55 protein-coding genes, 1 tRNA gene and 1 riboswitch (2 of these 57 running past the window's edge) are annotated in these 57671 nt (G+C 35.6%); of the genes, 30 read left to right on the top strand and 26 right to left on the bottom strand.

What is annotated here, in order from left to right:
• The 9 genes from AQF98_RS10605 to AQF98_RS10565 all read right to left on the bottom strand — a co-directional run.
• On the bottom strand, positions 1–11 hold the beginning of the coding sequence (locus tag AQF98_RS10605; RefSeq protein WP_055131905.1) for an ROK family protein. 748 nt of this gene lie to the left of the window's left edge; 11 of the gene's 759 nt are visible here — the first part of the coding sequence; it begins with the start codon at positions 9–11; its stop codon lies beyond the left edge, outside the window.
• Positions 12–191: 180 nt separating this feature from the next.
• The gene (locus tag AQF98_RS10600; RefSeq protein ID WP_055131904.1) at positions 192–506 is read right to left on the bottom strand and encodes a hypothetical protein; all 315 of its coding nucleotides are present in this window, start codon (positions 504–506) and stop codon (positions 192–194) included.
• A 3-nt stretch (positions 507–509) separates the two neighbouring features.
• Entirely contained in the window at positions 510–2510 is a 2001-nt protein-coding gene (locus AQF98_RS10595) for an ATP-binding protein (RefSeq protein ID WP_161805862.1), read from the bottom strand.
• Positions 2511–2822: 312 nt separating this feature from the next.
• Positions 2823–4160, bottom strand: a complete 1338-nt coding sequence (locus AQF98_RS10590; RefSeq protein ID WP_055131902.1) for an MFS transporter — start codon at positions 4158–4160, stop codon at positions 2823–2825.
• Positions 4161–4355: 195 nt separating this feature from the next.
• Positions 4356–4440, bottom strand: a tRNA-Ser gene (locus AQF98_RS10585).
• 94 nt (positions 4441–4534) lie between these two features.
• Complete coding sequence (locus AQF98_RS10580) at positions 4535–5527, bottom strand: YihY/virulence factor BrkB family protein (protein WP_055131901.1); 993 nt, start codon at positions 5525–5527, stop codon at positions 4535–4537.
• Positions 5528–5529: 2 nt separating this feature from the next.
• Positions 5530–5940 carry a thioesterase family protein gene (locus AQF98_RS10575; RefSeq protein WP_055131900.1) on the bottom strand — a complete coding sequence of 137 codons (411 nt, stop codon included), beginning with the start codon at positions 5938–5940 and terminating at the stop codon, positions 5530–5532.
• Entirely contained in the window at positions 5940–6992 is a 1053-nt protein-coding gene (gene mltG / locus AQF98_RS10570) for an endolytic transglycosylase MltG (protein WP_055131899.1), read from the bottom strand. Before mltG ends, AQF98_RS10575 begins: the two co-directional genes overlap by 1 nt.
• Before the next feature lie 13 nt (positions 6993–7005).
• Positions 7006–7779 carry a PASTA domain-containing protein gene (locus AQF98_RS10565; protein ID WP_055131898.1) on the bottom strand — a complete coding sequence of 258 codons (774 nt, stop codon included), beginning with the start codon at positions 7777–7779 and terminating at the stop codon, positions 7006–7008.
• Between the two features lie 124 nt (positions 7780–7903).
• Between AQF98_RS10565 and AQF98_RS10560 the strand changes: the two genes are divergently transcribed.
• Complete coding sequence (locus AQF98_RS10560; RefSeq protein ID WP_055131897.1) at positions 7904–8887, top strand: D-alanine--D-alanine ligase; 984 nt, start codon at positions 7904–7906, stop codon at positions 8885–8887.
• 62 nt (positions 8888–8949) lie between these two features.
• On the opposite strand, the gene AQF98_RS10555 is transcribed toward AQF98_RS10560, so the two are convergent.
• Positions 8950–10374 carry an MATE family efflux transporter gene (locus AQF98_RS10555; protein WP_055131896.1) on the bottom strand — a complete coding sequence of 475 codons (1425 nt, stop codon included), beginning with the start codon at positions 10372–10374 and terminating at the stop codon, positions 8950–8952.
• 252 nt (positions 10375–10626) lie between these two features.
• On the opposite strand from AQF98_RS10555, the gene AQF98_RS10550 reads away from it, so the two are divergent.
• Positions 10627–11259 carry an ABC transporter ATP-binding protein gene (locus AQF98_RS10550; RefSeq protein WP_055131895.1) on the top strand — a complete coding sequence of 211 codons (633 nt, stop codon included), beginning with the start codon at positions 10627–10629 and terminating at the stop codon, positions 11257–11259.
• 209 nt (positions 11260–11468) lie between these two features.
• Positions 11469–12347, top strand: a complete 879-nt coding sequence (locus tag AQF98_RS10545; RefSeq protein WP_235524211.1) for a hypothetical protein — start codon at positions 11469–11471, stop codon at positions 12345–12347.
• Here the strand turns inward: AQF98_RS10545 and AQF98_RS10540 are convergent.
• Entirely contained in the window at positions 12344–12763 is a 420-nt protein-coding gene (locus tag AQF98_RS10540; RefSeq protein ID WP_055131893.1) for a thioesterase family protein, read from the bottom strand. The genes AQF98_RS10545 and AQF98_RS10540 overlap by 4 nt on opposite strands.
• 186 nt (positions 12764–12949) lie before the next feature.
• On the opposite strand from AQF98_RS10540, the gene AQF98_RS10535 reads away from it, so the two are divergent.
• The 10 genes from AQF98_RS10535 (at position 12950) to AQF98_RS22035 (ending at position 23284) form a co-directional block, all read left to right on the top strand.
• Positions 12950–13153, top strand: a complete 204-nt coding sequence (locus AQF98_RS10535) for a hypothetical protein (protein ID WP_055131892.1) — start codon at positions 12950–12952, stop codon at positions 13151–13153.
• A gap of 6 nt (positions 13154–13159) precedes the next feature.
• Positions 13160–13636, top strand: coding sequence for a hypothetical protein (locus AQF98_RS10530; protein WP_055131891.1), 477 nt, complete (start codon positions 13160–13162; stop codon positions 13634–13636).
• Positions 13637–13741: 105 nt separating this feature from the next.
• A complete protein-coding gene (rpsO, locus tag AQF98_RS10525) occupies positions 13742–14020 on the top strand; it encodes a 30S ribosomal protein S15 (RefSeq protein ID WP_055131890.1) in 279 nt (92 codons plus the stop codon).
• A gap of 119 nt (positions 14021–14139) precedes the next feature.
• Positions 14140–16275, top strand: a complete 2136-nt coding sequence (gene pnp, locus AQF98_RS10520; RefSeq protein ID WP_055131889.1) for a polyribonucleotide nucleotidyltransferase — start codon at positions 14140–14142, stop codon at positions 16273–16275.
• Positions 16276–16362: 87 nt separating this feature from the next.
• Positions 16363–17034 (top strand): ribulose-phosphate 3-epimerase, encoded by a 672-nt coding sequence (gene rpe, locus AQF98_RS10515; RefSeq protein ID WP_055131888.1) that lies wholly within the window; start codon positions 16363–16365, stop codon positions 17032–17034.
• 26 nt (positions 17035–17060) lie between these two features.
• Positions 17061–19484, top strand: coding sequence for a carboxypeptidase-like regulatory domain-containing protein (locus AQF98_RS10510; protein ID WP_235524210.1), 2424 nt, complete (start codon positions 17061–17063; stop codon positions 19482–19484).
• 45 nt (positions 19485–19529) lie between these two features.
• Positions 19530–20594, top strand: coding sequence for a 3-phosphoserine/phosphohydroxythreonine transaminase (gene serC / locus AQF98_RS10505; protein WP_055131886.1), 1065 nt, complete (start codon positions 19530–19532; stop codon positions 20592–20594).
• A 3-nt stretch (positions 20595–20597) separates the two neighbouring features.
• On the top strand, positions 20598–21548 hold the full coding sequence (locus AQF98_RS10500) for a D-2-hydroxyacid dehydrogenase (RefSeq protein WP_200911869.1): 951 nt from the start codon (positions 20598–20600) through the stop codon (positions 21546–21548).
• A gap of 165 nt (positions 21549–21713) precedes the next feature.
• Positions 21714–22952: a DUF1015 domain-containing protein gene (locus tag AQF98_RS10495; protein ID WP_055131885.1), complete on the top strand. Its 1239-nt coding sequence runs from the start codon at positions 21714–21716 to the stop codon at positions 22950–22952.
• Between the two features lie 116 nt (positions 22953–23068).
• The gene (locus AQF98_RS22035; RefSeq protein WP_152969693.1) at positions 23069–23284 is read left to right on the top strand and encodes a hypothetical protein; all 216 of its coding nucleotides are present in this window, start codon (positions 23069–23071) and stop codon (positions 23282–23284) included.
• A gap of 164 nt (positions 23285–23448) precedes the next feature.
• On the opposite strand, the gene AQF98_RS10490 is transcribed toward AQF98_RS22035, so the two are convergent.
• From AQF98_RS10490 to AQF98_RS10480, 3 genes are all read right to left on the bottom strand, one after another.
• On the bottom strand, positions 23449–23982 hold the full coding sequence (locus tag AQF98_RS10490; protein ID WP_055131884.1) for a hypothetical protein: 534 nt from the start codon (positions 23980–23982) through the stop codon (positions 23449–23451).
• Between the two features lie 11 nt (positions 23983–23993).
• Positions 23994–24278, bottom strand: coding sequence for a putative quinol monooxygenase (locus tag AQF98_RS10485; RefSeq protein WP_055131883.1), 285 nt, complete (start codon positions 24276–24278; stop codon positions 23994–23996).
• Positions 24279–24439: 161 nt separating this feature from the next.
• Positions 24440–25219, bottom strand: a complete 780-nt coding sequence (locus AQF98_RS10480) for an S-adenosyl-l-methionine hydroxide adenosyltransferase family protein (protein WP_055131882.1) — start codon at positions 25217–25219, stop codon at positions 24440–24442.
• Between the two features lie 102 nt (positions 25220–25321).
• On the opposite strand from AQF98_RS10480, the gene AQF98_RS10475 reads away from it, so the two are divergent.
• The 5 genes from AQF98_RS10475 (at position 25322) to AQF98_RS10455 (ending at position 28953) form a co-directional block, all read left to right on the top strand.
• Positions 25322–26284 carry a PhoH family protein gene (locus AQF98_RS10475; protein ID WP_055131881.1) on the top strand — a complete coding sequence of 321 codons (963 nt, stop codon included), beginning with the start codon at positions 25322–25324 and terminating at the stop codon, positions 26282–26284.
• 29 nt (positions 26285–26313) lie between these two features.
• On the top strand, positions 26314–26592 hold the full coding sequence (locus AQF98_RS10470) for a hypothetical protein (protein ID WP_055131880.1): 279 nt from the start codon (positions 26314–26316) through the stop codon (positions 26590–26592).
• Between the two features lie 64 nt (positions 26593–26656).
• Complete coding sequence (locus tag AQF98_RS10465) at positions 26657–27610, top strand: phosphoribosylaminoimidazolesuccinocarboxamide synthase (RefSeq protein ID WP_055131879.1); 954 nt, start codon at positions 26657–26659, stop codon at positions 27608–27610.
• A gap of 38 nt (positions 27611–27648) precedes the next feature.
• The gene (locus AQF98_RS10460; protein WP_055131878.1) at positions 27649–28035 is read left to right on the top strand and encodes an STAS domain-containing protein; all 387 of its coding nucleotides are present in this window, start codon (positions 27649–27651) and stop codon (positions 28033–28035) included.
• 6 nt (positions 28036–28041) lie between these two features.
• A complete protein-coding gene (locus tag AQF98_RS10455) occupies positions 28042–28953 on the top strand; it encodes a ribonuclease Z (protein ID WP_055131877.1) in 912 nt (303 codons plus the stop codon).
• Between the two features lie 115 nt (positions 28954–29068).
• Here AQF98_RS10455 and AQF98_RS10450 read toward each other — a convergent pair whose 3' ends face one another.
• The 3 genes from AQF98_RS10450 to AQF98_RS10440 are packed head-to-tail and all read right to left on the bottom strand — an operon-like array spanning position 29069 to position 31786.
• Positions 29069–30022, bottom strand: coding sequence for an MlaD family protein (locus AQF98_RS10450; protein WP_055131876.1), 954 nt, complete (start codon positions 30020–30022; stop codon positions 29069–29071).
• A gap of 12 nt (positions 30023–30034) precedes the next feature.
• Positions 30035–30868: an N-acetylmuramoyl-L-alanine amidase gene (locus AQF98_RS10445; protein ID WP_055131875.1), complete on the bottom strand. Its 834-nt coding sequence runs from the start codon at positions 30866–30868 to the stop codon at positions 30035–30037.
• A gap of 39 nt (positions 30869–30907) precedes the next feature.
• On the bottom strand, positions 30908–31786 hold the full coding sequence (locus tag AQF98_RS10440) for an N-acetylmuramoyl-L-alanine amidase (RefSeq protein WP_235524209.1): 879 nt from the start codon (positions 31784–31786) through the stop codon (positions 30908–30910).
• Positions 31787–31941: 155 nt separating this feature from the next.
• Between AQF98_RS10440 and AQF98_RS10435 the strand changes: the two genes are divergently transcribed.
• Genes AQF98_RS10435 through AQF98_RS22370 form a run of 4 tightly spaced genes read left to right on the top strand, consistent with a single transcriptional unit; the run spans position 31942 to position 37361 of the window.
• Complete coding sequence (locus AQF98_RS10435; protein ID WP_235524208.1) at positions 31942–34539, top strand: putative LPS assembly protein LptD; 2598 nt, start codon at positions 31942–31944, stop codon at positions 34537–34539.
• 16 nt (positions 34540–34555) lie between these two features.
• A complete protein-coding gene (locus AQF98_RS10430) occupies positions 34556–35803 on the top strand; it encodes a competence/damage-inducible protein A (RefSeq protein WP_055131872.1) in 1248 nt (415 codons plus the stop codon).
• A gap of 58 nt (positions 35804–35861) precedes the next feature.
• Entirely contained in the window at positions 35862–37196 is a 1335-nt protein-coding gene (locus tag AQF98_RS10425) for a dihydrolipoamide acetyltransferase family protein (protein WP_055131871.1), read from the top strand.
• A gap of 33 nt (positions 37197–37229) precedes the next feature.
• Positions 37230–37361: a hypothetical protein gene (locus AQF98_RS22370; protein WP_255352928.1), complete on the top strand. Its 132-nt coding sequence runs from the start codon at positions 37230–37232 to the stop codon at positions 37359–37361.
• A gap of 70 nt (positions 37362–37431) precedes the next feature.
• Here the strand turns inward: AQF98_RS22370 and AQF98_RS10420 are convergent, their stop codons facing one another.
• The 4 genes from AQF98_RS10420 to AQF98_RS10405 all read right to left on the bottom strand — a co-directional run bounded on the left by AQF98_RS10420 (position 37432) and on the right by AQF98_RS10405 (position 42957).
• Positions 37432–38673: a homoserine dehydrogenase gene (locus AQF98_RS10420; RefSeq protein ID WP_055131870.1), complete on the bottom strand. Its 1242-nt coding sequence runs from the start codon at positions 38671–38673 to the stop codon at positions 37432–37434.
• Positions 38674–38832: 159 nt separating this feature from the next.
• Entirely contained in the window at positions 38833–39891 is a 1059-nt protein-coding gene (gene metX, locus AQF98_RS10415; protein WP_055131869.1) for a homoserine O-acetyltransferase, read from the bottom strand.
• 27 nt (positions 39892–39918) lie between these two features.
• A complete protein-coding gene (locus AQF98_RS10410) occupies positions 39919–41241 on the bottom strand; it encodes an O-acetylhomoserine aminocarboxypropyltransferase/cysteine synthase family protein (protein WP_055132116.1) in 1323 nt (440 codons plus the stop codon).
• Positions 41242–41526: 285 nt separating this feature from the next.
• Positions 41527–41639, bottom strand: a riboswitch (SAM riboswitch).
• A gap of 196 nt (positions 41640–41835) precedes the next feature.
• Positions 41836–42957, bottom strand: coding sequence for a PLP-dependent aspartate aminotransferase family protein (locus AQF98_RS10405; protein WP_055131868.1), 1122 nt, complete (start codon positions 42955–42957; stop codon positions 41836–41838).
• A gap of 108 nt (positions 42958–43065) precedes the next feature.
• Here AQF98_RS10405 and AQF98_RS10400 point away from each other — a divergent pair, with 108 nt between their 5' ends.
• From AQF98_RS10400 to AQF98_RS10385, 4 genes are all read left to right on the top strand, one after another.
• Positions 43066–43557: a hypothetical protein gene (locus AQF98_RS10400; protein ID WP_055131867.1), complete on the top strand. Its 492-nt coding sequence runs from the start codon at positions 43066–43068 to the stop codon at positions 43555–43557.
• 240 nt (positions 43558–43797) lie between these two features.
• Entirely contained in the window at positions 43798–44982 is a 1185-nt protein-coding gene (gene mqnE, locus AQF98_RS10395; protein ID WP_055131866.1) for an aminofutalosine synthase MqnE, read from the top strand.
• 100 nt (positions 44983–45082) lie between these two features.
• On the top strand, positions 45083–45700 hold the full coding sequence (locus AQF98_RS10390; protein WP_055131865.1) for a histidine phosphatase family protein: 618 nt from the start codon (positions 45083–45085) through the stop codon (positions 45698–45700).
• Positions 45701–45710: 10 nt separating this feature from the next.
• Positions 45711–46436, top strand: coding sequence for a menaquinone biosynthetic enzyme MqnA/MqnD family protein (locus tag AQF98_RS10385; protein ID WP_055131864.1), 726 nt, complete (start codon positions 45711–45713; stop codon positions 46434–46436).
• Between the two features lie 87 nt (positions 46437–46523).
• Here AQF98_RS10385 and AQF98_RS10380 read toward each other — a convergent pair whose 3' ends face one another.
• Positions 46524–48893 carry an outer membrane beta-barrel family protein gene (locus AQF98_RS10380; RefSeq protein WP_055131863.1) on the bottom strand — a complete coding sequence of 790 codons (2370 nt, stop codon included), beginning with the start codon at positions 48891–48893 and terminating at the stop codon, positions 46524–46526.
• A 21-nt stretch (positions 48894–48914) separates the two neighbouring features.
• On the bottom strand, positions 48915–50123 hold the full coding sequence (locus AQF98_RS10375; RefSeq protein ID WP_082434979.1) for a serine hydrolase: 1209 nt from the start codon (positions 50121–50123) through the stop codon (positions 48915–48917).
• Between the two features lie 205 nt (positions 50124–50328).
• Here AQF98_RS10375 and AQF98_RS10370 point away from each other — a divergent pair, with 205 nt between their 5' ends.
• Both AQF98_RS10370 and AQF98_RS10365 read left to right on the top strand, forming a co-directional pair.
• Positions 50329–51441, top strand: coding sequence for a sensor histidine kinase (locus AQF98_RS10370; RefSeq protein WP_055131862.1), 1113 nt, complete (start codon positions 50329–50331; stop codon positions 51439–51441).
• Positions 51413–52126 (top strand): LytTR family DNA-binding domain-containing protein, encoded by a 714-nt coding sequence (locus AQF98_RS10365; protein ID WP_055131861.1) that lies wholly within the window; start codon positions 51413–51415, stop codon positions 52124–52126. The genes AQF98_RS10370 and AQF98_RS10365 overlap by 29 nt, the downstream gene beginning before the upstream one ends.
• Positions 52127–52739: 613 nt before the next feature.
• On the opposite strand, the gene AQF98_RS10360 is transcribed toward AQF98_RS10365, so the two are convergent.
• Entirely contained in the window at positions 52740–53453 is a 714-nt protein-coding gene (locus AQF98_RS10360; protein WP_055131860.1) for a LytTR family DNA-binding domain-containing protein, read from the bottom strand.
• A complete protein-coding gene (locus AQF98_RS10355; protein WP_152969692.1) occupies positions 53450–54469 on the bottom strand; it encodes a sensor histidine kinase in 1020 nt (339 codons plus the stop codon). The genes AQF98_RS10360 and AQF98_RS10355 overlap by 4 nt, the downstream gene beginning before the upstream one ends.
• Positions 54470–54681: 212 nt before the next feature.
• On the opposite strand from AQF98_RS10355, the gene AQF98_RS10350 reads away from it, so the two are divergent.
• Together AQF98_RS10350 and AQF98_RS10345 are read left to right on the top strand one after the other, a co-directional pair.
• The gene (locus AQF98_RS10350; protein ID WP_055131858.1) at positions 54682–55482 is read left to right on the top strand and encodes a hypothetical protein; all 801 of its coding nucleotides are present in this window, start codon (positions 54682–54684) and stop codon (positions 55480–55482) included.
• Positions 55483–55490: 8 nt separating this feature from the next.
• Positions 55491–56678: a hypothetical protein gene (locus AQF98_RS10345; protein ID WP_055131857.1), complete on the top strand. Its 1188-nt coding sequence runs from the start codon at positions 55491–55493 to the stop codon at positions 56676–56678.
• 144 nt (positions 56679–56822) lie between these two features.
• Here the strand turns inward: AQF98_RS10345 and AQF98_RS10340 are convergent, their stop codons facing one another.
• Positions 56823–57671: the 3' portion of a trypsin-like serine protease gene (locus AQF98_RS10340; RefSeq protein WP_055131856.1), read on the bottom strand. 81 nt of this gene lie beyond the right edge of the window; the window shows 849 of its 930 coding nt (coding positions 82–930); its start codon lies off the right edge, out of view; it ends in the stop codon at positions 56823–56825.

The raw sequence follows: 57671 nt of genomic DNA, 5'->3' as shown, positions 1-57671 counted from the left end.
TGTACTGGCATAAGCTGTTTTTTTTTCGATAAAATTTGTTGTTTATCAAAGAAACAAAAATACAACCATTAAGTTAGCTTAGCCGTAATATTTGTGTAATAAGTTGGCTTTAATTATTAACAAAAGCTAATAAATGTTGATTAAAATGCTTCCTTGCTTTTTCGATTACAAATTAGGCATTGATCTCCCGCTTACAAATCGTTAAATATTAAAACTTTAGGCTTTTTATTGATGATGGAACCAATTAATTCTTCATTCTCTAGATGTCTAAAATAAAGTGTTGCAGAGCTTTTAAACTGCCTTTTTAAACAATAATACTGGTGTAAACATTTGATCCAGTTCAGGGCTGTTGCCTCATCTTTCCATATTTGCGGATACAGAAACACCGTATCGCTAGTTAGCTTAATTATTTTTTTGTCTACTAACTCTTTCACATTGGCAATGATCAATGCCATTTGTTGAGCAGAATTGGCTTTAACATTCACTTTTTTATTTGCGTAGATCATAACTTAATTCTCTGTAATCGGCAATTCTACAAAAAAAGTAGTTCCAAAACCAGGTAAACTTTCAAACCAAATGGAGCCGTTATGTGCTTCTATAATCTGTTTAGAGATGGCTAAGCCTAGGCCAAAAGATTTCTCGCCATCGGTGCCTTGTCTTTGCACATCTGCATTCATGGCAAATAGATTTTGGGCTATTTCTGGTGGAATTCCGATACCATTGTCTTTAACCGCAATTAATATGCTTAAGGGTTTTTCTTCCATTACAATATGGATGGTAGTGCCATGTGGACTAAATTTAATGGCATTAGAAATGAGGTTACTCATTACCCTCCAAATTTTTTCTCTACTGATGTTAATTTCAATAGGGATGGTAGAGATCTTTAATTCTTGGTGTTTTTCTTTAGCCTTACTGTCTAATAAAGTAATACAATACTTTAAAAGTGTATGCATTTCAACGGGTTCTTTGATCAAGTTGCTTTTGTTGTATTGTACCTGCAAAAGGTCATTGATAAAGTTTAGGGTGTCGGCTCCAGAGGTGTTGATCATGCTGATGATTTCACGTTGATCTTCTGTTAGGTCATTCTCTTCTAACATTAATGAAGTTAAGCCAATTACCCCTGCAATAGGCGTGCGCATATCGTGTGCTACCACCTGCATCATGTGTGTATTCTCTTCTTGACTTTGTTCTAATGCTTCAAGGGTTTTTTCCATTAACAAATTATGGTCGCTAATTTTAGCATTCAAGACTTTTAGAGAGGTGTTATTTTTTCGGGTAATTCTGTAGTTTCTCCAGATTAAGAAAATAACTAAAGCCGATAAAAAGGTAAGGCTGAGTGCAAAAATAAGGTAAACTGTTTTGAGTTCATCTTTCTTTTTTAAAACATCTATTTCTTGTGTTTGTGCATATTTAACAAATTCTTTATTGATGTCTTTGCTTTTGACCTGACTATCTACTAAATCTGCTGAATCTTTCAATTTATGGTAGGCCTTAAAAGCTTTATAGGCTTGAGGTACATCTCCGGCATCTTCATAATAGTTCCATACCAATGCGCTAAACCTTAAATTTACTTCTCTAGAGGGTTTAGTTAAAGAATCTGTTCTTTTACGAATGGTATTGATGAGATTGGCAGCCTCAACTTTTCTATCGGTATTTAAATAGAGCTGAGCCAATTTAATTTGATTGAACAGAATATCTTCTAGATATATTTTATCTAAGGCTAAACTTTTAACGAAAGCCTCTTCTGCCTTTTTATATGCTTTTAAATGAACATAATTAGAGGCAATATTGCCATATATTACCCCTTTAGCAGCATTGATGTAAGGCAGGTGTTTAAGAAATTTTTTATCTACAGAGTTTACATAAGCCAATGCATTTTGATAAGCAATATTTGCACTATCTAGTTGATTTAACCTTTCATAACATAAGCCAATACTGTTCAAATTAGATTGGATTTTACCAAATGCATTAAAAGGTTTAACAGTTGTTTTTTTATAATATTGGATGGAAATTCTAAAATAACCCAATGCCTCATTGTATTTTTTCTGTTTGAACAACACATTACCAATGCTCATGTTGATAAAGCCTCTAAGTCCGTTGTCTAAACTGATTTTCTCTGAAAGTACTTTAGCATTATAAAAATATTTAAAGGCATTGTCATAATCGTCTTTGTCTACGTATAGGTTTGCCTTAACATTATAAGCCGTAAACAATTCTACCGGATGAGATTTGATTTGCTTTTCTAAAATAACAAGTGCACTGTCAATATAAATTAGACCTTCATTTGGGTTAAGACTATATTCTGCTTGGGTTTTATACTTTCTACTTAAATCGAAATTACTGGGTTTTGGAAAAGCTTTGTATGCTGAATCTAAGTACTTAATGCCCTTGTTGTAATTGGTGTTAATCAGGGAGTCGCCATGCTGTATAATTTTATCAAAATATGCTGGATGTCCTTTGTCTACCGGGTTAATGCGGTCGCAGGATGATAGAATTATAGTAATACACAAAAAGAAAAGTATAAGGTTTATTTTCATTTTGAGCGTAGCTGTGCTTGTTATTTAGAAAGTTAAATAAATAAACTTAAAATTAAGAAATATATACAATTTTTACTGTTTTCAACTTAGTGTTAAAAAATGAACTCCATACAAAAATGCTGTTAATCTTGATATTAACCGCATTTTTTTACTTGAAGGAGAGTGAGGAATTCAAACGTTTTGTGTAATTAACTGTTAGTTAGTTGTTTGTGTTTGTTTTTTGATTGCTTTTCTCTTCTGTAAAGATATAGGTCTTGCTAATGCGTTTAACTTTTGATTTGTGCGCTAGCTATCCTGATTTAGCTTAGAGTGTGCTTTGGTATCTTTCATGAACAGGTATACGATTAAAGAAATGAAAATACAGAAAGTAATGTACCAATAATAGTAAGATTCGTGGCCCCAATCCTTTAGCCACAGCGCTATATATTCGGCTGTACCTCCAAAAATAGCCACTGTCATTGCATAGGGTAGGCCTACTCCTAAGGCACGTACTTCTGCTGGGAATAGTTCCGCTTTAACTACAGCGTTGATGCTTGTATAACCACTTACAATAACCAAGGCAAGCATCAAGATCAAAAAGGCTTCCCATTGGTTGGTTGTTTGGCTTAACATCGTCAGCAGTGGAACTGTAAAAAGTGTACCTGAAATTCCGAATCCGATTAATAAGGGACGACGACCGATTCGATCAGACAGCATACCAAATAGGGGTTGTAAACAAGCAAAAATAAATAAGGTAAAAAACGAGATTAATGTAGACTGCTCTTTGCTCATCTGTACCGTATTGACCAAGAATTTTTGCATGTAGGTAGTGTAGGTGTAAAATGCAAGTGTTCCGCCTAAGGTTAGTCCGATAACGGTAATCAATGATTTGGGGTGTTTGAATAATTCTTTTAGTGTTCCCTTTTTCTCCGATTTTTTTTCTTTTTGCTTTTCGAAGGCTGTAGTTTCATCGAGGTTTTTTCTGAGATAGAGTGCTACGATAGAAAGTATAGCCCCAAATGCAAATGGAATGCGCCAGCCCCATTCATGAAGTTGGTTGTCTGTTAGCAAAATTTTTTGAAGAAATAATTGGATAGCTAGTGCGAGGAGTTGACCGCCTATTAAGGTTACATATTGAAAGCTCGAATAGAAGCCTCGTCGGTTTTTGGTAGCCATTTCACTTAAATAGGTGGCAGAAACACCATATTCACCCCCTACACTTAAACCTTGTAGTAATCTTGCGGTAAGTAATAAAATGGGCGCTACAACACCAATCGTTTGGTAGGTCGGCGTTAAGGCGATCAATAGGGAACCAAAAGACATCAGTAGAACGGATAGGGTCATAGATTGTTTACGACCAATACGATCAGCAATTCGTCCAAAGATATATCCTCCTAATGGTCGCATTAAAAAACCTAATGCAAATATGCCTGCAGTATTGAGCAATTGTACGGTTGTATTTCCTTTCGGGAAAAATGCTGACGAAAAATAAATAGCAAATGCAGAATAAGCATACCAATCGTACCATTCAACTAAATTTCCAACTGAGCCGCCAAAGATAGCCTTTAACCTTCGTGGTGATATTTTATCGTTGGCAAAAGTATTTGCTTCATGGTCGGTATTTTTTATGGCTTTCCTATTCATCAGGTCTGTAATTTAGAAATTATTACTGTTTCCTAGGTTCAAATAGTTTAAAAATCTTTTTTTCTATGGTTAGGCTAACAAAAATTTTTCAATTAACAGTTGAAATCTTTCTGCACATACTAGCTCAAGAAAATAGATTGAAATAGGGAGGATAGAAAACAAAAAAAGCTACCTTTTTGAGGTAGCTTTTTTAAGCGGAGAGCGAGGGATTCGAACCCCCGGACCTATGACAGTCAACAGTTTTCAAGACTGCCGCATTCGACCACTCTGCCAGCTCTCCGCTGCAAAAGTACGAACTCCGATTAAATCTGCAAACTATGAATGGATATTTTTTGAAAAAAGACGCTAAGCGCCTATAACAGAGCAATAAAAATTTAAGATTTCTCTAGTTTTTCTTCTGTTGGGGCCGATTTTTTAAAGATATTGAAGTTGGGGCGGATAATTTTTACACTCCGTTTGGATAGATCGACACTTGCATTCAGCTCAAAACCTATCAATAAAATTAAAGAGTTTAAGTATAACCAGATCATAATTACAATCAGTGTGCCGATAGAACCATAGATCTTGTTGTAAGCACTAAAATTATTGATGTAAAAAGAAAATCCCCATATGGTTAAAAAGGCAAGAATGGTGGCCAGCCAAGAGCCAGCGCTAAAAAACTTCCATTTTTTGGCATGTGCCGGACCATACCTGTACAGAATGGAAACGGTAATGAAATATAAAGTACCTAACAAGGTCCAACGGGTTAAATTGATCAAATAGATGGTTAAATTTCCCTTGTAGTTGATTTCGTCTTTTAGGTAGTTCAGGACAATTTCTCCGATGGCCATGGCTGCAATACAGATAATCACAGAAAAGGCAATGATGACCGTTAAAATCACCGCTACGAGCCTTCTTTTTAACCATGTTCTGGTTTCAACAATCAATGAAGACTTATTGAAAGCAGCCATAAGGTTATGCACGCCATTGGTGGCAAAAAATAAGGACAATAAAAAACCAATGGATAGTAAATTCCCATTTTGGATGTTTACGATGTCATTTATGGTAGTTTCTAATGCAATAAATGCATTGTTTGGTAAAATGAGGGCCAATAAAGACATGAGCTTTTCCTGAAACCCAATTTTTTTTGGGATATAAGGAATAAGGGTAAACAAGAAAATAATGGCTGGAAATATGGCCAGCATAAAATTATAGGCCAGAGAAGAGGCTTTGTTTACTAAGGTGTCTTTACCTATTTCCTTAAAAAAAAAAGTAGCTACGGTATAGATAGGTAAGGGGCTAAAACCAGGTAATACACAAACTTTTGTCCACTCGATAAAGAGCGAATAGAGTTTAAGTTTTAACAATTGTTTGTGTACCCAATTCATAATTAACTAAAATACTGTCTTACATTTTTCATGAAGTTTTCAGGTGGCTGACAAGGCCTCCTTGTTTCTTTATTTACAAAAACCAAGGTAGTTTGGCCTGTGTTGATCAATTCATTTGCCTCGTTGTAAATCTCATAATCAACTCTTAATCTTACTGTTGGTAAGTCTTTAACAATAGATTTGATCGTCAAAACCTGATTGTACAAGGCTGGCTTTAAAAATTTCGATTGTAGTTCTAAAATGGGCAACATTACCCCATCGGCCTCCATCGATTCGTAACTCATGCCAGAGCATGCTTCAAAACATTCTGTTCTGGCCAATTCATAATATTGTGCATAGTTACTGTGGTGTACCACACCCATCTGGTCGGTTTCTACGTAGCGGACTTTTACTTTACTTTCGTATACAAACATTATTTGTAGATATTTCTTTTGTTCAGGGCTTCTCTATATTTTTTGGCATTGATATCATGTTGTGCAACAGTTTCTGCAAAGTTATGGTAACCGGAAAAATCTTCCTTTGCACACATGTAGATGTAATTGTTTACCTCTCTGTTTAACACGGCATCTATTGCATTGATACTTGGCATGGTAATAGGACCTGGAGGCAAACCTGCATATTTGTAGGTGTTGTATTTAGAGTTGACATTGAGCAAAGCATTGGTTACGCGTTTCACGGTAAAATCGTCATTGGCATAAATTACTGTTGGATCTGCCTGCAATAAAATACCACGATTTAAGCGATTTAGATATAAACCGGCAATGGTAGGCATCTCTTTGTCGTAAAGCGCTTCAGAATCGACTATTGAAGCTAAAATGGTAACTTGAATAGGGCTTAGGTTTAGTGCTGCAGCTTTACGTTTGCGTTCATCGTTCCAGAACTGAACATATTGTTTCTGCATTTTCTCGAAAAACTCAACAGGGCTGATGTTCCAGTACAATTCGTAAGTGTTTGGAATAAACATGGTATACACATTCTCAGTAGTAAAACCATATTTTTCTACTAAGGCTGCCGAATCCAATACTTTGATGAAAGCTAGCGAATCAGCCTCCATGTTTTTAGCCAAGTAAGCTGCAAAATTTTCTTTTTTTCTAATATTTTGGAATTTCAACTTCACCGCATCCTGGTTGCCAGATTTTAACTTATTGATTAAAGTACGGTTGTTCATCCCTTCTTTAATTGCATAACGACCAGGTTTCAAACTGTTGGCCAAATTCATTTTGCCTGCTGCAGCTTTAAATTCACCAATGTTCTTGATAATATTTTTGCTTTCAAGATTGCTTAAAAAATCATCGTAAGTGCTGTTGGTTTTAATGTAGATATATTTTTCATTACCGTTTACATTGGGTGCCAAAAAGGTTTTATAAACCCTAAGCCCAAAAAATCCTCCTACACAAAGGATCAGAAGGGCGATGATGATGATAATTTTTGTACTTTGTTTAACTGGTGTTTTTTCGTTGCTCATGTTCTTCTTGAACTTAATTTTTTGGTTTGTTAGAAAGGGTAATATTTACTGGAGTACCTATTTTTACTTTGGTAACGGTATCTGCCGTTAGTGGAAATTGGGTAATAATAACTGCGTTTGCGGTATCTGTAATCGCTCCATTATAAGTTACAGTGCCAAGTGTTAACATTAGCCCTTTTAAATTAAATTTAGCTTCATCAATAGTCAGGCCAGTTAAGTTGGGCAGTTCTACCTCTTCATTGCCACGACCATCGCCCAATACCAGATTAATGGTTGAACCTGTAGGCAATACTTCTCCATTTTTGATCAGTTGTCCACCAAAATAGGCTTCTAAAACCACGTCTTTCGCTACGTCTGGTTTATAAGTGGTATCACCTACTTTTAAACGGTAGCTTTCTAAAATAGATTGTGCTTCTCTGAACGATTTATTTTCTATATCTGGAAATTTAACATTTGGCGCTTGTGCGGTATTGATGGTTAAATAAATGGTTCTATTTCCCTTTACAAAAGTATTGGCATCAGGGTCTTGGTCGGTAACAATACCTGGCGGTTTATCCATAATGTAAACCGAATCTATTTCATAACGCAAGCCCAATTCCTCTAATTTACTTACAGCTTGGGCCAATGCTAGACCTTTAACTTCAGGTACATTTAGGCCCTCGCCATGTTTGGTGTAAAAGCGTAAACTGAAAAAAGCGATCAGCAATAATACGATAACCGTACCAATTGCAGCAATGAGGTTGTTTCTGAATGATTTTGTTTTAAGGTACTCGATAAAGTTGCCCATTTATTTTTTGTGTGATAGATGTATAATATTTCAAATTTAGCTTAAAAAAATATTTTATCTCAATTAAAATCAAATCTGCATCAACTAATTTATATTTTTGAGCATAAATTTTTTGGAATATCCCATGAAGAAAACAATTGCATTATTAACTGGTGGTACCACAGGAGAGTGGGTGGTATCTGTAAAAAGTGCCGCAACTATTGCTCAAAATATCGATACCACAAAGTACGAAGTTTATAAGATAATGCTAACCGAAAATGGTTGGTTTTATGAACCAGCTGATTCTGTAAAAATAGATATTGATAAAAATGATTTCTCTTTAACATTAAACGGTAGAAAAATTAAATTTGATGGTGTTTTTATTGCCATTCATGGTTCGCCAGGAGAAGACGGAAAACTACAAGGTTATTTTGATATGTTAGGTATTCCTTATACCACTTGCAATGCACTCACATCGGCCATTACCATGAATAAAGGTTATACAAAGGCAATTGTGAATGGGATAAAAGATCTGAATGTAGCCAAGTCAATCCAAATTTTTAAACATACCAATTACGCTGTAGAGGCGATTAAAAAAGAGTTAAAACTGCCTTATTTTGTGAAACCAAATAGCGGTGGAAGCAGCATTGGTATGAGCAAGGTTAAACATGCCAACGATCTGCAAAATGCATTGGATAAAGCATTTAACGAGGATGACCAGATTCTAATCGAAGAGTTTGTAGAAGGAAGAGAGTTTTCAGTAGGTGTGTTTAAAACCAAAGGCGAAATTAAGGTGTTGCCAGCAACCGAGGTGATTCCTGCAAATGAATTTTTTGATTTTGAAGCCAAATATACGCCTGGCGCAACTGAAGAAATTACCCCCGGAAGAATGACGGATGAAGAAAAGAATAGGGTAGAAGAAGTGGTAACAGCTGTGTACCAAAAATTAAATTGCAACGGTATTGTACGGATCGATTACTTCTTAGAGCACCAAACGGGTAATTTTTATTTTATAGAGATCAATACCATCCCTGGTCAAACGGCTACTAGTTTTATTCCGCAACAAGTAGCAGCAATGGGAATGGAGTTAAAAGAGTTTTATACCCAAGTAATAGAAGAAGCCATTTAATTGAAACTGAATATAAAAAGGGGCTGTATTTAAATCATACAGCCCCTTTTTTGTTTGATCGATTAGACCTTCATTTTTTGCCATTTTCCTTTCTTGAATAGGATATAAGCTGCAATGGTAATGCCTACCTCTGCCACAGGTATGGCAATAAATACCCCTGTTGGACCTAAGTTCATATACTTAGCTAAGAAATAGGCAAAAGGAATTTGGAAGATCCAAAAGGCGATTACATTAATCTTGGTTGGGGTCCAGGTATCACCTGCACCATTAAAGGCACTTACCAAAACCATTCCTATTCCATACAATACAAAACCATAACTTAAAATTTGAAGTGCTTCTACCGCCACTTTTTTAATTTGCTCATCTGTAGTAAAGAACGATGCGAAAATTGAACCACAGGTTAAAAAGAGTACCGTTACTACGGCCATAAAAATAACGGTGTACTTCATGGTAACGAATACAGATTGTTCAGCTCTATCCATGTGCCCTGCACCCATGTTCTGTCCCACTAGTGTGGCTGCAGCATTGCTCAAGCCCCAAGCAGGTAACATAAAGAACATCATTAACCTTAAAGCAGTTTGGTAACCTGCAGAACCATGATCACCACCTGTAGTGGCCACCAATTGTGCCAAAAATATCCAACTACATGAAGCAATTACAAATTGTAAAATACCCGGTGCGGCAATTTTAACAATAGCTTTGATTTGTTCCCAATGTGGTTTGAAATAAGAGAGTTTAATTTTTAAGGCGCTGTTCCCCTTAACCAAGTGATAAACTTGATAACACACACCCAATCCACGGCCTAATGCTGTTGCAATTGCTGCTCCAGTTAATCCAAAAGCTGGAATCGGACCAAAACCGTTGATAAATATTGGACAGAAAATGATATTGGCAATATTGGCAATCCACAAACTTTGCATGGCAATAGCTGCATTACCTGCACCCCTAAAAATACCATTGATTAAGAATAGTAGCATAATTACTGTACTGCTACCCATCATAATGCGTACAAAAGTTGTTCCTTGTAGAGCGGTCTGTTCTGAAGCACCCATTAACAATAAAATTTCTTTGGCAAAAATTACCCCTGTAATGCTGATAATTACATTAATGAACATGGCAATTACAATGGTCTGCATACCAGCCCTAGCTGCAGCCTCTGGATTTTTTTCTCCAATACGACGAGCAACTACTGCAGTTGCAGCCATGCTCATGCCAATGGCCAATGAATAGATAATGGTAAGTACTGATTCAGTTAGTCCAACTGTTTGAATGGCATGACTGCTATCAGGCAAATGACCAACAAAATAAAGGTCTACCAATGCAAATACCGATTCCATCATCATTTCTAGCATCATCGGAATGGCTAAAAGAACAATAGCTTTACGGATACTAATGCTGGTATAATCGGTTTCTTCGCCCTTAAGCGCCTGTTTTAAAACTATAAAAAAATGAGAAAGACGGTTCGTTGTCTTTGTAGATTGTGACATATAAAAATTTAAATAAGGTAACCATGAGCTGCACTAAATACAACTGTTATTTGAGATCGAGAATAGAGTCCTAGCTATTTAGCGGATACGGACTACTGAAACTATCATGGTTCTGTAGATTTGATTAAAACAAAAATAGAAAAAAAATTAAAGGTTCAAATTTAATTTTAAAGAAAATTTTTACCTGATATTTTAGTGAAAAGATAGCTGTAACATATTTATTTTATTTTCATCAAAATCATAAAACTGAACTTGACTAGCTTAACATTAAACCATATTGATAAAAAGTACGGTAGCCATACAGTATTACAGTTTGATCAATGGAAGATCGGATCAGGTATTTATTGGTTAAAAGGTGGCAATGGTACTGGAAAAACAACGCTGTTTCGCATCATTTCTGGTCAAACCCCATTTAATGGAGAAGTTTTATTGGATGAGATTAACCTCAAGAAAGACCTCATTTCATTTCGTTCCAAAATCAGCTATGCTGAGGCTGAACCTCAATATCCTTTGTTTATCACTGGTAAAGAACTCCTTAATTTTTATAAAGAGGTACGGCATGCACAGCAAGATGAAATAGATAAATTGACTTCGCTCTTTGAACTTAACGAGTTTTTAAACCAAAAAATTGGTGGTTACTCGAGCGGAATGCTTAAAAAACTTTCCTTAATCTGTGCTTTTATTGGTGATGTTGAGCTGTACATTTTGGATGAACCTTTGATTACCATTGATGTGGTATCAGCGACTAAATTATATGATTTGATTGTACAAAAAGCCAGTCAAGGGAAAAGTTTCCTATTGTCATCACATCAAGAAATAAATCTTGAAAAATTAAATATAGCGGCAGTTTTCGAAATTCAGCAGAAACAAATTACAAGATGTTGAAATTATTGATCAGGTCTTTGGGTTTAACATTCTATCAGCAACATGTTGGATTGTTCTTAGTAGCCATCTATTTGTTATTTGGAATGATCCAGGGCTATGCATTAATTAGTTTTCATAATGCGTTATTGATCTCCATATGTTCATCACCTATTAATTTATTGATGCTTTTTGTGGTTTGGATTTTGTATGCGCTTAAATGTGTCTTTTTTGTGAAACAAAAACTAGCTTCGGCAGATTATCAGTTTGCAAAAACCATTACATCAATGCCTTCAAAACAGCAGCATGTGTTATGGATAAAATTGTATAGCTTTTTGCTTTTACCCATTATAGGTTATGCAGGTTTGATGTTGTTAATTTCTATCAAACATCAATTCTATTTTACTTTTTTTGCAACCATCTTAAGTGTTTTTTTACTTCTTGCCTTTTTAACCATTTATACTTTTAGGTTCAGTAATTTTACTTTTTACGTTGTCAAAAATTGGATCAATCTTCCAGCTGTTGCGGTTAATAAACCATTTTGGACTTGGCCTTTGTATTACTTGTTAAAGGAGCAAAGAATGATGTTGTTGATCTGTAAAGTGTTTTCTATACTGAGTTTTAAAGTGATTTTGTTGGTTTTTGCAGATGTAGGTAATGATATTCGGGTCTATTTAACTGCATTGCTTGCCGTAGTTTTAAGTCATGCAGTATTGATCTTTAATTTGATCAAATTTGACGCTTTTTATGCAGCCTTTGCCAAGAATTTACCAATTAGCGCAATAAAGAGGTTGTGTTACTGGTTGCTGGTTTTTATGATGTTCCTTATTCCAGAATTGATCCAACTGGTTTGGCTAAGTGATTTAAATACCTTTCAATTGATCAATTGTTTGTTTTTCTGTGTGGCAACAATGTTAGGTTTACAAATGTTGGTCTATCTCTTAAAAGCAGATATGGAAAGGTATATGAAATATCTTTTGTTCTTCTTTTTTGTAAGTATGCTGGCTATCTTAGCTGGCCATTATTTCTTATTCAGTTTATTGCTGATTTCTTTTGCAGTGGTTACATTCTTTTGGAAGTACAATCGTTTAGACCTCAAGGAAATTGCTTAAATACTATATGCTTTGATCATTTCTTCATTTACCTTGCAAGAACGTTGGGTTTTTAAGTCGATCATTACATATTCAAAAATACCATCAGAAGATACCTTTCCTGTTGTTTTGTTAATGATTTCGAACTGAACGTTGCTTCCTTTTTCGTTCATTTCCAAAATTCCAGTTCTCACAATCATTTGATCTCCCATTTTTAATGGTCGTTTAAAATTAATGATCACTTTAGCTACTACCCAACCAAAACCCTGTTCAGCAAATTTCTCCCAGCTCATGTTGTAATATTTATCCATTTGTTCGTAACGGGCTGCCAATACATAATCAAGGTATTTGCTGTTGTGTACATGGTTAAACATGTCTATATCATCAGGACGAACATTTAACTCGCTTTCGAATATGCTATATTGATTTTTTTCCAAGATCTAATTTTTTTGCAAAGGTAGAAAACTAGGAAGAGTATTTGAATTTATGAAACAAATAGATTTTGCAATGACTTATATTTGTATCACGTTGATGATGTCTTGACTCATATTTGTATCAATTTAGATCAAAATTGATGTTTTCATGACTCATATTTGTATCATTTGTCGTATATTTGATATACAATGGGGCGTTTAAAAATATATGATATCAATATCCCTCGTGAAAGCATTCTTGCAGAACGAGAGGAAAGGTATTTAAATCGTTCTGCAGCACAAAAATTCTTTGCGCTCTTAAAACTTAATCGTATTTCAGTGCAAATGAATGGTGGTGAGCCCTTAAAAAAACCACAAGGTAAAGGTATTATCATCAGTAAGCCAATTAGTTAAGTTTTTATGTCTTTTGATAAAGAAAGCCCAGAAATGTTATTGCTTTTGCAAACATTTGAGAAACATGATGTGGAATACCTTATTGTTGGTGGTTTTGCAGTGAACCGTTATGGGTACAACCGTACAACAGGTGATCTAGATATCTATTTAAGGGATACGATTAAAAATAGAAAAAAACTAATCGAAGCTATTGATGAAATGGGTTACGGTAGATATGATATGCTTTTAGAGGTGCCGATAATTGCTGGTTATTGCGAAATTATGATGGATGATGGGATGTATGCTGATTTGATGACAGATATTCCTGGGTTAGATAAAGAAAAATATGATGAATACTTAGATATGGCCACGGTTGATTTGATTAATGATTTTAAAGTATACTTTCTGCATTACAACCATCTAATAGACAATAAAAGGGCTACCAATCGCATCAAAGATCAGTTAGATATTCAAGAACTAGAAAGAATTAACAAGAAAAGCTGATTTTCAAATCATTAGCAGATTAATTTTGCTTTTGTTAATCCATAAAAATACTTTATCTTTGCGCCATAATTAATTAATTTATTCACACTTTAGTATCATTCAAGAATGTATTTAAGTAAAGAAAAGAAAGCCGAAATCTTTAAACAACATGGCGAAGTAGAAACCAATACTGGTTCTGCAGAAGGTCAAGTAGCGTTATTTACATACCGTATTGCGCACTTAACAGAACACTTAAAGAAAAATCGTAAAGATTTCTCTACTCAGTTATCACTTCAAAAATTAGTAGGTAAACGTCGCGGTATTTTGGCTTACTTATTTAAAAAAGATATTGCTCGTTATCGTGCTATCATCAAAGCTTTACAGCTTAGAGATATCATTAAATAAAAAGCTTTTATCATTAAAAGCCATTCTTTTAGAGTGGCTTTTTTAATTTAATACTCAAAAATATAATATATAAACAAGGTCTATTAAAAAGAGGAAAAATAGACCACAACAATTTGTAAATGAATGTAATAAAAAAATCGTTCGATTTAGGCGATGGAAGAATTGTAGAAATTGAGACAGGCAAATTAGCTAAACAAGCTGATGGAGCCGTTGTAGTTAAAATGGGAGATACCATGTTGTTAGCAACAGTTGTATCTACAGTTGGTGCAAAACCAGGTACAGATTTTTTACCTTTATCGGTAGATTATCAAGAGAAATATGCGGCTACTGGCCGTATTCCAGGTGGATTTTTGCGTCGTGAGGCTAGATTATCAGATTATGAGGTTTTAATCTCTCGTTTGGTAGATAGAGCTTTACGTCCGATGTTCCCTAGCGATTACCACTCTGATACGCAGGTAATGATCTCATTAATTTCTGCTGATAAAAATATAATGCCAGATTGTTTAGCTGGTTTAGCAGCGTCTGCAGCTTTAGCAGTTTCTGATATTCCTTTTAACGGTCCAATTTCTGAAGTACGTGTAGCTAAAATTGATGGTAAATTGATCATCAACCCATTAGCTAGCGATTTAGAGCGTGCAACCTTAGAATTTATGGTAGCTGGTTCGGCTAACGATATTGGCATGGTTGAAGGTGAGTGTGATGAAATTCAAGAAGATGAAATGGTTGAGGCTTTAAAATTTGCACACGATGCAATTAAAGTTCAATGTGCTATTCAATTAGAATTAACTGAAGCTACTGGCAAAACTGTAAAACGTGAATATAACCACGAAGATCATGATGCTGATTTAAAAGCTAAAGTTTATGCTGATACTTATGATAAAGTTTATGCTGTAGCAAAATCTGGTTCAAACAAAGACGAACGCAAAGAAGGTTTTACCGCAATTATCAATGAGTTTTTTGAGGCAATGCCTGAAGATACTGCTGATTTAACTAAAGCAATGGCTAAACATTATTACCATGATGTACAGTACGATGCCATTAGAAACCTATTGTTAGATGAAGGTATCCGTTTAGATGGTCGTAAAACTACTGAAATCCGTCCTATTTGGAGTGAGGTAGGTTATTTACCTGCAGCTCACGGTTCGGCAGTATTTACACGTGGCGAAACTCAATCGTTAACATCAGTTACTTTAGGTAGCAAAGATGATGAGCAAATGATTGATGGTGCTTTCATTAATGGTTACAACAAATTCTTGTTGCACTATAATTTCCCTGGTTTCTCAACTGGTGAAGTTAGACCAAACAGAGGTGCTGGTCGCCGCGAAATTGGTCACGGTGCTTTAGCGCAACGTTCTTTGAAAAAAGTATTGCCACAAGGTGAAGAAAATCCATATACTATCCGTATCGTTTCTGATATCTTAGAATCAAATGGTTCATCATCAATGGCAACTGTTTGTGCTGGTACATTGGCATTAATGGATGCAGGTATTAAAATCAAAGCACCAGTATCTGGTATTGCGATGGGTTTAATTACTGATGAGAAAACTGGTAAATATGCAATCCTTTCTGATATTTTAGGTGATGAAGATCACTTGGGAGATATGGACTTTAAAGTAACTGGTACTGAAAATGGTATTGTTGCTTGTCAAATGGACTTGAAAATCAATGGTTTATCGTACGAAGTATTGACTAAAGCATTATTGCAAGCCAAAGAAGGTCGTTTACACATTTTAGGCGAGATGAAGAAAACCATCGCTGAGCCTAATGCAGACTTGAAACCACATGCACCACGTATTGTGTCGTTAAGTATCGATAAAGAATTTATTGGTGCGGTAATCGGCCCAGGTGGTAAAATTATCCAAGAAATGCAACGCGAAACTGGTGCATCTATCTCTATCGAAGAAGTAGGTAACAAAGGTATCGTTGAAATTTTTGCTGATAATAAAGCTGCAATTGATGCTGCTGTTGCACGTATCAACGCTATTGCTGCTAAACCAGAAATTGGCGCTATTTACCAAGGTAAAGTAAAATCTATTATGCCATTTGGTGCATTCGTAGAGATTATGCCAGGTAAAGACGGCTTGTTACATATTTCTGAAATCTCTTGGGAGCGTTTAGAAACTATGGATGGCGTATTGAAAGAAGGCGACAAAATTGAAGTTAAATTGTTAGATGTAGATAAACAAGGTAAAATGAAACTTTCTCGTAAGGTTTTATTATCTAGACCTGAAAAACCTGCAGCTACACAAGCATAATTCAAATTCCTTTATTAGAATTGAATAAAAAAGCCTTCCGAAATCTCGGAAGGCTTTTTCTTTGCAGCTTTTTATTATATTTAGCTCATGAAACACATCATTGCCCCATCTATACTTTCTGCCGATTTTGCTAATCTGCAACGCGATATTGAAATGATCAACCAAAGTGAAGCAGATTGGTTTCATGTAGATGTAATGGATGGTGTTTTTGTGCCCAATATCTCATTTGGTTTCCCAGTGTTAAAGGCAGTTAAAGCACATGCTAAAAAACCATTGGATGTACATTTAATGATCGTAAATCCTGAAAAATATATTCAGGAATTTGTGGATGGTGGAGCAGCTATTTTAACGGTGCATTACGAAGCGTGTACCCATTTGCATCGTGTGGTTCAAATGATCAAGAATGCTGGTTGTAAGGCCTGTGTGGCACTTAATCCGCATACGCCAGTTGGTTTGTTGAAAGATATTTTAACAGACCTCGATATGGTTTTGGTGATGTCTGTAAATCCTGGCTTTGGTGGGCAACAATTTATTCATCAAGCGATTAATAAAATAATCGAACTCAGACAAATGGCAAATGAAATTCATCCGGAGCTAATTATTGAGGTTGATGGAGGGGTTGGTATTTCAAACATTGAAAGCTTAATCAAAGCTGGTGCCAATGCTTTTGTAGCAGGAAATGCCATTTTTGCCAGCAGTAATCCAACACAAATGATTGCTGATTTGAAAAATGTAGATGCTCGTTCACAACAAATTTAATTCTTTGCATGCTAAAAATTCGGCTGTTGATCATAACCTTTTTTTTGGGCTTTACTTTTGTAAATGCTCAACCTTTGGTTAAGGTAACAGGTACCGTTTTAGATTTAAGCAATAATCCACTACAATATGTTACCATTACTGTTTTAGGTCAACAAGAATCTACCTTAACAGCAGTTGATGGTACGTATACCATTTATGCCAGAACCACTTCATTTACCTTAAAATATAATTTTTTGGGGTATAAGCCCTTTCTTTTAAAGATTAACGAAAAGGTAGCCGGTAGGATAGCTCGTAATGTAGTAATGGTACCAAATATCAATGAGTTAGAGCAAGTTACTATTACCAATAAGCAAAATCAGCTCAGTAATACAAGTACCATAAATATCTCAGACTTAGCATCTTTACCCTCCGTGTCGGGAAACTTTGAGAACATTTTAAAAACACTCCCAGGTGTATCAACCAATAACGAGCTGAGTTCTCAATACAGTGTAAGAGGAGGTAATTTTGATGAAAATCTGATCTATGTAAATGATATTGAAATCAGTAGACCAGTTTTGATCAGAAATGGACAGCAAGAGGGGCTGAGTTTTATCAATAGCGATTTTGTAACTAGGGCAAAATTTTCAGCTGGTGGTTTTGAAGCCAAGTATGGAGATAAATTATCATCGGTTTTAGATGTAAAATACGATCGACCAGATAGCAATCAATTGGTGTTAACCAGTGGGCTTTTGGGGGCGTCATTGAGCTCTAAATATGTGTCGAACAGGAGTTTTCTTTTACTAGGTTTACGTTACAAGAACAATAGTAGTGTATTGAATAAGCAAGACAATAAAGGCAGTTATAGCCCAAATTTTGGCGATGCACAAATGCTCTATCAATATAACTTCTCTAGTAAATTTAGTGTAAGTGCGCTAGGTAGTTTTAATATTGGAGAGTTTAAGTTAATTCCGGAAGATAGGGAAACACAATTTGGTACTTTAGAGACCCAGTTAAGGTTAAGAATTGATTATGCCGGACAAGAGATTGATAGTTACCGAACAGCTGGTGGCGCAATTACCGCAAATTTTAGTCCGCAACCTAATTTGGTCATCAAATGGATCAGTAGTTATTTTACTACAAGAGAACGAGAACGTTTTGATATTGAAGGAAACTATGTATTTGATGAATTAGAAACGGGTTTCAATTCTTCAGGCTTTATGCCTGTAAGAATCAACAGAGGGGTAGGCAAGTACCTAAACTATGCCCGTAACAACTTAAACTCGCAAACCATGAGCACAGAAATCAAAGCAGATCAGAGCTTTGATAACCATGTTTTTTCGTGGGGATTTAGGTTAGAAAGAAATAAATTTAAAGATCAGTTGAACGAATATCATTTAACAGATTCTGCTGGTTACATTTTACCATATGATTCGAAGAAATTCTATCTGGAGCAGTCTATCAAAAAGGTAAATGAAGTAAATATCAATAATTACACAGCTTACGTTCAAGACAGTTATTCTTTAACAGATCATACAGATTTACAGATTGGTGTAAGAGGTAGTTTTAATACTTTAACTGATCAAATTTTGATCAGCCCTAGGTTATTGTTGGCTTACAGGCCGAGAAGTAACAACAGGATCTGGCGTTTTACCGCTGGGGTATATCAGCAAGCGCCTACGTATCGCAGCATTAGGGCATACGATGGGAGTTTAAATCTCGATCAGAAGGCCCAACGCTCTTATAATATGTCTGCAGGTTTTGATTATGCCTTCGATGGTTTAGGCACACGTTTAAAATTTACCTCAGAAGCTTATTACAAGTATAACCAAAGATTTATCCCTTATGTGGTTGACAATGTTAGGATCAAGTATCTTTCTTCTTCTGTTGCCAAAGGAAATACTTTTGGGGCCGATTTTAGTATTGGCGGAGAGTTTGTAAAAGATCTGGTGTCGTATTTTAGGCTTTCTTTTATGAGTGCTGATCAGGATATTATTGGAGATTCTTATCAAAAGAAAAATGCATCAGGACAGTTTACCACAGTTTATCCGGGTTATTTAAGACGTCCAACAGATCAGCGAGTTAATTTTTCAGTATTTTTTCAAGATAGGCTATTGAAAAGCCCAACCTATAAAGTGCATTTGAACATGTTGTATGGATCGCGATTGCCAATTGGTTCTCCCTTAAGTGAGCGCTATTCTGATGATTTTAATATCCCAGCCTATAAGCGGGTAGATATTGGCTTTTCGAAAGATTTTTTGGATGATATTGCCCTACGAAAACCTAAATTATTGGATAAATATTTTAGTTCGTTTATTGCTTATTTTGAAGTGTTTAATTTGTTAAATATCAATAACACAGTATCTTATTTGTGGTTAAAAGATGTAGACAATGTACAGTATGCAGTACCCAATTATTTAACGGGTAGACAGTTCAATTTTAAATTGATTTTAAAGTTTAAAAATCATCAATAATTAATACCAAAGTGGTAGATTTACGGTAATAAAAAAATAAATAAAATGAGACATAATTTTGGTGCAGGCCCCTGTATTTTACCGCAAGAAGTATTTAAGCAGGCTTCTAGAGCAGTTTTAGATTTTAAAGACGGTTTATCAATTTTAGAAATTTCGCATCGTACCCCCGAGTTTGAAGGTGTGGTAGCAGAAGCCACTAAATTGGTAAAAGAACTTTTAAATGTACCATCGGGATACTCCGTTTTATTTTTACAAGGAGGGGCAAGCCTACAGTTTGCAATGGTGCCTATGAACTTATTGCCAGAAGGTAAAACAGCAGCTTATTTAGAAACTGGTGTTTGGGCAAATAAGGCTATTAAAGAAGTAAAGTTTTTTGGTAAGGCTAATATTGTGGCTTCTTCAAAAGATGCCAATTATACCTTTATTCCTAAAGACTATACCATTCCAGAAGACAGTGCGTATTTTCACTGTACCTCTAACAATACCATTTACGGAACAGAGATGTTTACCTTACCGGTAACTAAGGTACCTGTAGTTTGCGACATGTCTTCTGATATCATGAGCCGTGAAATAGATGTTTCTAAATACGATTTGATCTATGCAGGTGCCCAAAAGAATATTGGCCCGGCCGGATTGACCATAGTAATTGTGAAAGATGAGATTTTAGGTAAAACCGGAAGAGGAATTCCTTCTATGTTAGATTATCAAGTACATATAGAAGGTGGTTCAATGTACAATACACCTCCAGTATTTTCAATTTATGTAGCCATGCTTAACCTAAATTGGTTAAAATCTAAAGGTGGTGTTGCCGAAATTGAAAAAGAGAACAAAGCCAAAGCACAAGCATTATATACTGAAATTGATAGAAATCCACTTTTTAAAGGCACTTGTGCAGTTGAAGATCGTTCTAGAATGAATGTTTGTTTTGTAATGGAAAATCCAGACTTGGAAAAAGCATTTGCTAAATTTGCCGATGATAATGGTTTTGAAGGATTAAAAGGTCATAGAAGTGTGGGTGGTTTTAGAGCATCTATGTATAATGCCTTACCTATTACCAGCGTACACGCCCTAATTGATTTAATGCAAACTTTTGAAGAAAAATACAAATAGGTTATGATTAAGATACTTGCCAATGATGGCATTGACCCAATTGGGAAACAATTACTAGAAGAAGCTGGATTTACTGTTGATACACAAACTATTGCACAAGATCAGTTGGCAACAGCATTGTTAAATTACGATGCAATCACAGTAAGAAGTGCCACAAAAGTTAGAAAAGAATTAATTGATGCCTGCCCTAACCTAAAATTAATAGGTAGAGGTGGTGTAGGCATGGATAATATTGATGTAGACTATGCCAGAAGTAAAGGACTTGCTGTGGTGAATACTCCTGCAGCATCTTCATTGTCTGTGGCTGAATTGGTTTTCTCTCATCTATTTACTGGAATTAGATTTTTACACGATTCTAATCGTAAAATGCCAGTAGAAGGTGCTACCCAATTTAACAATTTGAAAAAAGCGTATGCCAAAGGGATAGAACTGAGGGGTAAAACCTTAGGTGTGATTGGTTTTGGTAGAATTGGAAGAGAAACGGCTACCATTGCCTTAGGTTTAGGAATGAATGTGTTGGCTTATGATTTATATCCTTTTGATGGGCATATTCCTTTAACTTTTCAAGGAGGTATTAAGGTTGATATTCCAGTAAAAAGTGTAAGCTTAGCAGAAGTGATTGCACAAAGTGATTTCATCTCTCTACATACGCCATTTGCAGACAAGCCAATTTTAGGTGCTGAAGAATTTGCAGCCATGAAAAAAGGAGTAGGTATTGTAAACTGTTCTCGTGGTGGTACTATTGATGAATTGGCATTGATTGAAGCTTTGGATTCGGGTAAAGTTGCCTTTGCTGGATTAGATGTTTTTGACAACGAACCAACACCACTTTCGGCTATCCTAACACATCCAAAAATATCACTAACCCCACACATTGGTGCTTCTACTAACGAAGCTCAAGAACGTATCGGAACAGAATTGGCAAATTTGATCATCGATCATTTTACCAAATAGTTATTTCACTAATAAATAAACAAAAAACTCTAGCTACAACTAGAGTTTTTTTGTTTAAAGCATAAACTAATGATGATGTGCTGGCTTTACCACTAAATTGTGTTGTATTTTTCTTGAAAAAGAACGGAATAAAGTATATTCGCTTTTGCCAAATATCACATCTGTATGCCTACGATAAAACCATTTTGTGCCCTTAAACCAGCGCCACATCTGTTGCGTACCGTAGTTACTCGTCCGCTTGAAAATTACGGGATAGGCGAGGCCAGACTCATCGCTTCTGAAAATCCGAACAGTTTTTTACACCTGATCAATCCAGAATTGGATAATCCTTATCTACGTGGTTCACGTCAGGAGTTGGTGTATAAAAGAATAGGTGAAAACATGGATGATTTTATAGAAAAGGAAATCTTGATTGCAGAAGAGCTGCCCTCCATCTATGTTTATCAGGTTATACATGATGGCATGGTACAAACAGGGATTTGGACTTTAACCCATATCAACGATTACTTACAAGGAAATATCAAAAAACACGAACTTACGGTAGAACGTAGGGAAACATTGTTGGCTGAATATATTCAACAGACAAATTTAGACGCTAATCCTGTATTGATTACTTATCAACCAGATCCAATTGTTAAACAAATCATCAAAAAATATACTGCTTTAGCACCGCAAATCGATTTTTCGTTTGTTGATGGTACAATACATCGCATTTGGACCATTGATCAAAAAGAAGAGCTAGGCTTATTGGTAAAAGCATTTAAAGAGATGCCACCAGTTTACATCGCCGATGGTCATCATAGAGCGGCTTCAATGGCTAAAATGGGACTGCATAAAAGAGCACTATTTAAAGATAATGGAGATGCCGAGTTCAATTATTTCTCTACAGTGTACATGGATACCGAAGAAGTAAAAGTATTAGAGTATAACCGTTTAATAAGAGATTTGGCCGGACAAACTGAAGAGGAGTTTTTGGCTGCTATTTCAATTTTGTTCGAGATAGAAAAAATGGATAAACAGTTCAAACCTGCTGCGTTGCACCATTTTGGGATGTACCTAAAATCAGGTTGGTACAAATTAATAGCGAAGTCAACTGCCTATAATGATGATCCAGTGGATGTATTAGATGTAAGTATTCTGCAAAACCATATCTTAATTCCATTATTGAAGGTTAAAGACCCGAGAACAGATGCCAGAATTACTTTCGAAGGAGGTAAAACTTCTTTAAGCGAGCTAGAAAAACAAATAAATAATGGGATCAATGAGGTTGCTTTTGTATTGAGACCTGTAACATTAAACCAATTGATTGCTGTTGCTGATGCCAATGCCATTATGCCACCTAAATCTACTTGGGTAGAGCCCAAATTTTTGGTGGGGCTCTTGTCTCACTATTTTAAAAAATAAGTGGTTTTTTAGGGTGTTGTTGAGCTAGTTGTCTATTTAAAGTGTTGTTAATCAAACAATTTATCTTTATATTTAAGCAACTTAATTACAAAACCCTAATTTAAATTTAAACTTGTATGAAAAAACTAAATTTATTGAGTCGTGTTGAAATGAAAAAAATAACGGGAGGTTGGGGTTCCTGCATTCCGGAAGATGATCGCGACAGACCTTGTTTATTAGCGGGAGCAATCACATCCTGTAGGGAAGTTCCTTGTTGTTGTGGCTCTTATTGTGGTGGTGTGTTAGACGAAAATGATAACTTCGTTGACCGCTGTATTTCTGATCCCGTATAATTAACAAATGGTTTATGGCGTCTTTAAGTCTTTTTATTTAGTTTAAAGAATTGGTCAAAGCCCAATACCTAAAGCCTAAAATACCTTTCTCAAAAGTTGTTAATTTCATTGGATCTTTTTGATAAAGACTTGGTAAAATCAATTTGTTTAGCTTAACCAAGAGCTTAAATATTTGCTTTTTCATAACGTTTCAATTTTTTGCTTTTGGTAATGAAAAGATAAGTTAATACGGTACACCCTATTAAAAATAGCGCCATTAAAAAATAGGCCAGGTCTCTAGATTTTTCTACCTGGTCTATACTTTTGCTATAGTTTTGGTTCTGGTCCTGTAATATTTTAATCGTTCTTCTATAATTTTGAATGCTTTCGGTACTTGTGCTTGAGGTTGATACGGCTTGTTGTACCTGTAGGTCTTTAAAGTCTAACAATACTTTAAGTTCTTTAAAGATATCATTATCGTTCAAAGCAATCTGTCGCAAAATTTCGTTAGAATTTCTAATATCTCTTTTGGTCTGGAAACCGAAAATACCTGTTTTTGCATTTAGACTTTCATCGTACTGACCAAATTTAATACTTCTTTCGGCTAATAATGTGTTGATTTTAAGTCGCTGACTTTCATAAGCCGAAGTGTCCTGTGCACTTGCATTAAACAAAAATGAAGTAAAACACATCAATAGGAATAATATTTTTTTGAGCATGTTGAGTTTTTCTATTGTTCAAGCAAACTCCATGCCTCAGCTTTACTTAAAAAATTTGGTTTTACTTTTGCCCAAGTTTGAACAAACAATTCAGATTGTCGGTATTGCTCTAAATGTTCAGCACTTTGCCAATTACTGATGGTAAAAAATACCTGTGCATCTGTTTCATGTTGTAGTAATTTTACGTCATTGCAACCTTCAAATGCAGCAATTTTAGATTTTACAACAAGAAATAAGGCTTTAAATTCTTCAATAAAATCAGGAGAAAAATGCATTTTTACAACACGTACTAACATAGATGTAGGCTATTGGTTAACTGTTTAATTGCTTAAGTGTTCATCAGTTCACTAGTTCATTCGTTCATTGGTGCATTAGTCTTTTTGTCAAAACCTGAGCATCTAAACCTTCAACTTATAACTTACAACTTTGAACTTTTTACTTTCAACTTAAAACTCCCTTATGGATGAAACTCTACACGTACAATATCACTTAAATGTAGGCCTAATAAGCCGCTCGCCTTACCTTTGTTAATGGCAATTTCTAAATGGTTACTGATCCCAAATAAGCATAATTTCTCGCCCTCTGGTACCTCATTGTAGTGCCAGCTCAATTGGGTAATGGTTTCGCTCTTTCTAAAGTATAAAGTAAAGTCTCTATTGCGTTGTATTTTGGTAAAAAGATCTTTGGTAATATTGGTAATTACGTTACTAAAAGTGTCAATATAAATTACACTACCTCTAATAATATCTCGCTCTATTACAGGATGTAAAAGCATTCTTTGTTCAATTTCTCCTGTAGGTACACCAATGTCTTTTAATTTCCCGCCTTTGGCCAAATGAATAGCAGCTTTTACAAAAATATCAACCAACGGGAAATGAAGATATTTTAGGTCCTGCATAATATTCAACTCTACCAATTCATCCGGTGTTTCATCAAATAGCAGGGAGAAAATACCATTGTCGGCCCCAACAAAATAATGGTCTTTATACCTTAATGCAATGTATTTTGTATTCTCATTAAAAACAGAATCAATACCAATGAGGTGTACGGTGTTTTTCGGAAAATAGGGGTAGGCATTTTTAAGTACAAAAGCAGCATAAGAAATATTGAAAGATGGAACTTCATGGGTAATGTCTACAATATTGGCAGTAGGCAAGATACTCAAGATGCTTCCTTTTAAAGCAGCTTGGTAAAAATCCTTGGAACCTAAATCTGTCGTTAATGTAATAATGGCCATTAAAAATTCAATATTTATTCTTATTCTTGTGTATAGGCAATTCGCCTACAAATATTCAATTTTTAAATCAAAATATACACTTCTAAATAAAAATACAATATTTTGAACGAACTAAAGCTAACATTAGAGACAACAGATCAGGTACAATTTTGGGGCGCCAACAACGAACACTATGAGTTGATTAAAAGTGCTTTCCCAAAATTAAAAATCGTAGCAAGAGGAAACGACGTTAAGGCACTGGGAGATGAGGCTGAGTTAAAGGCCTTTGAGCAAAAGTTCGAGCAGTTAGTTGCACATCTAGAGAAGTATAGAACACTTTCGCACAATGATGTGGAATCTATTTTAGGTTCTAAAAAAACTACCGTAAAAACAGATGAAACTCCAGTGGCGGCAGCTGTTAATACTGGCGAAGTGATTGTTTTTGGCAATCATGGTTTAATGATTAAGGCCCGTACCGCCAATCAACGTAAAATGGTAGATAGCATTGGTAAAAACGATGTGTTATTTGCTATCGGCCCAGCCGGAACGGGAAAAACCTATACTGCAGTAGCATTGGCAGTAAGAGCACTTAAGAATAAAGAAATTAAACGGATTATATTAACCAGACCAGCGGTTGAGGCAGGAGAGAGCCTGGGCTTTTTACCAGGCGACTTAAAAGAAAAGGTAGATCCCTATTTACGTCCGCTTTACGATGCCTTGGATGATATGATTCCGCCAGACAAACTAAAGTTATATCTTGAGAACAGAACCATTGAGGTGGCGCCTTTGGCATTTATGCGTGGACGTACTTTAGATAATTGTTTTGTGATTTTAGATGAAGCTCAAAACTCTACTGACCTACAGTTGAAGATGTTTTTGACTCGTATGGGACCTACGGCAAAGTTTATTGTAACTGGTGATATTACCCAGATCGATTTACCTAAAAAGGCACAATCTGGCCTACATAATGCACTTCGAATTTTGGGAGAAATTAAAGGGATCGATATCATTTACCTAAACGGAGACGATGTGGTAAGACATAAATTGGTTAAACAGATTTTAAAAGCTTACGGAGATATTCAGTAAAAACTAAAAAATAGCAACAGCTTAATCAGATGCAGAAGATAATTTTAAACAATGAACTTACTTTGTCATTTGAGCCCTTAGGTAAAAGGGTGAGGCTTGTTGTGTCTACAACAGCTAATGAGCTGGTCTGTAGAAAAGAAACCATTAAAAATTTAACGTCTTTTTTAAAGCTAGAAGAAAACCATCTATTTAAGGGAAGGCTCCAGTTAAACAAACATGGCGATATCATTGAGCTGAACATTCAAAATAAGCCAACTGCGCTCATCTCTTCTAAAGATTTTGAGCAGATTTTAAATAATTTACAATAATTTTTAACCCTGTAGCCATTAAACCTACAGGGTTTTTATTTTAAAATTGTATTTTTATAGCCTCATGAAAGCAATCAAAGAAACCCACTTTAATTTTCCACAGCAAACCAGTTTTTATAAAGGTAAAGTACGTGATGTGTATACCATTGATGATCAGTTAATGGCAATGGTAGTAACCGATAGAATTTCGGCATTTGATGTAGTATTACCAGAAGCTATTCCTTTTAAAGGTCAGGTATTGAATCAGATTGCCGCTAAATTTTTAGCTGCCACAAAAGACATTGTACCCAATTGGGTATTGGCAACGCCTGATGAAATGGTAACTGTAGGGAGGATTTGTGAGCCTTTTAAAGTTGAGATGGTAATTAGGGGCTATTTAGCTGGACATGCTTGGCGTGAATATAGTGCCGGTAAAAGAAGTGTATGTGGGGTGGAGTTACCTGATGGATTGAGTGAGAATGACAAATTACCTACACCAATTATTACACCAACAACAAAAGCAGCTGTTGGTCATGATGAAGATATCTCTAAACAAGATATTTTAGCCAAAGGAATTGTTTCTTTATTTGATTACAATCAACTCGAAGAATATACGCAAGCTTTGTACCAACGTGGAACAGAAATGGCTGCAGAGCGAGGTCTGATCTTAGTAGATACGAAATATGAATTTGGTAAAGTTGGCGATACCATTTATCTGATTGATGAGATTCATACACCAGATTCGTCTCGTTATTTTTATGCAGATGGATATGCAGAAAGACAAAAAAATCAAGAACCACAAAAACAACTGTCTAAAGAATTTGTACGCAAGTGGTTAATCGAAAACAATTTTCAAGGTAAAGATGGTCAAGTAGTTCCATTAATGACGCCAGAAATTGTAGACTCGATTTCAGAGCGTTACATAGAGTTGTATGAGCAGATTACTGGAGAGACTTTTATTAAAAATCCATCAGAAAGCATTTTAACTAGAATAGAACAAAACGTGATTAATTCGATTAACGATTTATTATCAAAATAATAATCGCTACTTTCGTTAAATATATAAAATACAAAACCATGAAATTTTCTACCGATAAACACGAAAAATATGTTGTTTTAAAATTGGATGAACCAAAGTTCACCAATGACAATACACCAGCTTTAAAATCCGAATTTATCTTACTTAATACAGAAGGATACCGCAATATTGTACTTGATTTATCAGTAGTAAAAGAATGTAATGACTCGCAAGATTTAAGTTGTTTACTGGTAGGAGACAGACTTTGCAAAAGTGCAGGAGGTATTTTTGTGGTTTCTGGTGTAAACAATGCCATTGCCAATATTGTTAAAATGTCTAATCTTCATCAATCGGTTACTTTTGTTAATAAGTTAGATGAGGCTACAGATTTGATCTTTATGGAAGAAATAGAGAAAGAATTACGTGGCAGTGTAGATAAAGGATAAGTTTAAATGAAATTTGAAGTAACCATTTTGGGTAGCAGCTCTGCAACCCCGGTTTACAACAGAAATCCTACAGCTCAATTATTAAATTGTAACGAAAAATTTTATCTCATAGATTGCGCTGAGGGTACACAGCAGCAGTTGATTAAATATGGTCTTAAAGCATCAAAGATAGACTATGTTTTTATTAGTCATCTGCATGGAGATCATTATTTTGGTTTAATAGGATTGCTCTCTAGCATGCATTTAAATGGGCGTATCAAGCCCTTATACATTTATGCACCAAAGGCAATCAAAGAGATATTGGAACTTCAGTTTAAACATTCTGATACTTCATTAAAGTACGAACTGGTTTATTTTGAAACTGATCCTACACAATCGGCAATTATTTTTCAGAACAGTGATGTAACTGTAGAAACGATTATCTTAAATCATAGAATTCCCTGTACAGGTTTTAAGTTTACAGAAAAGAAAAGATTAAGAAAATTACTGATCGATAAACTAGAACAGGAAAATATCCCAATAGAATTATATCCATTGTTAAAAAGAGGGGTAGACCTCACTTTACCCAATGGTGATGTTTTGTTAAATGTAGATTATACTACAGATTCTGCAGCACCAAAATCATATGCCTATTGCTCAGATACCTTGTATGATGAAAGTTATTTCGAAATCATCAAAAACTGTAATACTTTATATCATGAAGCTACTTTTTTGCATGATATGCTAGAAAGAGCTAATGAAACGCATCATACTACTGCATTACAAGCGGCTCAGGTGGCTGAAATTGTGGGTGCCAAAAAGTTGTTGATCGGGCATTTTTCTTCTCGTTACAAGACCTTAACTGCTCTTTTAGACGAAGCAAGAACAGTATTTCCAGAAACGGAATTGGCTTTAGAAGGAAATACCTACGAGATATAGATAGTTGTTAAATAAACGATAAAGAAAAAGCCGAAAATCAATTTGATTTTCGGCTTTTTTATGAGCTATGTTAGTAATCAATAAAATCTATTTCCTATTCACTATTTCCTATTCACTATTTATCTTTCTTATTCCCACCACCAAATACAGAGAAGTGAACATAACGTTTTGGATTAGCCTTTAAATCGATCATCAGGTTATCTAGGTTCTTAGCAGCGTTGGTTAAATTGTCGTACATCTGCTTGTCGTTAATCAATTGACCTAAACTACCTTTTCCATTTTTAACATCTGTAACAATACCTTGTAAATCGCCTATTGCTTTATTGGCATTGTCTATGGTTTGTTTAAAGTTTAATGCAGCAACTTTATCAGTTACATTATTAAGGTTGGTTAAAATGGCATCTATTTTGGCTCCATTGTTTTTAAAGTTAACGGTAATGGTTTCAACATTAGATAAGATACTCGATAATTTAGAACTCTCAGAACCTACCAATGCATCAACTTTTTTAGAAGTGGCCTCTAATGAAGAAAGGGTTGAAGCAATACTGGTAAAGCTCTTATCTACATTTTTCTGGAAGTTCGGATTTAGAATTGAATTTACACTAGTTAAAATCGAATCCATTTTGGTGATGATCAATTCAGCTTTTTTCTGAACTGGTTGCACAGCTTCCATTAATCCTTTTTCAACATTGGCATTTAAGGTATCGCCGTCTTTTGCAAATTCGGTACTGTTTCCTAAATCCATTACAATTGCCTTACCGCCCAAAAGATCAGTACTTTCTAAACGTGCTGTTGTGTTTTTAGGAATATCGTATTTGTCTTTTATTTTAAGCGTTGCAATGATTGTTCCATTTGGTTGTAAGGTCAATTGATCAACCCTGCCGATCTGAAAACCATTAATGAGTACAGGTTTAGAGACCCCTAAACCATCTACATGTGTGTACCTAGCAAACAATACAGTTTCGCTAGAAAAAATAGAGTTTCCCTTCAAGAAGTTATACCCGATAATTAATAAAGCAATAGCAAATGCTGCCAGTACGCCTACTTTGGTTTCGTTTTTTATTTTCACGTAATTAGATGTTTAATTCTCAATTTCTTTTTTGTACTGTTTAATTGCCTTAAAAATTGCAGTAATGATCTCTTCTTGCCCAGTGGCCGAATTGATATACTCTTCTTCTTCTGGGTTTGAAATAAATCCAATTTCAGTCAGAATCGATGGCATTGCTGCTCTTTGTAATATTAACAGGCCTTGTTCTTTAACACCTCTATTCACTCTTTTGTTTAGCGTTGTGTAGTTATTTTGAACTAATTTGGCCAATGCTAAACTCTTAGTGCGGTAAAGAGACTTATACAAAGATAACATAATTAATTCTTCTGGGTCTGTTGGATCGTATGTACCCTTCTTTTTATAATCTTTCTCTTTAATAATTTCTTCGTTTTCCCTAAGGCCAGCATCCATTTCATTAATACGACGATAAGCGCCTACAAAAGTTTCTGTCCCTTTGGTTGTTTTGTTTTTTACCGTTTTATATTGTGGTACTTTTAATCCCTTGCTGTTTTTAACGTAACCAGTTAGTACTTTGTCATCTGGCATTGAATTACAGTGGATAGAAATAAACAGATCTGCTTTTGCATCATTTGCTATTTGCGCTCTCCTGTACCAGTCTACATCTACGTCTGTTCTTCTCGTTTGGATTATTTTTATGCCCGGTAATTCTTCTTCTAATTTTTTTTCCAGCTTCAATGCAACCTGTAAGGCCACATTTTTTTCTAATGAAAAACTTCCTTCGGCACCAGATTTTACGCCCCCATGACCCGCATCAATTACAATTGTTTTGATTTTATAACCTTGAGCTCGACCAGTAACGGCATATAAAAATAGAAGTGTTAAGGTTAGAAAGGTCTTTAATCTCATTTGTTGTGTTTTGCTGCAAATTTATTAAATAATTATGAACTAAATTTCTACGCTTTGTTTATAGGCTAATATTGCTTTCAATATACAATTGGTAATTTCGCTCTGTCCTTCTTCAGAATTCATGTAGTTCTCTTCATCAGGATTACTAATAAAACCAATTTCGGTTAAGATAGCTGGCATCCCAGCTCTGGCTAATACTGCCAAACTCTTTTCCTGAACGCCACGATTAACACGACCCACGCTCACATATTCATCTTGGATCATTTTGGCCAGTTTTAAACTTTGGGTTCTGAAAGTATTTTTCATTAAGGATAGGATAATTGCACTTTCAGGGTCGTCTGGATTAAACCCATCATAGTTTTCCTTATAATTGTCCTCTAAAAAGATTGCCGCATTTTCTCTTTTAATGGCTTCATCTTGCTCATCAACTCGGCCAAAACCAGATACAAAGGTTTCTACACCTCTAGTTGAGGTGCTTTTGGCATAACGGGTTTTATAAACAGGCACTTTTTTGCCTTTTTTATTTTTGGTATAACCACTGATATAACGGGTTGCTTTTACTGGCATATCATTGCAATGGATCGAAATAAAAATATCCGCTTTTGCATTATTTGCCATCTTTATGCGCTCATATAAAGGAATAAAAGTATCATCACTACGTGTGAAAATCACTTTTACATCTTTAACATTGTCTTGAATTAGCTTGCCTAATCGAAGCGCTGTTTTTAAGGCTACATCTTTTTCTGTAGAATAAAGCCCTCTGGTGCTGCCATCTTTGCCTCCATGACCCGCATCTATTACAATTGTTTTTATTTTATATTCTTGCGCAAGCAATTGATTATCAGCAAACAAGCATAATGCTGCACAAATAAATATAACCAAAATTGCATTTGGTCTAACCAATGGTATATTTTTCATTAATTTTGAACGTTTTGGGATAAACATTATTGCAAAAATAACATTCACACACGAATTTGAAACTTTTAAAGAATATCATTTTTATTATTGCCGTTCTTTTACTAACAACTGTTGGTAAAACCGCCAAAGCCTTTTCCAATTATTCGTTTTTACAAATGGTAGCTAAACAAACTGATACTGCTAAAAAAGGTAAAAATGATCTTAAAGTCGTGTATAAAGCTAAGGATTCCATCTATACAGATAGAAAAACCAAAATTATGTACCTCTACGGCGAAGCGAGGGTGATTTACCAAGATTTTGAATTGAATGCCGATTATATTAGATACGACACTGAAAACAATACCATTTTTGCAAGAGGGGTAAAAAATAAAAATGGGAAATATGTAGGACGTCCGATTTTTAAAACAGCAGATCAAGGTACTTCCATTGCCGATTCATTAAGTTACAATACCAAAACAGGTAAAGGCTTGGTATTCGGTGTTTTTACAGAACAGCAGGGAGGCTATTTTTCTGGTGGACAAGGAAAGCTGCAACCTGATAATGAAGTGCATATTAAAGGACAGACCTTTAGTACCTGTAACTTACCACACCCACACTTTGGGATTTTCATTTCGAAAGGTATTGCTACCGAAACACAAATTATTACAGGCCCTGTTTATTTAAAGATCGAAGATATTCCAATTCCTCCATTCTTTTTACCATTCGCATTTTTCCCAAAACCCAATAAAAAATCATCCGGATTTATTTTACCTACACCAAACCAAGATGCAACTAGAGGTTTCTCTTTAAATGGGGGTGGTTATTATATGGCATTTAACGACTATTTCGACGGTAGGTTAACGGGTAATATTTTTACAAACGGTAGTTATGACCTCACTTTCACCTCTAATTATTTAAGAAGGTACAAATACAATGGTAATGTGAATTTAAATTATTCGAGTTCGCGTAATGGTTTGGAGGGTACACCAGGTTATAAGCCGTTAAAGAATTTTAATATTGGATGGACCCATAGTCAAAATCCAATGGCCAAACCCGGAACCACGTTTACAGCTTCTGTTAATGCCGGAACCTCAGATTATTTTAGAACTACTGGTGCCAATCAGACTTATGATATTGGCAAAATTGCAAGTAATACCATGAGCTCAAGTATTGCTTATGGAAAGGTTTTTGGAGATGGTCTATTCAATTTTACAGGGTCTTTAAACCACTCTCAAGAAACACAGAATAAAACCATTACTTTAACCTTACCACAGATCAGTTTAAACATGGCTACCATTAATCCCTTCGATTCGAAAACAAGGGTAGATAAACAAAAATGGTATCAAAAAGTTACTGTTGGTTACAGTTTGCAGGCTAGTAACATGGTTAGTACTAAAGAAAACCTACTTTTTGAAAAAGGTGGTTTAAAGAGATTTAGAAACGGCTTTAACCATAATATACCAGTAAGTTTGGCTTTTAACTTATTCCAGTATTTTAACTTTAATGCAAACGCAGGCTACAATGAGAAATGGTATTTTCAAACAATTAACCAACGTTTGATACAGATGCCCGGAAGGGGAGACAGTACGGCTATTGATACGGTGAGTGGTTTTAAAAGGGCTGGAGAGTATAATATTGGATTGAACATGTCGACCAAACTCTATGCGACTAAACAATTCAAGAATCTGGGAAGAATTAAGGCCATTAGACATGTAATGACGCCTACTTTTAACTTTAACTACAAACCAGATTTTTCAAAAAGTAATTTTGGCTATTACAAACCTTTAGAGTATTATACAAATGACATCAGACCTGGTAAAAGTGTACGAGTTGAAGGTCAAAAACCAATTGTAGATTATTTAGGTAATGAAAGAAAATATTCCATATTTGATGGTGCTGCATTTGGAGGACCATCTAGAGGCCAACAGGCGAATTTGAGTTTCTCAGTAGATAATAATGTCGAATTAAAAATAAAATCAAAAAAAGACACCACAAATGGTGGCGAGAAGAAAATTCCAATTATACAGGGTTTAACTATTGGGGGCTCTTATAATTTTGCAGAACCCACTAAAAAGAAATTGAGTCTTTTAAACTTTAGTGGTAGATCTCAATTTACTGATAAATTGGGCTTTAATTTTGGAGGTACATTGAATCCTTATGCTGTAGAAGATTATAAAACTGTAACAGGTACTGGAGCTAATCAGATAACTACCATAAATTATAGAGAATCTGATCAATACGTATGGAAAAGTGGTAAGTTGCCACGCTTAGTTAGTTTTAACTTCTCATTTGATTACAGCTTAAATCCGGCTGCATTAAAAAAGAAAAATGAGAACATGGAGGAGCTGAGAAACCGTAATTCTGCTGCAAGAACTCCAGAACAGATTGCGGAATTAGAGGCAATTAGTAGAGACCCAAATGCATTTGTCGATTTCAATATTCCATGGAATTTTGCCTTTTCTTACAGTTTCTCTTACTCAAATGCATTGAGTAGGCCCGAAACAAGAACAGTTTCAAATACATTGAACTTTAACGGCGATTTTGCATTGACCCCTAAATGGAAGATACAGTTTAATTCTGGTTACGATTTTAAGGCCAAAGACCTTTCTTATACCTCTTTTGCAATCTATAGAGATCTACACTGTTGGGATTTAAGTGCCAGCTGGATCCCTTTGGGTGCTTATCAAAGTTATTCGGTTACCATTAAAGTAAAGGCCGCAATTTTACAAGATCTTAAACTAAGCAAACGTAAAGGTTATTACACACGTTACTAAAAATTAATACAATCAGATGCTGGCAGAAATTATTACCATAGGAGATGAAATTCTAATTGGTCAAATTGTAGATACCAATTCTGCTTGGATGGGGAGGGAGCTCAATAAAATAGGAGTGAGCGTAAAACAGATTACCTCAGTTTCTGACAATGCTGAACATATTACGCAAGCCCTAGACGAAGCACAGCAAAGAGCAAACATCATTTTAATTACTGGAGGCCTTGGTCCTACAAAAGATGATGTTACCAAGCTAACCATGTCTAAGTATTTTAATATGCCATTAAGGCGTGATGAAGCTACACTTGAACATGTAACCTCAATTTTTGCTCGTTTAAATAGACCAATGATTGAGGTTAATAGAAAACAAGCCGATGTGCCATATGGTTGTACCGTTATCAAAAATAAAAATGGTACTGCACCTTGTATGTGGTTTGATGTAAACGGAAAAATATTTGTTGCTATGCCTGGGGTACCTTTCGAAATGATGTACCTCATGGAGGAAGAAATTTTACCACGTATTAAAAGTGCTTTCAACCTACCTACCATTATCCATCAAACTATATTGACCACTGGTTTGGGCGAATCATTTTTGGCTCAACAGATTGAAGATATTGAAGACAGTTTACCAGATTATATCAAACTGGCGTATTTGCCAAAACTGGGGCAGGTAAGGTTACGCTTAAGTGCTATTGGCAAAGATGAAATTGCTTTAAAAGCAGAAATCAATACTTATATAAGGCAAATTGTAGATCGAGTTAAAGCTTATGTAGCAGCAGAAGAAGATGTTGCCTTAGAAAAGGCCATATTAGATCAAATGAAGGCCAAAAACTTGACACTTTCTACTGCCGAAAGTTGTACGGGAGGTTATATTGCACACTTAATCACACAACATGCCGGTTCATCTGCAGTTTTTGCAGGTGGAGCAGTAGCCTATTCGTACGATCTAAAAGAATCTATCTTAGGTGTTCAACATCAAACGCTAACAGAATTCGGAGCGGTAAGTGAGCAAACGGTAAAAGAAATGGCCGAAGGTGCTGTTGCACATTTTAAAACAGACTATGCAATTGCGGTGAGTGGAATTGCAGGCCCAGATGGTGGAATGCCGGGCAAACCCGTTGGTACTGTTTGGATTGCAGTGGCTACCCAACGTCAAACTGTAGCTAAATTATTTACTTTTGGCGACAAAAGGATACAGAATATAGAACGTTCTGCAACTGCTGCATTAACAATGTTGCTAAATCTCTTGAAACAAGATTTGAATTAAATGGGTAAAAAGGCGTACTTTTGTGCGCAGATACCAATTATAAACGCATTAAAACAATATGGCTCAATACGAATTATTGTTACCTAAAATGGGAGAAAGTGTTGCAGAAGCAACAATCATTAAATGGACTAAGCAACCAGGAGATATGATCCAGTTGGATGATACCATATTGGAAATCGCAACCGATAAAGTAGATTCAGAAGTACCTTCGCCAATTGCTGGTAAGTTAGTGAAACAGCTTTTCGCAGCAGACGATGTGGTTCAGGTAGGTGCTGTAATTGCGATTATAGAAACAGAAGGTGGGGCAGAAAGTGCACCTGCGCCTACAGCTCAACAAGAAGAAACACCCGCACCAGCTATAGAAAAAGAAATACCTGGGTTAAGTCAGCTACCTGTTGAAGACAAATCAGCAAGCGAAGCTCCAGATTTTAAAAATTCAGATCGTTTTTATTCACCTTTAGTGAAAAGTATTGCTGCACAAGAAAACATTTCGTTGGCAGAACTTGATCAGATTAAAGGGAGTGGTGCAGAAGGTCGTTTAACCAAAGACGATCTTTTAAATCATATTCAAGCAAAAAATGGTGGAGCACCAGTTACTCAACCAAAAGTAGATACACCAGCACCAGCTCAAAAAGCTGCTGAACCTGTAAAAGCTGCAACGCCAGCTCCAAGTTTAAGTGGTGGCGATGAAATTATAGAAATGGACAGAATGCGTAAACTGATTGCCGAACACATGGTAATGAGTAAACATACTTCTCCACACGTAACTTCATTTGTAGAAGCTGATGTAACCAATATGGTAATGTGGCGTGATAAAGTGAAAAAATCATTTGAACAACGTGAAAATGAAAAAATCACTTTTACTCCGATCTTTATCGAAGCAGTAAGCAAAGCGATCAAAGATTTTCCGATGATCAATGTGACTGTAAATGGAACTCAGATTATTAAGAAAAAAGATATCAATATTGGTATGGCTGCTGCTTTACCTAGTGGAAACCTCATTGTGCCTGTAATTAAAAATGCAGATCAACTCAACTTATTAGGTTTAACCAAAGCAGTAAATGATTTGGCTGCTCGTGCTCGTGGTTCTAAATTAAAACCAGACGAAACACAAAATGGTACATTTACCTTAACCAACGTAGGTTCTTTTGGCAATGTAATGGGTACACCAATTATCAATCAACCACAGGTGGCTATTTTGGCCGTAGGCGCAATTAAAAAGAAACCTGCTGTATTAGAAACAGAATTTGGGGATGTGATTGCAATCCGTCACATGATGTTCCTTTCGCTTTCTTATGACCATAGGGTAGTTGATGGTGCTTTAGGAGGATCTTTTGTTCGCCGAGTGGCCGATTACCTAGAAAACTGGGATATCAATAGAGAAATAAGTTAGTATATTGGTCAATAGAAATTTAAATAAGAAACAATGAAGAAGAAAAGAACACTTTTAACTTCACTACTGATTGTACTTGCACCTTTTGCATATAAGCTCACCATAGATATTTTTAAGATGGGCGTAAAAGATGGAAAAGCACATGTTGCACATCGGATCAAATAACTAAACAATAGCAAAAGCCTCGACACCCATCGAGGCTTTTTACTATCAAAACAAAACAAAAAGTAATTAATTAGTTGACAAGCACACCCTCTTCGGCAATTGCTGCTATGTCTTGTTGACTATAGCTTAATTTGCCTGTTTGTGCGATGAAGACATCTTTGTTTAAAAGCAAATCGCGGTTGGCAATTAGATTTTTTAAACTGATGTTACCAATTACATACTTATAATCATTACGAGCGAAACGCTCAGAGATATTTTCGATCTCTAATTTTTCAATCGTGTACTCGTGCACATAGCGTAAATAAACTTCGATACTTACTTTATCTGTATGGATCAAGCCATTTTGCTGGTGGTATTTTTTATATTCATAACGGTAATCGTAACGAAGTGCAGCAATATCAGACAATACTGCAGCTCCTGTAGGATGGCCACCTGCACCTTTGCCAAAAAAGAATTGCTTATCTGCAAAAGCAGCCTGTACGGTTACTCCATTGTATTCGTTCTCTACATTGAAAAGAAAATCGTCTGCCTTAACAAATTTTGGTAGTACAAAAGTAACCACTTGCTTGGTGCTTATTTTACGTGCAGTTGGTACCAATTTAATCTTGAAGTTCTTTTCTCTAGCATACTGGATATCAGCATCAGAAATATTCTGAATTCCAACGTTTAAAATTTTATCAGGATTGATAAACAAACCATAGGCATGTGCGGTAGCAATGGTCAGTTTAAATTTAGGATCGTAACCTCCAACGTCTAAAATTGGATCAGTTTCTGCAAAACCTAAATCTTGCGCCTGCTTTAAAGCGGTATCATAAGCCAAACCTTCGTTAAATATTTTAGATAGAATATAATTTGATGAGCCATTAAAAATACCACTAATGCCATGTAAAAGTTCATTGTCATAGTATTCTTCCAGGTTTCTGATAATTGGAATACTGCCACATACTGCACCTTCGTACAGTAAAGAAGTGCCATGTTGAGCCTGTAATTTTACAAGTTCTTCTAAATGTGTAGCAATCATTTTTTTATTGGCCGACACCACATTTTTACCGTTGCTTAATGCTGTTCTTACAATTTTAAAGGCTGCGTCTGCATCGTCAATTAGCTCAACAATGGTATTTATTTCTGGATTGTTTAAAATCTCATTATGATCTGTAGTGAAAAGGTTTGCATCTAAACTGCGTTTCTTTTCAGGGTTTTTAATGGCAATTTTAACTACCTCTAGGTTTAAGTTTTGTCCACGGATAATGTCGTGTAATCCTTGTCCAACCACACCAAACCCAAATAATCCGATCTTAAGTTTCTTACTCATGTTATAATTTGTTCTTACTCTTGTTTTAAATTTTATTGTTTTTTATAGGAAATAGTAAATAGGGAATAGGAAATAGTTTCAATTGTTAATCTCAAGTCTCAAATCTTTGCTCTTATAACTCGTAACCTGCAACTCATAACCTATAACCCACAACCCCTCTTAGGCTGTCTGTTGCAATTTGATGATCTTTTTATTGATGCTTTCCTTCAAAAAATGACCAATGATATTTGTTAATTTATCTGTTTCAATTAAAAAGCCATCATGACCATAAGCGCAATTAATGCTGCTAAATTCGGCGTTGTTAATATGCTCGGCCAAAAACTGTTGTTCGCTGATCGGGAAGAGAATGTCGTTTTCAATTCCAATAACCAATGTATTGGCTTTCACTTCTGCTAGTGCAGCTACAATGCTCTTTCTACCACGACCTACATTATGGCTATCCATCGCTTTGCTCAAATACCAATAGCTATAAGCATTGAAACGTTTACACAATTTTTCGCCCTGATAGTTCTGATAAGAAGCTGCTCTATAAGCACCTGTTTTATCATTTACACTCTCTAATTGTGTTGCTGAATAAGCTTCGTAGGTACGGTATGACAGTAAAGCAATGCTACGGGCAACCTTCAAACCTTTTAAACCACCAGTTGGTTGGTTGGCATAAAAAGTTCGGTCGGCACTAATGGCTAAACGCTGGCTCTCGTTAAAAGCAATGCCCCATGGAGAATGAACAGCGTTTGTAGCTACTAAAATTAAATTTTCGATGGTTTGCGTTTTTGCTAGTGACCACTCTAAAGCTTGTTGACCGCCTAAAGAACCTCCAATTAAAACTTTGATGGTACTTATACTTAAATGGTTGGCCAATAAATGATGTGCAGCTGCTAAATCTCTAATGGTAAACTCTGGAAACGACAAATAATAAGGCTGTCCGGTAATTGGGTTGTTGCTTAAAGGATTTGTAGTGCCATAGTTAGAACCTAAAATATTTGCACAGATGATAAAATGCTCGTCAGGATTGAACAAAGCACTGGTGCCAAATAATCCTTTCCACCAGTCTAATACATCTGCATTAGCGGTAAGCGCATGGCAAGCCCAAATTACATTGTCTTTTTTAGCATTTAATTTGCCAAAAGTCTGATAGGCAATTTCTAGGTTACGGAGCTTTTTACCGTTTTCTAGCTTAAAAATTTTAGGATGTTTATATAGAGATACTGTACTCATTTTTGTTGTAGTATTTATAATAATCTATTAAAGGGCTAATTCTACCAATGTTTCAATGGCTGCAAAAGCTTGTTCAAAATCTGCTTTGATGTCGTCGATATGTTCAATGCCTACAGAAACTCTCAATTGGTTAGGGCTTACGCCAGCTGCCAGTTGTTCGCTCTCGCTCAATTGTTGGTGGGTAGTAGCCGATGGCTGAATAATTAAGGTCTTTGCATCGCCCACATTAGCCAAATGGCTTACCAATTTAAGATTGTCAACCAAGGCTGTGGCACTTTCTTTATCGCCATTTAACTCGAAAGAAAGCACAGCGCCAAAACCATTTCTTAGGTATTTTTTAGCATTGGCATGATAAGGGCTGCTTTCTAGGCCTGGGTAATTTACCTTCGCTACTGCAGGATGATTTTCTAACCATTGTGCTAAGGCTAAGGCATTGTCTACATGACGTTGTACACGGAGTGATAAAGTTTCTAAACCTTGGATCAATAAGAAAGAATTGAAAGGAGAAATGGCTGGGCCAAAATCTCTTAAGCCTTCTACACGGGCACGGATAATGAATTGAATATTTCCAAATGGGCCATTTTCGCCAAATACATCATTGAAAACTAAACCATGGTATCCTTCAGAGGGTGAAGTAAATTGAGAGAATTTTCCATTGCCCCAATTGTAGTTTCCACCATCAACAATTACACCTCCAATACTGGTACCGTGACCGCCAATCCATTTGGTAGCCGATTGTACAACCACATGTGCGCCATGCTCTAGTGGTCTAAATAGGTATCCTGCAGCACCAAAAGTATTGTCTACAATTAAAGGTAAATCGTGTTTTTTTGCAATAGCAGCGATTTGTTCAAAATCAATAATGCTAAATGCAGGGTTACCAATGGTTTCTAGGTAGATGGCCTTTGTTTTTTCATCTATTTTAGCCTCAAAATCTGTTGGTTCATCGCCATTGGCAAATCTAACCTCTATACCTAAACGTTTAAAAGCTACTTTAAACTGATTGTAAGAACCGCCATATAAATGACTTGAGGAAACGAAATTATCTCCGGCTTCCAGTATGTTGTTTAAAGCAATAAATTGTGCAGCTTGGCCAGAACCCACAGCTAGGGCAGCTACGCCACCTTCTAAAGCGGCAATCCTTTTTTCAAAAACATCTGTTGTAGGATTGGTTAAACGGGTATAGATGTTACCAAATTCCTTTAGTGCAAATAAATTGGCACCATGTTCAGAATTTTTAAAACCATAAGAAGTGGTTTGGTAAATGGGTACTGCTCTTGAGCCTGTAGTTGGGTCTATTTCTTGACCAGCATGTAACTGGAGTGTTTCGAATTTATGAAGATTTGACATGATCTTTAATGTTAAAATGATTGAATTGCTAAACTGTGAGTTGTTTTGACTTGGAGTTAAAGATTTTCCAAGCATAATGATTAGGCGTATCCCGATTGGTCGGGACCTTCCGAATTGAAAAATACAAAGTGGAAGATTTTTGAATTAGTATATGCGACAGCACATACAGTTCATTGCCTGTAGTTTACAGCAAATCTGAATGACATTAAAAGAAGTCGACCTGTTGGGTTTTAAGCTAAGATTTTCGCTAAGTAGCGAATTTGAATTGAATGTTTTCATTTTCTTAATTTATATTTCCAAACAACACCATGTTATCTGGTCAGGAATTGGCACCTTCTCCGTTAGGGAGGGTTGCCAGTGGGTCAATGAGCCTGTCTCTCGCCACTTCTTTATAAATCAAAACCTGAATAAGGTGTTGACTTTAATCTAGCTTTCGCCAAATAATGTTTCAAATATAGGATTGTATTTTAATTTACGCAAAATTAAATTCTGATTAATTGTTAATCTATTGAAAATGAGTGTTATAAATTTAATGTTGTTTCATGCCTAAGCTTCGTGTACACACGAAGCTTAGAGAAATTTTAATCAAATTTATTAAATATGAGCCAATGCCTGTTCTAAATCGGCAATCAAATCATCAATATGTTCGAGACCCACAGAGACCCGAATTAAATTTTGTGGAGTTTTGGTGTCTGGACCTTCAACTGAAGCACGGTGCTCGATTAAACTCTCTACACCACCTAAACTTGTGGCCTGTGCAAATATTTTCACACTATTAACCACTTTACGGGCAGCACTGGCATCGCCCTTTACCAAAATAGATAACATGCCACCAAAATCTTTCATTTGTTTCTTGGCAATTTCATGTTGCGGATGAGAAGCTAAACCTGGATAATAAACAGCATCAATTTTTGGATGTTTTTCTAGGTGTTTGGCCAAGATCATTGCATTTTCACAATGTCCTTTCATTCTATATGCGAGTGTTTTGATGCTGCGTAACAATAAAAAGCAATCAAATGGCGAAGGTACTGCACCTCCAATTTGTTGTACGTTTCTGATCTTTTCCCAAAATTCGTTTTGATGAGCTGTAGTTAATGAACCACCCAACACATCGCTATGGCCACCAATATATTTAGTGGTAGAGTGCATCACAATATCTGCACCTAGTAGAATAGGATTTTGTAGAATGGGAGAGGCAAAAGTGCTATCGCAGGCGAAGATTAAATTGTTAGCCTTACAAATCTTCGCTAAAGCTTCAATATCTGTAATTTTTAGTAGAGGGTTAGAAGGTGTTTCGGCCCAAATCATTACCGTATTGGCTTTGATATAACTTGTAAGTACAGAAAGATCGGTTAAATCAATAAAATCAAAAGTTAAGGTAGCTGCAAAAATACTTTGAAGTTGTTTTTTAAAGCCCCAATACATATCATCTGGTGCAATGATATGACTCCCAGGTTTTAAGGCCTGAAAAATAGACATGCCCGCTGTATTTCCAGAAGAAAAAGCACAAGTATCGGCACCAAATTCTAAGGCTGTAATTACATTTTCTAATGCAGAACGATTGGGGTTACTGACACGACTGTACATGTGTCCGCCAGGATAACCACCCGTTTCATCACGTAAAAAAGTGGTAGATAGGCTAATAGGCATGGTTACATCGCCTGTGGCACTCTTTACTAAATTTAAAGCATGGATGGCAGAGGTTTCTGGTTTCATCTTTTTACAAATTAAAATACAAGGATTTATGACAAAGCTAAATTTAAATCTTCCGAAAAAATAGATTTTGGCAAGATTTGTGTAAATAGCATAACAAAAAACAAGTATATGAAAAGAATATTTTTAATAGCAGCTTTAATTTGTAGTTCATTAATAGTGTTACAAAGTTGCTCACCTAAAACAACAAATGGTGCTGTGGCACTTAAAAGAGGAAATGTAACAGGTAATTGGGTTTTAAATGATGTTACTTTTGATGGTATTCCAGAACTTGCGGTAAAATCATTTTTGGGCGAAAGTTCTTACAAGTGTTTTGTAGGGAGTACATGGAGCTTAACAAATAGTGGTAATGGAAGCTACAGTTTGCCAACTAGTGCAACATGTGCAGCAAAAACACAAACTATTTTTTGGTCTGCAAGCCCTGCTGATGAAACCTTCCAATTCAAAAAACTATACGAAAAAGAAAAAGCTAAAAACGTAACTGAAGGGTATAGATTAATTCTTTCTGCTACAGATGGCAATAACATGGTGATTAAATCGCCAATTGAATATGGTAGCAAAACTGCGTATGTGGTTTTAAACTTTACCAAAGCAGCTAAATAATTGATATTGTTTTACCATCTAAGGCATCTCAGATCATTTAAGAAGATTAAATGATGTGTTTTTAGGTAGTTCATAATGCAACATCATAAAGACGTTTAAATAGCAATTTAAACCTTAAATATTTAAAAGCCTCGATAACTTCGAGGCTTTTATTGGTTCTAAATAAGCCATTTTTACAAGAAAATGATTTTCAATTAGGTCATTGTTGTACTTTTGCCTAAACATTTAAAAACAAATACTGTGCAGGATTTAGCAATTCTTCTTGATAACCCTAATCTTTCAGCACCTTTAAAGGCTATTGCTCAGAAAGTTGCAGCCCACCAACGGATTACATTTGATGAAGGTGTGTATTTATACGAACATGCAGAGTTGGGTTATCTCGGTGTTTTGGCCAACCACATCAGAGAAGAAAAACATGGTGATAAAACCTATTTCAACCGCAATTTCCATTTAGAACCCACCAACCTATGCGTATACGATTGTAAATTTTGTTCGTATTCACGCTTAATCAAACAAAAAGAAGAAGGCTGGGCATTAACCATGGAACAAATGTTGGATGTGGTTAAAAAATATGATGATGAGCCTGTTACCGAAGTACACATTGTTGGAGGTGTTTTGCCCCAATATGATGTGGCTTTCTATTCGGCCTTATTTACGGCTATTAAACAGCATAGACCAAGCCTGCACGTTAAAGCATTAACCCCAGTAGAATACCATTATATCTTTAAAAAAGCGAAGATAGATTATGCTACAGGAATGAAGTTGATGAAAGAAGCTGGACTGGAATCGATACCAGGTGGTGGAGCAGAAATTTTTGCACCAGAAATTAGAGAGCAGATTGCCAAAGATAAATGTACTGGAGAACAATGGTTGGCTATTCACGAAGAATGGCATAAACTAGGCATGCGCTCTAATGCAACTATGTTGTATGGCCATATCGAAAAATTTGAACATCGAGTTGACCACATGGAGCGTTTACGCCAGTTACAAGATCAAACTGGAGGTTTCCAAACTTTTATTCCATTAAAATTTAGAAACCAGCACAACCAGATGAGCAACATTCCGGAGGTTTCTGTAATAGAAGATTTAAGAAATTATGCCATTGGTAGGATTTATTTAGACAACTTCGACCATGTAAAGGCTTATTGGGCAATGATCAGTAGAGAAACCGCACAGATGTCTTTAAATTTTGGCGTAGATGATATTGATGGAACCTTAGACGATACCACTAAAATCTATTCTATGGCAGGTGCAGAAGAGCAAAACCCGGCAATGAGCACGCAACAATTGGTCAACCTCATTAAACAAGTAGGACGTCAACCCATAGAAAGAGATACTTTGTACAATGTGGTAACAGATTATACCAATGTAGTTTTTGAGGATGAGGTGAAACCTCAATATTATAAATTGCCAGTAATCAATTAACCGATTATACTTATACCTTACAACTAATAATTCACTACTTATACATACAACTTACTACTTATAACTTACCACTTACTACTTACAACTTCTTACTTTAAAAATGAAGGAACTCTACATTATCAGACACGGTGAAACAGAATTAAACAGATTGGGTATTGTACAGGGTAGAGGGGTAGATAGCGATTTAAATGATACAGGAAGGGCGCAAGCAGCTGCTTTTTTTAATCATTATTCAGCTATAGCATTTGATAAGATATACATATCTGAACTTAAACGTACTCAGCAAACCATTCAGCAGTTTATAGACCTAGGTTTACCATTTGAGAAACACGCAGGTTTAGATGAGTTGGCCTGGGGGCTTTGGGAGGGGCAACCCAATACCGAAGAAGCCAGATTTGCCTTTAGAGAAATGGTAGAGAAATGGCAAGGCGGAAATTATGAAGCCAAGTTTGAAGGAGGCGAAAGCCCCAATGAGGTGCTGTTGCGTTTACAAGAAACGGTAGCATTGATTAAAAGTAGAACAGCAGAAAATAGGGTCTTGATCTGTATGCATGGTAGAGCAATGCGGTTATTACTTTGTTTATTGCTTGAAGAACCGCTGTCAGAAATGGGCGATTTTCCCCATCAAAATACAACACTTTACAGAATGAGCTACACAGATGGTCAGTTTGCTGTAATAGACTTTAACAATACAGACCATTTAAAAGATTTAGCATAAAATATTATACGTGGATAAGATTAAAATTTCGGCAGTTTCCTATACCAATACCAAACCATTTATTTACGGAATAGAAAAAAGTGAGGTTCGCCATCAAATAGATTTAAGCTTAGATATTCCTTCAGATTGTGCGGCTAAACTAATTAATAACCAAGTTGATATAGGTTTAATACCTGTAGCAGCTATTCCATCTGTACCCAATGCAAATATTATTGGTTCTTATTGTATCGGCTCTGTTGGTGCTGTAAATTCGGTATTTATTTTTTCTAAGGTTCCGGCTAGTGAAATTAAAACTTTAAAGCTTGATCCGCAGTCGCGTACCTCTAACAATTTGGCCAAGGTTTTACTGAAATTTCATTTTAAGGTAAGTGTAGAATTGATTACTGATCCCGATATAGAAACAGATGCATTGGTGTTAATCGGTGATCGTACTTTTGGTCGTAAAGGTGATTTTGCCTACGCTTATGATATGGGAGAGGAGTGGATGAAATTGACAGGTCTGCCATTTGTTTATGCCGCTTGGGTAGCGAATAAAATGATCCCAGAACAATTTATCGCTGAATTTAATGAGGCCTTAAAATTAGGCTTGGCACATCGAAAAGAACTGTTAAAAGAATTGCCAACAAATTCAGCTATTGATTTGGAAGATTACCTGCTACATAAGCTCGATTTTGATTTAACCGACGATAAGAGAAAAGCGCTGGATTTATTTCTAAATTACATTAAACAACTATAGATAGTTTTTTGGTTTGCATTTGCAATCTGGGCTGTAACCAAAAAACCAAAGGTCGATGTACTCAACCTTTGGTTAACTAAAAACGATCTAATTTTCATCAGGTAGACGATCTTTTTCTCCTTTTTTTCTATTGAAACGATACACCACCGTTGCATTGATTACGGTGCCAACGCCATAAGCTGTAGTTTGTAACTGATAGGTAGGTGTATTGAGCTCTTGCCTATCGATTAAGGTATTTAGAATATTGTTGGCAGCTAAACTCAATGTCATTTTCTCTTTTAAAATGTCTTTACTTACCGCAGTATTTAAGCGATAAGTAGCCTTATTTACCGATTGGATATCTTGGAATTTGCCTCTATAACTAAAAATAGATTCTATGGCTAGATTTTTAGGCAGTTTTATACGACTATTGAGTTGTGTAGTCCATGTTTGATCGTCAGAACCATATTGTTTACCTTCAAACTCACCTTTCTGTTTAAAACCATAATAGTTAAAGTTCAAGGCCAACCGCCACCACGCAAAAGGGTTGTAGGTACTGGAGATTTCTAGTCCATATCTTTCTTCAAAATCTAGGTTTACAGGAGTACGCACAAAATTGCCATCTGCAGTTTGTTTCAATACATATTGGAAATAATTTTTGGTACGTGCGTAATAAACGGAGGGAGTGAGGGTAAATTTGTCCCATTTTTTTAATAAGGCAAACTCAAAGGAGTTGGTATAAGTAGGATCAAGATCTGGGTTACCAATAGTTAAATTTCGGGTATCAGATAAGCCTCCAAATGGGTTCAATTGCCAAAACTGAGGTCTATTGATCCTTCTGCTATAACTTAATTGCAGATCAGTTGTTTTTTGCAGGTTATAAACCAAATGCACCGTAGGGAACAGGTTAAGGTATGCTTTGTTGTTATCGAAAGTCCCAACTCTGTCGGCTATGCCAATGAAAGACATTTCTGCTCTTAAACCTAAAAGATAGTTTAACTTGTTTATTTTATTGCCCAATTGCATGTAGGCACTAAACAGATTCTCGTTATACTCGAGCTTGTTGTTATAGCTAGGTAACAATATGCCATTAGATTTGGCCCAATAATCACTTCTTATGGCACGGAGATCACTTCTAATTCCAGTTTCAAATCTGCCATTTTCGCCAAAAGGATTAATAAAATCACTTTGAATAAAGATATCGTTACTACTTTCAATGTTTTTGGTAATCAGGTTATTAGTTGGATTGCCTGTAGGAAACGTTTTTTGTTGGTTGATGTGCTGATTTTCATCATCATTCCAAAAATCATACTGTAAGCTGGTTGTCCATTTTTTATCCTTGTTATCAAATGTTTTTACATGGTATAATTCCAATTGATTGTATTTTTTAGGTTCCCTGTAGTGCTCAAAGCGATAATTGGTACTATCTTTTACATTTTGAGCATTGAAAAAATTATAGTTATAATCAATGTTGTTGTCAATAATTAAAGTGCTGTGGTAAAAACTGCCAGTTAAGGTATTGGTAGGGTTGATGTAATAATCTCCACCAAGGTAGATGTTGTAAGAATCGTCGTGTCTATTGGTTACATTGTTCTGTAGCAATAGGTTTTTGATCCCATTGTTCAAAGTGGTCTGGGTTCTTTCTTCAAGGATTTTAAAATCTCTAAAACGAACGCCAATATTGCTAAAAAGGTTTATTTTTTCTGTTTTGTAGCTTAGGTTTACATTACCATTGTAATTGGTCGGATCGCCTATGCCAGCTTGTATAGAACCATTTAAACCCGTTTGACTGTTTTTCTTGAGTACGATATTGATAATGCCTGCACCACCTTGGGCCTCGTATCTGGCTGAAGGATTGGTGATCACTTCTATCTTTTCAATGGTACTGGCTGGGATTTGTTCTAACCCTTTATTCATCGACATCATGGAAGGTTTGCCATTAATGAGTACGCTAACCCCAGTATTTCCTCTTAAGCTGATGGCGCCATTTACATCTACGTTTACAGAAGGTACATTGTTTAGGATGTCTGTCGCATTTCCACCCTTAGACATCAGGTCTTTGCCTACGTTAAAAACTTTTTTATCGAGGTTAAGTTCCATGCTCGATTTTTCTCCCACCACGTTTACCGATTTTAAAAGTTTAACATCTTCCACCAATAATAGGGTGCCTAAGTCTATATCAGCATCAATTTCTCTGTTCTCCAATAGGATAGGTTTAAAGGAGATAAACTCAATTTTAAGGTGGTATTTGCCAGGTGCAACTGTTAACACAAATTCTCCATTTTTATCTGTGGCTATACCTTTGATAAATTTTTGATCGATAGTTGATAATAAAGTTGCTCCGGCATTTTCAATAGCTTGTTTGGTTTTGGCTTCGAGTACCTTTCCTTTAATGTTAATGGTTTTATCCTGCTGTGCAAAAACAGATAGGCTACAAAGCAGGAGTAGCGACATGGTTATTTTTTTGATAAACTTCATTTTTTGTGTTTATTATTTTGGTTAATTTGAAGGGTAAATAGGTTTTGCTATTCTTTTTAGATATTGGCCATATTGGTATAACTCATCGTAGATATCAAAGAATTTAAGTTCCTCCGATTCGCTAAGTGATGTATTTGAAAATAGGATTACCCCAATTTCTTTGTTCAGATCAGTAAGCATAAAGGTTCTCACCCCAGGATCTGATCCATTGTGCCCTATGCGGGTTGCTCCCATTTTTGTAGCCCAAAAAATCCCAGAGTTGAGGTTGTCTAATCTTACATTTTCTGGTTTATTGAGCGCAGTAAATTGAAATTGAAGCATTTCCTTAACGGTTGCTGCCTTTAAAATGCGAGCGTCCTGATATGCTCCATCATTTAATAGAGAGATGAAGAACTTAGCCAAATCATTTACAGAAGTACGAACACCACCATCAGGATAAGTAGTTCCTTCGTATAATGGAATAACCTTCACATTATTTCCTGTTTTACTGTAGAGCTTGGTGTGTTGCTTAACGTTGGTAGTTGCTAAAGACCAGGAAGAATTGATCATTTTTAAAGGACCGAAAATATATTTTTTAGCATACTCAGCTAGTTTTTCGCCTGTTCTCAATTCCACAATATAACCAGCCAAGCCTGCAGCAATATTGGAGTAAGCACGAAAAGTACCGGGTTTTGATGTTAAGAAATTAGCCTCCGAGTAATACTTGCCACCTACTACAAAATAGTCTTTTAAAAACTTGCCTAAATCTTCTGGTTTGCTATCTCCATAAAAATAAGTGCTATCCGCATAAAAGGGAGATCGATCAGCAAGACTGGAGGTATGTGTCGCCAACTGTCTTAGGGTAATTTTTTCATTTGGGAAATTTGGATTGATCACCTTAAAGGGTAAATAGGTATTGATATCTTCATCAAGAGAAACCTGACCCATTTCAACTGCCCGCATTAAACAAACCCCGGTAAAGGTTTTAGAAATAGAGGCTATATTCATAATGGTGTTGGCGGTAAAAGGCTTTTTCTGGATTTCATCGGCATAACCATAACCTTTGCTCCAGGTTATTTTTTTGTCTATAATAATCGCTGCTCCAAGGCCCACTATGCCCAGTGTTTTCATTTTGTTTACGATAATGCTATCTATAGCATTTGTTTTAGGGCTTGCGTTAATTTGGCCCAATGCAATATGGGTATGACCTAAAATTGCTAGAAATAAGGTAAGGATGAATAATTGTTTCATGCGCTATATGTTTTTGCCTCGAAGATGCATCGTAGTGCAATACAAAAAATAAATGCACAGTAAATAGCTCACTAATAACCTTATATAGATTAAAATTGGGTATTAATCTGTTTCGTCAGTAATTTTAACTTATTCAGCTGTTTTTTTACTGTATTCGTCTACAGTGGTGCTTATACAAACAAACGAATGGTATATTTGATATGAAATGTCAATTTTACAAAGGATCATTCGTTACAGTACCATTTATCGGATTTCTAGCCATATCTTGTTTTGGTTAGTGGTATTTATTGTACCTCAATACGAAGAAGGCATGAGCTTTCGGGATATGATGATCGAAAATGCTTTTTGCGTATGTTTCTACATGTTGGCTTGTTATTTTGTGGCTTATTTTATTATTCCCAAGCTACTAAAGGACGACAATTATTTAGTTGTGATCATTTACTTTATCATTGGCAGTTATTTGATTAGCGCATTTTCAAGGATAATGACTGTACATGTGATAGAACCCCTTATACGTAAACCTCCTTTTGTACAAGAGCCTATTTTAGAGATTCTTACAGATGTTAGAAAGCTAATAGTGGTCTATTTTTTGCAGAACTTTTCATTGGCTTGGATTTTTGGTTTTCTTAAACTCGTTAAAGACCAATATTTAGTTAAACAGCGTACCTTATTGTTAGAGAAAGAGAAAACAGAGGCTGAGCTGAACACCTTAAAAGCACAGCTTAATCCTCATTTTTTGTTCAATACACTAAATAATATCTACTCGCTTTCCTTAGTCAACTCGCCCATTACCTCTAAATCTATTGCTGGCTTATCTCAAATTTTAGACCATGTACTGTACCGTTGCAACAATACTTATGTTTCGGTATCTTCAGAAATTACACTAGTTCATAATTATATTGAGCTCGAAAAATTAAGGTATGATGAGCGTTTGGAAGTCAATTTTAAACATAGCATGGATGAAGATGCTGATATTGTACCATTGATTCTTTTATCGATTGTAGAAAATGCCTTTAAACATGGAGCAGGAGAGTTTATTGGTAAACCGATCATTAATATTGACCTTAGGCTCCATGAAAACCAATTTTACTTTAAGGTTTCCAATACTTTTGCACCAAAAGAACAGGAAGGGGTGACGGATAAAATAGGGTTAGAGAACATTAGGAAACAGTTAGAGTTGATCTATTCCAAAAACCACGAGTTAAGTACGGTTATGAATGGAAATACCTTTGTAACTTTATTGACTATCAATCTTAACAGTCAAAAGAATACTAAAACGTTAGCCGTTGATGAAAGTAAGATGTCTTTTATTAGATGATGAACCATTAGCCATTCAGCTGGTTAAAAGTCATTTAGATCAGTTAGAGCTGTTTGAAGTGGTAGCCACCTGTAGCAATGCCATTAAAGCGTTAGAGGTTTTAAGGTCTACAACAATTGACCTGCTATTTTTGGATATCAAAATGCCACAATTAACAGGGATAGATTTTCTAAAAACTCTTAAAAATCCCCCAGCAGTGATTATCACTACTGCTTACAGGGAATTTGCCTTAGATGGCTATGACCTTGATATTATAGATTATCTCTTAAAACCAATTACTTTCGATCGCTTTTTTAAAGCTATAGATCGTTACCTACGTGTAATACAAACCGTAGCACCAACGGCAGCAATTGCATCAGCTAGTACAGAACAGTTTATCTATATCAAAGCAGGAGCTAAATTTCATAAACTGTATGCTGCCGATATTTTATATGTAGAAAGTTTAAAAGATTATGTGATCATTCATTGTACACAGCAAAAGATCAATGCCAAGTACAAGATCAGTGATATGGAAATAGAACTCAAACCTTTCCACTTTTTGCGCATTCACCGCTCATTTATTGTTAATCCTAAAAAGATAACGGCGTTTACCGTAAATGACATAGAAATAGGCACACAAGAAATTCCAATTGGCACCAATTACAAAGAATATGTGTTTAAAACGCTTAAAACACAAAAAACTTGATAGTGGTTTTTCACCATCTTAGACAGCTAAGTTACACCTAAGGTTTAGTTTTTCTATATGCTCAATATACAAATGGTTAATTTAACATGAAGAAATTAAGGAGAATTAAGATTTCAAACAAAGCGTTTGTTGGCGTCCTCGTCAACGATAAGGATATAGATTTATGCTTCGATATACTGAGCATGATAAATATTTAATTTAACATGAAGACATGAAGGAAAATTAAGGTTATACTAAATTTCTTAATGTTTCAAATAAAGCGCTTGTTGGTGTCCTCGCCAACGATAAGGATATGGATTTATGCTTTGGCATACTGAGCATGATAAATATTTAGTTTAACATGAAGACATGAAGGAAAATTAAGGTTTATACTTAATTTCTTAATGTTTCAAATAAAGCGCTTGTTGGCGTCCTCGCCAACGATAAGAAATATAATTTTACCACATAGGCACATAGATCCACATAGGTTCTTAGCTGATAAGTATTTGCTGTTTTTTTTGCTAACTATATAGCTGAAAACAAAAGCTTAATGTCTTAATGTTTCAAAGTTTTTCGCTAATCAGCTACCTAAAAAAATCTTCATACCTTAATGTTTCCACATAAATAAAGCAGCCTAAAATATCCTTTGCTTAATCAATGCCATAAAATGATCTCTAAATTTATCGCTAATTGGAATCTGTTTGTTGCCTATAAAAAGATGATTATCCTGTATCTTATCTAACTGTTTGATATTAACGATATAAGAATTATGTACCCTTACAAAAGGCAGTGTCAATTGTTCTTCAATGTCTTTTAAGCGCTTATACAGCAATAATTGTTCTGTTGGTGTTACCAATCTCACGTATTCCTTTTCGCCCTCAAAGTATAAAATGTCTGCTAGTAATACTTTACTCAGTATTTTGCCAGATTTGACAAAGAAATAAGTATCAGCTATTACTTCCTTTTCAATTGTTGGAGTTGCTTGAGCTTTGTTAAAATAGAATTCTATTTTTTGTATGGCAGCCAAAAAACGTTTTAAGGTAATGGGTTTTAATAGGTAATCAATAGTTTGATAGTTATAGCTCTCTGCAGCATGTTCAGAATAAGCCGTAGTAAAAACGATTTTAACATTGGGTGGCAAAAGTGCAGCGAGTTCAATGCCACTTAACAAGGGCATGTTAATGTCTAAGAAGATAAAATCTACTTCATTCTCTTTTAAAAAAGCAATGGCCTCTAAAGCATTATAACAAGTTGCTAACAAGTTCCAGTTGGTGGTCTGCTTAATGAGTACTTCCAATAAACTCACCGCATTCGGTTCATCATCAATTATGATACAGCTTAAGCTCATGAGATTGGAATTTTAAAGTGGGCCATATAAAAATCTGCAACAGGTCCGGTACGTAACTCAAATCGATCACCATATAAAATGATTAACCGTTTTCTTAAATTTTCAATGCCCAGGCCAGTTTGATCATCAGGAGTATTAAAATAACTGTTTAAGGTTTTAAAAACAAGATAATTTCCTTCTTGAACCAAAGAGATCTTTATAATGTTTTCATTGCTCAGTTTATCAATTCCATGTTTGAAGATGTTCTCTACCAAAGTCATCATTAGCATTGGGGGGATGAGGTAATCTTCCTGGTAATCCTTTGTAAAATTAACAACAATCTGATGCCTGATCCTGATTTTCTCCAATTCGATGTAATTTTCTAAAAAGTTCAATTCTGTAGAAATAGCTACTACTGTTTTCGGGCTTTCATCTAAAAAGTAGCGCATCATCATGGCCAAGCGTTCAATTAGGCCAGCAGTTTTTGGAGCCTCCATATAAGCCTCGTAATAGATGTTGTTTAGCGTATTAAACAAAAAATGGGGCTGTACCTGCGATTTCAATAAATTAAGCTCTGCCCTTGTTTTTTGTAATAAAATCTCTTCCGTTTGCTGTTTAAGTGTAAAATAGGCCAATACAATTCTCAGCATAAAACTGAGCATAAAAATAATTACCCCATTAATGCTCAGATATACCATTCGGTACCATTCGATATGTTGTGGAGCCTTGTCGTTAAAAAAAGTATTGTACACATAACCTATCAAATGCCCCTTGGCAAAACCGCAAAGGGTTAAAAATAGCAGCACAAGTATAACGTAAGTTAGTTTTTGATTACGCTCGTAATAACGTGGAAACAACCAACTGATGTTGCCATATACAATAAGTGCATAAAAACCAGTGGTAATGATGTTAAAGGTAAATGACCAAGCAATGCCATCTACCGTAACCATTGATGAGAAAGAGATTAAAAAAACAGACAGCCAAACCAGCCATTGTAATTGTTTGGTGCTTATTTTTTTGAGGTTGAACAGATCCATTTTTAAAGATACAAAGTTGTGCTGCTTATGGCTATTTTCTTTAAACCATTTGCCTATTATTTTCAATAGATGGTACGGAAATGTAATCAAAAGAATAAAAGCACTTTTGGATACAATGCATTAAAAATAGGGTAGAATTGGTTGAAATCTTTTTACAAATGCTAAAGATAGCTCAATATTTAGCGTATTGATTCACACTTAAACCACCAAACATGAAAAAAATGAACTTGACTTTTGGGCTTTTAATTGGCCTGTTATGCTGTTTATTAACTCCGGCAGCCGCACAAAAAATAGACACTATTAATTTTGGTAAAAACAAGCTCAATACTGGAGCATTAAAGCCTGGTTTAAAGCAGTATATGGTGTACTTTCAAATGACTAAACAACCAAAAAATCTCATGCTTTTTTTATGGTCTAGAGATATTAAAAAAGAAATTAGAAACGGACAAGAGGTGTTTGCTATCAGTCAGCATTGGTACGGTAACGATACTGCAATGTACCGTAAGGTGTATTCTGTAAACAGCGCTAAGGATTTTGCACCTATTTACCACTCAGAGCAAATTGGCAACAAGATCAATGCCTACAATTGGGGAGCAAAACAAATTAAAGGTGCCGATACTGTAGCACAGAATACCAAAAAAGATTTCAAACTGGATTTTGCAATTCCAGCATTTAATTGGAACTTAGACATCGAAACCTTTGAAATGCTACCCCTTGCCGAAGGAAAAATCTTTGCCATTAACTTTTTCGATGCAGGAGCTACAGCGCCAAAATACGTATTGTATAAAGTTGAAAGGAGTGAAGTACTGACCACAAATGACTTGCAAAAGGTAGATTGTTGGATACTCCTTAACGAATCGGAAAACAATGGTAATAAGTTTACCCAACGCTTTTGGGTTAGCAAAAAGAACAAGGAACTTTTAAAAGAAGAAGACACTTTTAAAAATGGTTACCGATACAAAATTAAATTGAATGGTGCGGCACCTAGTTTGCTGCCAAGATTTACAAAATAACCTATTCTATGAAGTACACTGCCTTATTTTTATTCCTCATTGCCCTAACCAATTTAAAAGCCCAAGCACAACAAAAAAAGGAAACTTATCAATTTTCTAATGATATTAACAAGGCAATAGAGAAGGATACCCTAGCCTGGAAATATCAATTGGGGGCAACGGCGTATTCCTTTGGCCAACATTTTACAAAGGCAGCACAAACATGGGATAAAAATGGGGTAGCTGTTCCAAAAATAACAGCGGCAGATAGTACTTACTTTAAAAGTTTTAAGGCACAAAGTGCTTTAAATTATATCATTGATAGATCAAAAAATGAAAGACTGATGATCATTAATGAAGCCCATCATGAAGCTAGGCATAGAGTATTTACTATGGGATTGCTACAAGGGCTTTACAATAATGGATACCGACTGTTAGGTTTAGAGGCCTTAGCAGATAAGCTGATTAATGAACGTAAATTTCCAGTAGTGGAGAGTGGTTTTTATACGCAAGAGCCACAAATGGCCAATTTAATTGCTGAGGCTTTAAAAATTGGTTTTACGGTATTTGGATATGAGGCCAAAGCTGGCAAGAATGGTAAGGAAAGAGAAATAGAACAAGCCAAAAACATTGCTGAGATGATGGCCAAAAATCCAGACGCAAAAGTTTTGATCCATTGTGGTTTTGATCATGTAATTGAAGGTACGCCAGGTAACAAAAGTTGGGAAAAAGCAATGGCTGGTCGTTTAAAGGAATATACAAACATAGATCCTTTTACAATAGATCAAGTGAGCTACAGCCCAAAGGGAGATGTAAAATACAATAGCCCTTACATTAATTTAACCAATGCAATGATGCCTTTAATTATGGTAGCTGCCAATGGAAAGACATTTAATGGGCCAGAGGGTACTGATAGAACAGATTGTAGGGTAATCCATCCTGTTGAGCGATTAATAGCTGGAAGAGCACATTGGTTAAATGAAGGGGTGCAAAGAAAAAGTTATATTATTCCTAAATCTAAAATTAGTGCCTATCCAGCCTTAGTATTGGCCTACAGATTAAAAGAGTACGACAAAAATGGTATTCCTGCAGATATCATTGAGTTAGACAATCAACAGGCAATTGCCAATCTAATTTTGGCCAAGGGCGATTATAAGATCATTATTAAAAATGCCGATTACCAAATTACCAATCAATATCAGCAAGAAATAAAATAAATTTGCTATTGAAGACTAAGATTGAAAAACCCTCAGAGACAATAGTCTTTGAGGGTTTTTAACGGTGTAATAAAGTATATTAAATTAATCATTTAGGACACTATAGTTAGTCGTAAATTAATCAAATTAGATGGTAAAATGGTCTTATTCCTTCATATTGTCCTTTATCCAATCGTTAAAAACAGATAGTCTAGTCCAGCTCATTAACAAACCATAATAGCCATTCTTAAGTATGGTATCAATTCCGGCTTCTGAATTAGCGCAAATGCCCACCAGTTCCCATTTACCTTTTTTAAGTCTGAACATACCACCGCCACTATCGCCGCCATTGCAGGTATATTCTAAAGGTGTGGGTATAGCACTGCCAATTCTGTTAAGTTTTGGGTTAGTAGGTTGGTCAAAATCACAGATGAGTAAAGTAGATTGATCATTTATTTTTTGGCCACCCAAACTATCAATCACATTTTGGCCTGCAATTTTTAAGCTGGCCGAAACCACTTTTTCTGGCTGTTTGCCCTTTCCAGAAACACCTAAGCCAACACCCACAATATTGTAGCCTAATTCATCCTTTTCTTTGTTTAAAATAGCTGGAGCTACATTAATTACTTCCTCATTCAATTCAATAAGTGCCAAATCGTAAGTGCTTTTTTGCCAGTCGTAATCGGTATAAGCTTTAATGTTTTTAGCTTGATAGACCTTACCGCCAACCCGAAACAGAAATTCTTGGAGAGGTGCAATCTTTGCTGCTGTAGTTCTATATACTACCGCTTTTTGTTTGTTAATGATCATGGTATCTGGAGTGGTAGTGTAAGTATATAAGCAATGGGCAGCTGTAAGTATATACCGTTTGCCAATCAATACCGCAGAGCCTACAGCTTTGCCATTTCTAAACAGCTGCCCCACACAATCAAACTGTTTTTGTGCGCCTAGTTTCAGGTATTTTTCTTCGCTTACGTCATCACGCATTATGCCAGCAAATAAAAGCACAAAGGC

It is taken from the genome of Pedobacter sp. Hv1, from assembly GCF_001412215.1.
Taxonomy (GTDB): domain Bacteria; phylum Bacteroidota; class Bacteroidia; order Sphingobacteriales; family Sphingobacteriaceae; genus Pedobacter.
Note: the sequence above shows the minus strand (reverse complement) of the source record. Positions and strands in the feature narration are given on the sequence as shown.

Bases quoted from the DNA above. Each gene is read 5' to 3' on its own strand.
- AQF98_RS10590 (WP_055131902.1), bottom strand. From the start codon at position 4,160: ATGAATAGGAAAGCCATAAAAAATACCGACCATGAAGCAAATACTTTT.
- AQF98_RS10375 (WP_082434979.1), bottom strand. From the start codon at position 50,123: ATGAAACAATTATTCATCCTTACCTTATTTCTAGCAATTTTAGGTCAT.
- AQF98_RS10370 (WP_055131862.1), top strand. From the start codon at position 50,329: ATGTCAATTTTACAAAGGATCATTCGTTACAGTACCATTTATCGGATT.
- AQF98_RS10420 (WP_055131870.1), bottom strand. From the start codon at position 38,673: ATGAGTAAGAAACTTAAGATCGGATTATTTGGGTTTGGTGTGGTTGGA.
- AQF98_RS10410 (WP_055132116.1), bottom strand. From the start codon at position 41,241: ATGTCAAATCTTCATAAATTCGAAACACTCCAGTTACATGCTGGTCAA.
- AQF98_RS10580 (WP_055131901.1), bottom strand. From the start codon at position 5,527: ATGAATTGGGTACACAAACAATTGTTAAAACTTAAACTCTATTCGCTC.
- AQF98_RS10565 (WP_055131898.1), bottom strand. From the start codon at position 7,779: ATGGGCAACTTTATCGAGTACCTTAAAACAAAATCATTCAGAAACAAC.
- AQF98_RS10380 (WP_055131863.1), bottom strand. From the start codon at position 48,893: ATGAAGTTTATCAAAAAAATAACCATGTCGCTACTCCTGCTTTGTAGC.
- AQF98_RS22035 (WP_152969693.1), top strand. From the start codon at position 23,069: ATGAAAAAACTAAATTTATTGAGTCGTGTTGAAATGAAAAAAATAACG.
- AQF98_RS10535 (WP_055131892.1), top strand. From the start codon at position 12,950: ATGGGGCGTTTAAAAATATATGATATCAATATCCCTCGTGAAAGCATT.
- AQF98_RS10600 (WP_055131904.1), bottom strand. From the start codon at position 506: ATGATCTACGCAAATAAAAAAGTGAATGTTAAAGCCAATTCTGCTCAA.
- AQF98_RS10435 (WP_235524208.1), top strand. From the start codon at position 31,942: ATGGTAGCTAAACAAACTGATACTGCTAAAAAAGGTAAAAATGATCTT.
- AQF98_RS10345 (WP_055131857.1), top strand. From the start codon at position 55,491: ATGAAGTACACTGCCTTATTTTTATTCCTCATTGCCCTAACCAATTTA.
- AQF98_RS10500 (WP_200911869.1), top strand. From the start codon at position 20,598: ATGATTAAGATACTTGCCAATGATGGCATTGACCCAATTGGGAAACAA.
- AQF98_RS10575 (WP_055131900.1), bottom strand. From the start codon at position 5,940: ATGTTTGTATACGAAAGTAAAGTAAAAGTCCGCTACGTAGAAACCGAC.
- AQF98_RS10560 (WP_055131897.1), top strand. From the start codon at position 7,904: ATGAAGAAAACAATTGCATTATTAACTGGTGGTACCACAGGAGAGTGG.
- AQF98_RS10350 (WP_055131858.1), top strand. From the start codon at position 54,682: ATGAAAAAAATGAACTTGACTTTTGGGCTTTTAATTGGCCTGTTATGC.
- AQF98_RS10485 (WP_055131883.1), bottom strand. From the start codon at position 24,278: ATGTTAGTACGTGTTGTAAAAATGCATTTTTCTCCTGATTTTATTGAA.
- AQF98_RS10400 (WP_055131867.1), top strand. From the start codon at position 43,066: ATGAAAAGAATATTTTTAATAGCAGCTTTAATTTGTAGTTCATTAATA.
- pnp (WP_055131889.1), top strand. From the start codon at position 14,140: ATGAATGTAATAAAAAAATCGTTCGATTTAGGCGATGGAAGAATTGTA.
- AQF98_RS22370 (WP_255352928.1), top strand. From the start codon at position 37,230: ATGAAGAAGAAAAGAACACTTTTAACTTCACTACTGATTGTACTTGCA.
- AQF98_RS10445 (WP_055131875.1), bottom strand. From the start codon at position 30,868: ATGAGATTAAAGACCTTTCTAACCTTAACACTTCTATTTTTATATGCC.
- AQF98_RS10555 (WP_055131896.1), bottom strand. From the start codon at position 10,374: ATGTCACAATCTACAAAGACAACGAACCGTCTTTCTCATTTTTTTATA.
- AQF98_RS10470 (WP_055131880.1), top strand. From the start codon at position 26,314: ATGCAGAAGATAATTTTAAACAATGAACTTACTTTGTCATTTGAGCCC.
- AQF98_RS10465 (WP_055131879.1), top strand. From the start codon at position 26,657: ATGAAAGCAATCAAAGAAACCCACTTTAATTTTCCACAGCAAACCAGT.
- AQF98_RS10365 (WP_055131861.1), top strand. From the start codon at position 51,413: ATGAAAGTAAGATGTCTTTTATTAGATGATGAACCATTAGCCATTCAG.
- AQF98_RS10425 (WP_055131871.1), top strand. From the start codon at position 35,862: ATGGCTCAATACGAATTATTGTTACCTAAAATGGGAGAAAGTGTTGCA.
- rpe (WP_055131888.1), top strand. From the start codon at position 16,363: ATGAAACACATCATTGCCCCATCTATACTTTCTGCCGATTTTGCTAAT.
- metX (WP_055131869.1), bottom strand. From the start codon at position 39,891: ATGAGTACAGTATCTCTATATAAACATCCTAAAATTTTTAAGCTAGAA.
- AQF98_RS10455 (WP_055131877.1), top strand. From the start codon at position 28,042: ATGAAATTTGAAGTAACCATTTTGGGTAGCAGCTCTGCAACCCCGGTT.
- AQF98_RS10495 (WP_055131885.1), top strand. From the start codon at position 21,714: ATGCCTACGATAAAACCATTTTGTGCCCTTAAACCAGCGCCACATCTG.
- serC (WP_055131886.1), top strand. From the start codon at position 19,530: ATGAGACATAATTTTGGTGCAGGCCCCTGTATTTTACCGCAAGAAGTA.
- AQF98_RS10355 (WP_152969692.1), bottom strand. From the start codon at position 54,469: ATGGATCTGTTCAACCTCAAAAAAATAAGCACCAAACAATTACAATGG.
- AQF98_RS10360 (WP_055131860.1), bottom strand. From the start codon at position 53,453: ATGAGCTTAAGCTGTATCATAATTGATGATGAACCGAATGCGGTGAGT.
- AQF98_RS10390 (WP_055131865.1), top strand. From the start codon at position 45,083: ATGAAGGAACTCTACATTATCAGACACGGTGAAACAGAATTAAACAGA.
- AQF98_RS10440 (WP_235524209.1), bottom strand. From the start codon at position 31,786: ATGAAAAATATACCATTGGTTAGACCAAATGCAATTTTGGTTATATTT.
- AQF98_RS10460 (WP_055131878.1), top strand. From the start codon at position 27,649: ATGAAATTTTCTACCGATAAACACGAAAAATATGTTGTTTTAAAATTG.
- AQF98_RS10405 (WP_055131868.1), bottom strand. From the start codon at position 42,957: ATGAAACCAGAAACCTCTGCCATCCATGCTTTAAATTTAGTAAAGAGT.
- AQF98_RS10480 (WP_055131882.1), bottom strand. From the start codon at position 25,219: ATGGCCATTATTACATTAACGACAGATTTAGGTTCCAAGGATTTTTAC.
- AQF98_RS10430 (WP_055131872.1), top strand. From the start codon at position 34,556: ATGCTGGCAGAAATTATTACCATAGGAGATGAAATTCTAATTGGTCAA.
- rpsO (WP_055131890.1), top strand. From the start codon at position 13,742: ATGTATTTAAGTAAAGAAAAGAAAGCCGAAATCTTTAAACAACATGGC.
- AQF98_RS10490 (WP_055131884.1), bottom strand. From the start codon at position 23,982: ATGCTCAAAAAAATATTATTCCTATTGATGTGTTTTACTTCATTTTTG.
- mltG (WP_055131899.1), bottom strand. From the start codon at position 6,992: ATGAGCAACGAAAAAACACCAGTTAAACAAAGTACAAAAATTATCATC.
- AQF98_RS10530 (WP_055131891.1), top strand. From the start codon at position 13,160: ATGTCTTTTGATAAAGAAAGCCCAGAAATGTTATTGCTTTTGCAAACA.